Origin of the sequence: Bacillus cereus group sp. MYBK108-1 (assembly GCF_051917185.1) — a bacterium.
GTDB classification, from domain to species: Bacteria; Bacillota; Bacilli; order Bacillales; family Bacillaceae_G; genus Bacillus_A; species Bacillus_A cereus.
Window position 1 is genome coordinate 57,672 of the sequence record NZ_JBQAHZ010000008.1, and the last position, 57,671, is coordinate 115,342.

Sequence of the window (57,671 nt, forward strand, 5' to 3'; positions counted from 1 at the left end):
TATCGTAGTTTTGGTTGCGAGCTGTTAACATAATGATAGGAACGTTGGAAATTTGACGAATTTGATAGCAAGTATCCCATCCATCCATACTTGGCATCATAACATCTAATAAAATAATATCGAATTCTTTTTGTTCGATTAATTTTAGTGCTTCAAGGCCAGAGGTAGCTTTCATACAAAAATAGCCGCGAGGGCTTAAGAACAGATCTAATAATCGTAACATACGTTCTTCATCGTCTACTAATAAAATTTTTACCATAATCTTGTGCACCCCAAACTGTTCATTCTACTTGTATAGTTTACATGAAAATAATAAAAAACTCTTTTTATGTGATTGAATGGAGGGCTGATTTTTTCGCTCAGAGTAATTGACATAAAAAATGCACTAGTTTTGCACAACTATTTTTTATAATAGAAAACGTAGCGACACAAAATACCCTATGTTGCGACATAACGTCATGTCATTTTATTTATAAAATGACAATTCCATTCTATTGTGTATGTGAGATAGAGAGGGTTTTCGTATTCACCTCGCATCGGATAAGAAAAATTTCCTATCTCACACTTTTTTTAAAAGGAGATCATACACATGAATTCAAAAGAAGAAATTTCAAAAAAAGAAAAGCAAGATCGTAATACGGTTGTCATGTGCATTGCCGTATCTATGGTTATTATTATAAGTTGTGTAAATAAAATTTTGGGGATTTTATAATATAAAAAAAAGCTTATTGCTTCTTAAGAAGTAATAAGCTTTTTTCGTTGTTAGGGGGAGTATTTCTATATAATAAACCAAGGTAAAATTGCTAATCCAGAAGTTATAATTGCTGTAGTAAATATTAAAAGCATAGCTCGTTTGTTTTGTTTCATGTCACATTCTCCTTTACATATCAAGTACATGCGATCAGTGTGAGATGTGGTTCCCCACTGAGTAAAGTTTCACTTTATATTTTTAGTATAATGAATGGAAAGGTTTGGTACGATCGATAAAGGTGACATGAAGATTACATTGTTGTAATGAAAAAAGCATCTTTCTTAATAAAAAGATGCATTTGGAAAACTATATTGAAGTATTAATCATTTAAGAACAGAACCATATGTTCCTCGTCCCAATATTGACCGTTATGTTTTAATGAACGCTCTTGTACGCCGTAAGTCTGGAAACCTAATGATTCATATAATTTTTTGGCACCAGCGTTACCAACTACAACATCGAGCATAAGTTGTTCTACATGTAATTTATCGGCATTTTCAATAATTGCTTTAATAAGAGCTCGTCCTGCTCCAAGGCCACGCGCTTTTGGGGAAACGAAAACGGAACCGATTTTTGCTTTATGTTCTTGTTTAATAAAAGGCTTTGTTTCTAAAGTAGCAATGCCGATTAAATCATCATCTTTGAAGACCCCTAGAGTATACTTATCCGGATTGCTTAATCGTTTTGCCATAGCAGCTACAGGATCCTCATGTTTCAAAACATCTTCATAGGAAGAGCTAAAAGCTTCCGGGTTCTTCGTTAAACCTTCCATACAAACTTTTAAATATATTTCTGCGTCCTCTGTCGTTAATAAGCGAATTTCCATAGTTGTAACCTCCTTGGTCGATTTCAAATAAAATAAATCCATTACTTTTATAAAAGTGTGTATGTGTTTTGTTAGCAGTCTCTTTTAATTTGTAAAAGAATGAAAAGATATATGCTACAATGTTTTGTTTTTTAATATGTAATGAAATTATATATTAACTTTATTAACTATTCAAGTCTTTAATATATTACATTTTCATAACTAAAATAACTCCTCAATTGAGGAGTTATTTTAGTTATTCGATTGATAACCATCAATTCGATGTGGATGTGTGTAAATATTGCAGGATTCATTTCTGATAAATCCTACGACTGTAATGCCTAAATCGTGAGCGAGTTGCAATGCTAGTTTTGTTGGGGCAGATTTAGATAGAACAATTTCACATCCGATTTTTGAAACTTTGAGTAAAATTTCAGATGAAATACGTCCGCTAAATGCGATAATTTTTCCTTTAACAGATATATCGTTGCGCAAACAATGACCATATATTTTATCTAATGCATTATGTCTTCCGATATCCATTCTTGATAGAAGGATATTATTTCGATCACATAGCGCGGTATTGTGAACACCACCAGTTTGGCGAAAGGTAGTGGAAGATTGTTGTAAAGTATTCATTAAGTAAAAACATTCTTCAGGAGTAATTTTTACGTGTATATCATGTAAGTCTTTTGCTTTTGCTGCGTCGTTTACGAAAATAAAACCTTGTCTACCTTTTCCGCAGCAAGAAGTGACGTATCGTTTATTATATAAAGTTTGATAGAGTGGATTCACTTTTGATGATTTTACATGGACAATTCCGTTATCTTTTTGAACCCATAGTTCTTCAACATCGTTATAGGAAGAAATAATCCCCTCAGAAATTAAAAAACCAATTACCATATCTTCAATATAATTTGGTGTGCATACGACTGTTACATATTCTTCACCATTCAATTTAATAGTAATAGGAGATTCTGTAACAATCTCATCCAGTTGTTTTGAAAATGTACCAGATTGATAACGTACAATTGTATAAGTCTCTTGCGTAGGCCCCATATTTAATTCCCCTTTTATATGTATTTCTCTCCCACATTTATCATAAAACAATGGGAAAAATAAAAACACCTATTAACAAGAAGATCACAGATTATTTTGGTTATTATTGTATATGTACGATATAATAGAACTGTAGAATAGTGATATTTTCAAGCTTTCGTAGTTATACCTTATAACATCTAGAATCAACTTCATAAGAAAGTATTTGGGTAGAGCGTTTCAAAAATATGTACAGTAATGCGATTTTGAAAACGGATTCATGATTGTGTTGTACAGTTGGTTGTAAGGAGAGGGGAAACTATGGCAGAACAGACAGTCCGTGTAACCGTCGATGGTAAAGAATTTTCTGCATCAGGTGAAAAGACGATACTACAATTATTTAACGAGAGTAATTTGGAACATCCTCAAATTTGTCATGTACCAGAAGTAGATCCAATTCAAACTTGTGATACGTGTATTGTAGAAGTAAATGGAAAGTTATTGCGTGCTTGTTCAACGAAATTAGAGAACGGTATGCATATCGAAAGGCAGTCCCAGCGTGCAAAAGAGGCACAGACTGAGGCAATGGATCGAATATTAGAGAATCATCTACTGTATTGTACCGTTTGTGATAACAATAATGGTAACTGTAAAGTCCACAATACAGTACATATGATGGGAATTGAGGAACAGAAATATCCGTATGAGCCAAAAGTAAGTGCGTGTGAAGTGGATATGTCACATCCGTTTTATCGATATGATCCAAATCAATGTATTGCTTGTGGACAGTGTGTAGAAGTATGTCAAAACTTACAGGTTAATGAAACAATATCGATAGACTGGAGCTTAGACCGTCCACGTGTTATATGGGACAATGGTGTAAGTATAAATGACTCATCTTGTGTAAGTTGCGGGCAATGTGTAACAGTATGTCCATGTAATGCGTTGATGGAGAAATCAATGTTAGGTGAAGCTGGATTCATGACTGGATTGAAACCGGATGTGTTAGATCCGATGATTGATTTTGTAAAGGATGTAGAGCCTGGATATAGTAGTATTTTAGCAGTTTCAGAAGTAGAGGCTGCGATGCGTAAGACGAAAGTGAATAAAACAAAAACAGTTTGTACATTTTGTGGTGTAGGTTGTTCATTTGAAGTATGGACGAAAGACCGCCACATTTTGAAAGTACAGCCTGTTTCAGATGCGCCGGTTAACGGTATTTCCACATGCGTAAAAGGCAAATTTGGATGGGATTTTGTAAACAGTGAAGATCGAATTACAAAGCCATTAATTCGCCAAGGAGATATGTTTGTTGAAGCTTCATGGGAAGAGGCTCTTGAAGTTGTTGCATCCAATATGCAGCATATTAAATCAGAATATGGCAGTGATGCATTTGGGTTTATTTCTTCTTCAAAAGTAACGAATGAAGAAAATTATCTTATGCAAAAATTAGCCCGTCAAATATATGGAACGAATAATGTAGACAACTGTTCCCGTTATTGTCAATCTCCAGCAACAGACGGTTTATTTAAAACTGTCGGTATGGGCGGAGACGCTGGAACAGTGAAAGATATTGCGGAAGCTGGCCTTGTCATTATCGTTGGAGCAAATCCAACAGAAGGACATCCTGTACTTGCAACGCGTGTAAAACGTGCTCATAAATTACATGACCAAAAATTAATTGTGGCGGACCTTCGTAAACATGAAATGGCAGAGCGTGCGGATTTATTCATTCATCCGCGCCAAGGGACAGATTACGTATGGCTCGCTGGTATTACGAAATATATTATTGATCAAGATTGGCACGATAAAAAGTTCATAGCTGAAAATGTGAAGAATTTTGATGAATATAGCAAAATGGTAGAAAAGTATACGCTTGATTATACAGAAGAAATTACGGGGATTTCGAAAGAAAATCTGAAAGAAATGGCTCGTATGGTATATGAAGCAGATGGTACTTGTGTACTTTGGGGAATGGGTGTAACTCAAAATACTGGAGGAAGTACAACTTCAGCAGCAATTTCAAATCTATTGCTTGTTACGGGTAATTATCGTCGTCCTGGTGCAGGAGCATATCCATTACGCGGACATAATAACGTACAAGGCGCTTGTGATATGGCAACATTACCAAACTGGCTTCCAGGTTACCAAGCAGTTTCAGATGATGCGCTCCGTGCGAAATTTGAAAAAGCATACGGTACTACAATTCCGAAAGCACCAGGCTTAAATAATATTGCAATGTTACTTGCGGCAGATGAAGGAAAACTACGTGGTATGTATGTTATGGGTGAAGAAATGGCTTTAGTAGATTCGAATGCCAACCATGTACAACATATTTTAGAGAATTTAGATTTCCTTGTTGTTCAAGATATGTTCTTGTCGAAAACAGCTCGTTTTGCTGATGTTATTTTACCGGCAGCACCAAGCTTAGAAAAAGAGGGAACATTTACGAATACAGAGCGCCGTATTCAAAGATTATATGAAGTATTGAAGCCGCTTGGTGATTCAAAGCCAGACTGGTGGATTTTACAAAAAGTAGCTCGTGCACTTGGTGGGGACTGGAATTATGAAAATCCAAGTGAAATCATGGATGAAATTGCATCGCTTGCACCTTTATATTCTCAGGCAACATACGATCGTTTAGAAGGATGGAATAGTTTATGTTGGGGTAGCCATGATGGTAGCGATACACCACTATTATATGTGGACGGATTTAACTTCCCAGATAAACTAGCTCGTCTATCATTAGATGAATGGGTACCACCAGTTGTAGCGCCAGATGAGTATGATTTACTTTTAAATAATGGTCGTATGTTAGAACATTTCCATGAAGGGAATATGACGAATAAATCGGCTGGTATTTTATCTAAAGTATCTGAAGTGTTCGTTGAAATCTCGCCTGAACTTGCCCTAGAGCGCAATGTGAAAGATGGTGGTCTTGTAGAATTAGCATCACCATTTGGGAAAATTAAAGTACAGGCACTTGTTACAGATCGTGTAACGGGGAAAGAGCTATATTTACCGATGCATGCAACGGTAAATGAAGAGGCAATCAATATTTTAACTGGAACGGCGACAGATCTTTATACGTGTACACCAGCGTACAAACAAACGATGGTAAAGATGCGTGTATTACGTGAAAAAGGGAATCGTCCGTTACCATCTTCAAACCCGAGAGATAAAAAGCGTAATCCGCAAAACGGTGTTGAAATCCAGCAAAAATGGCAAAGAAAACAATACGTATCACTTGTGGACTAGGGGGCGGAGATAGTGGCGAAAGAAATTACTGTAATTAAAAAGAAAGTTGTAACAGAGGAAGAACAGAAACAGCAAGTAGCAGATGAACTTCTAAATGAGCTATCTAATAATCGTGAAGCAGTAGAAGAAACGATGCAGCTTTTAGCACAGTTGCAGAAGGCTGGTATATTAGATGCGGCAATTAGTTTACTTGCTGCGAAGGAAGATGTTTCAAAAATCGCTGTGGAGCAATTAAATCGTGAACCCGTTAAAAATGCGTTAAATAATATGATGGGGGCAGGAGAAGCGTTATCTTCAGTTGACCCAGAAATAACGAAGCAAATTACGTCAAGTTTAGTTACAGGATTGCAATTTGCAACAGATGAATTAAATAGTGGTAAAAAAACAAAAGTGATGGATTTCTTTAAAGTATTAAAAGATCCAGATATCAATAGAGCTATTACATTCGGTTTTAGCTTCTTGAAAGCATTTGGACAAGGGCTAGAGAAAAAATAGAATAAATGAAAAAGTGATGGGAAGTAGCCATCACTTTTTTCATTATATGTATAAGTGTGTTCATGTTAAGCGGAATATATTATTATTAAAAAGATGGATTAGAACTGGAAATATGGAATCCATCTCAAATACCGTTTTAGAATTTGGAGGAATATATGCAACACCGTAAAAAACTATCTATACCAGGAGTAATGAGACATTCCTTTCAAACAGTTAAATTTGCCTTTTGGAATGTATTAACTTTTCAACTTGCTTATAAATTATTAGCAGCGATTGTGTTTGTTCCGCTATTTGGAATCATTTTTAATAAGTTATTGTATTTTGGTGGTTATGCAAATGCGACAAATGATGAATTATTAGCGTTTTTAAAGACGCCTTATGGCATCTTAGCAATCGTAATTTTATCATTGTTAGCACTGTTTCTTATCTTTACAGAATTTGCGGTGCTTATTATTATTTCGTATTTCGCTCATAAAAGACAGAAGGTGAAATTACGTCCGATTTTATATAAAACGGTAACGTATTTACCTACTCTTTTCACATATTGCTTACCAGGATTTATTTTATATGCTGTCGTATTGTTGCCTCTTTTAAATATGGGATATGAAACGGCATTAATCCCGCAAATTCAAATTCCTAACTTTATTACAGGAGAACTGTTTAAGACAACGATGGGACAAGTTGGTTATTACACGTTCTTTGCTGTAGTCGCGTATTTGAATCTTCGATGGATTTTCGTTCTACCTATTGTTGTTTTAGAGCAAAAACCATTTCGCGTGGCAGCACGTAAAAGTGCAACTTTAGTAAAGGAAAGCTTTTTTAAAGTACTATTCTTTTTAGTAGGATTTTTTATCTCAATTGGAATTGTATATGTCGTGTTTTTGGGAATGTATTTATTGTGCCTATGGGGTGTTTATGAATTTACAAACCCGAAAGGAACATTTGCATTATTAGCTGAATCAACGATTTCTGTATTTTTAACGAGTACATTGTATTTATTCAGCTTTATCGTGACGCCATTTTATATTATGGCGATTACGCGATTATACTTACAAAAGGTACCGGTTGAAGATGTTTTATTAGAAGAAGGATTAGATTATTCGAAAACGAAAGCAGATAAATGCTTTTTCCAAAAACATCGTTGGAAATTCATTGGCGTATACATTGTAGGGATTATTACTGCGGGAATGGTCGTTGCCTTCATTGTAACGTTTATTTCAAATTCGTATAAAGAACCGATTATTATGGCGCACCGCGGGTATATATCAAAAGGCGTAGAAAATACGAAAGAAGCTGTGCAAGGTGCTATTGATGCAAAAGCAGACTACGCTGAAATAGATGTATTACAAACGAAAGACGGTGAGCTAGCGGTTATACATGATTTGAAGCTGAAACGTCTCGCAAATGCTAATGTGCATGTGTCAGATTTAACGATGGCGGAGTTAAGGCAGCTTACCCTTAGTCAAGATGGACTTTCAGGACAAATAAGTACACTTGATGAAATCATTAAGCTAGCAAATGGCAAAATCAAACTTAATATAGAAGTGAAGCTTCATGGGGGCGAAAAAGATTTTGTAAACAAAGTCTTAAAAACGATTAAAGATAATGAATTTGAGAAGCAATGTGTAATTCAAACGTTACACTATCCACTTATTAAAGAGTTTAAGCGTGCAAATCCAGATATAAAAGTAGGGTATATACTGTATGCAAGTAGAGCTAACTTAAAGAATGTGAAGGCTGACTTTTACGTAGCAGAAGAATATATGTTAAATAAGAAATTAGTAAAAGAAGCAAGGAAGTTAAACAAACCAATTTACGTATGGACAGTAAATGATATGGAAAATTTAAAGGCATATTATAAGTTAAACGTAGATGGTATTATAACCGATTACCCTGAAGATGCACGTGAAACAATTAAGATGTTAAAAGAGCAAGAAGCGGAAGAAAGTGATCTGTTTGATAAAATTACTGAAACGACAGATGATTTATTTTCTAAGTTATTTATAAGTTACCCAGCTGCTAGCTAAATGCTAGCAGCTGTTTTTTTGTGAAAAGAATATATTTCTAAAGTATTGAGTAAAGTAATAACTGTATATGTATACGTTATCGCTTAGGTTTCTTACATTGTTAAATTATTGTCAAATAATAAATGATTGCTATTTATTTTGAAGCAGTATAATAAAAATAGAGTGAAAGATAATGGAATGACACGAAACCCCTAATAGAATCAATGTTTTATATATTTACACTATTCTAAATATAAAAACTTTAGGAAAATGATATGTTAGCGTTTTCATAACTTTTAAGTTATGCTAGAATAAGGACATAAGTTATTAATTATTACAAAAAGAAAAAAGAATCTCTTTTTTCTGTTAATTATAAGGGGGCATTTCATTATGCGTATTGGGGTACCAGCAGAAATTAAAAACAACGAAAACCGTGTGGCAATGACACCAGCAGGTGTTGTACATTTAATTCGTAACAATCACGAAGTATTCATTCAAAAGGGTGCAGGTTTAGGGTCTGGTTTCACAGATGCTCAGTATGTTGAAGCAGGAGCAAAAATTGTTGATACAGCTGAAGAAGCTTGGAATATGGAAATGGTTATGAAAGTTAAGGAACCAATTGAAAGCGAATACAAACACTTCAGTGAAGGCTTAATCTTGTTCACATACTTACACTTAGCTCCAGAGCCAGAATTAACAAAAGCTTTAATCGAGAAAAAAGTTGTTTCTATCGCATATGAAACAGTACAATTAGAAAACCGTTCATTACCATTACTTGCACCTATGAGTGAAGTAGCTGGTCGTATGGCTGCACAAATTGGTGCACAATTCCTTGAGAAAAACAAAGGCGGTAAAGGTATCTTACTTGCAGGTGTTCCAGGGGTTAAACGTGGTAAAGTAACAATCATCGGTGGTGGACAAGCTGGTACAAATGCTGCTAAAATTGCAGTTGGACTAGGTGCGGATGTAACAATCATCGACTTAAGTGCAGAACGTCTTCGTCAATTAGATGACATTTTCGGAAACCAAGTAAAAACTTTAATGTCTAATCCTTACAATATTGCAGAAGCTGTTAAAGAGTCTGATCTTGTAATCGGTGCAGTATTAATCCCAGGTGCAAAAGCTCCAAAACTTGTAACAGAAGAAATGATTAAATCAATGGAACCAGGTTCTGTTGTTGTAGATATCGCGATTGACCAAGGTGGTATTTTCGAAACAACTGACCGTATTACAACTCATGATAACCCAACTTACGAAAAACACGGCGTTGTTCATTATGCAGTTGCAAACATGCCAGGTGCGGTTCCACGTACATCAACTCTTGCATTAACAAACGTAACAGTACCATATGCAGTACAAATTGCTAACAAAGGCTACAAAGAAGCTTGCCTAGGCAACTCTGCATTACTAAAAGGTATTAACACATTAGATGGCTATGTAACATTCGAAGCAGTTGCAGAAGCTCACGGTGTAGAGTACAAAGGTGCTAAAGAATTATTAGAAGCAGAAACAGTATCTTGCTAATAGAAGCATTATACAAAACAAAATCGAACAATATATAAAACAACATGATAAGAGCTAAGAGTGAAGATCTCTTAGCTCTTCTTGGCAAAAGGGGGCATACATCGTGGCCAACCTATTTAAAAAGAAATCCGTTACGCAATTGTTAGGGGAAAGTAAAAGTAAAACTTTGACGAAAACGCTAGGGGCATTTGACCTAACAATGCTAGGGATTGGTGCGATAATTGGTACAGGAGTTCTAGTATTAACTGGATTAGTAGCAGCAAGAGATGCTGGTCCAGCAGTTATTTTTTCATTCATGATTGCAGCCATCGTTTGTGGATTTGCAGCATTATGTTACGCAGAGGTGGCTTCTACACTTCCTGTTTCAGGTAGTGTGTACACATACTCATATGCAACAATTGGTGAGTTTGTAGCTCATTTAATGGGATGGACATTACTATCCGTATATGTTGTAACGACTGCCGCAGTAGCTGGCGGATGGACTGGTTACTTCCATAACTTAGTGAGTGGATTAGGGCTTGAAATTCCAAAAGCACTGCTAACGATTCCGTCTCAAGGTGGTATGGTGAATTTACCAGCAGTTATCGTTACATTAGTTATAACTTGGTTATTATCAAGAGGTACGAAAGAAAGTAAACGCGTGAATAACATAATGGTATTAATTAAAATTGGTATCGTTGTTTTATTCATTGCAGTTGGTGTATTCTACGTGAAACCAGAAAACTGGATACCATTTGCACCGTACGGTTTAAGTGGAGTTTTCGCGGGGGGAGCAGCAGTATTCTTTGCTTTCTTAGGATTTGATGCATTAGCAACTTCTGCTGAAGAGGTAAAAAATCCGCAACGTGATCTACCGATTGGTATTATCGCTTCGTTAGTCATTTGTACAATCATTTATGTTGTAGTTTGTCTCGTTATGACGGGTATGGTTTCTTATAAAGAATTAGATGTACCAGAAGCTATGGCATATGTGTTAGAAGTTGTAGGACAAGATAAAGTAGCAGGTGTAATCGCAATTGGAGCTGTAATTGGTATTATGGCAGTAATTTTTGCTTACATTTATGCAACGACACGTGTATTCTTTGCGATGAGCCGTGACGGTTTATTGCCAGAATCTTTCGCGAAAATTAATAAAAAGACAGAAGCGCCAACATTTACAGTTTGGTTAACAGGAATTGGTAGTGCTTTAATTGCTGGATTTATCGATTTAAAAGAATTGTCGAATTTAGCGAATATTGGAGCGTTGTTAACATTTGCGATGGTTGGTGTGTCAGTTATTATTCTTCGTAAAACACATCCAAAATTACAACGTGGATTTATGGTACCACTTGTACCGATCTTGCCGATTATTTCGATTGCATGTTGTCTATTCTTAATGGTAAATCTACCATTAAAAACATGGATGTACTTCGGTGCTTGGTTAGCAATTGGAGTAGTTGTATACTTTGTTTATTCGAAAAAACATAGTCATTTAAAAGACGATGGAAGTTCGCAGGATAATTTAGAACAAGCTAATTAAAAGCTTAATTAAAAGCTTAATTAAAAGGGATATAAGTATAGTAAGCCTTGTGCGTCTAGGGAGCGCGCAAGGCTTTTTCTTTTGTTGAAATAAAGGGAATGTATATTACTTGTTGAATTTTTATGTCGGAATATGAAAAAAGGGTGGGAGCAAAATGGAAGAAACAAAAGTTGTAGTTGGAGCAGAGGGTTATAATAATAACCCTGGTTGGTTACATACGAATGAAGAAGAATTAAATTTATTACGGAGAGAAACTTGGCTTGATAAATTTCAACCTAATTCTTTATCAGTAATTTTGGCAGAACATGTATGGGAGCATTTATCATATGAAGAAGGAATTGAAGCTGCAAAAATTTGTTATGAGTTTTTAATGGAGAATGGATATATTCGTTGTGCAGTACCAGATGCATTTTTTCCAGATGAAGAATATCAGCAAGGGGTACAAGTAGGTGGACCTGGTCCATTAGATCATCCTGCAGCAAGCCATAAAATTGTTCATAACTATAAAACAATCACGTCCATGTTTGAATCAGCAGGTTTTCAAGTGAGGCTCTTAGAATACTGTGATGAGAATGGTAAGTTTCACTATAATGATTGGAATGAGAAAGGTGGATTTATTTATCGTTCGAAACGTTTTGACCATAGAAATCGGGATAATCGGTTAGGATTTGTTTCTTTAATTGTGGATGCGGTGAAAATGAAAAGTAAGTAAAAAGGGGTGTGCGAATTGTGCATCCTTTTTTGTATGAGAATATAGAGGATGCGAAAAATATGTATATGACTTATTAAAATGTGAACGGAATGTTCATAAAAAAAATTCAGATTTCATTGACACATATGAGTAGGCGCTCATATAATAAGAGTATAAGATATATGAATGATTGTTCATATGTTCAATTAAAGAGGTGAGCTATAATGGCTGGAAATAAAGTAGAAACACCACAAGAGACATGTTCTCAAACGATAATTCATGAAGAAGTTGTAGAGCAAGTAAAACAAACAATTCCAACTGATGAAAGTTTAAGTAAAGTAGCAGAACTATTTAAAGTATTAGGTGACCGTACACGTACGAGAATATTACATGCGCTATTTGAAGCTGAAATGTGCGTTTGTGATTTAGCTTATTTATTAGGAATGACACAATCATCTATTTCGCATCAGCTTCGTGTGTTAAAGCAAGCGAAACTTGTGAAGAATCGTAAAGAAGGAAAGGTTGTTTATTATTCGTTAGCTGACCAGCACGTAATTCATATCTTCGAGCAAGCGTTTGAACACGTAAACGAAGAAGAATAAAAAGAACGCGAGGAGGGAGAACGATGGCTGAAGCGTTAGTGAAAAAGAAACTGATGTTAGAAGGTTTAGATTGTGCGAATTGTGCAATGAAAATTGAAAAAGGTGTTGGGAATATAGAAGGAGTAAATTCTTGCTCTGTAAACTTTGCAACAAAGACACTGATTTTAGAAACGGCACAAAACAAAGAAAACGAAGTTGTTACGGAAGCAAAACAACTCGTTACAAAATTAGAACCGCATATTAAAGTGCAAGAAGAACAAAAAAATAAAATTGCTAAAGAAGTATTTATATTAGAAGGTTTAGATTGCGCGAACTGTGCAATGAAAATTGAAAATAAAGTTAAGGAAATGCCAGCTGTCTCAGAAGCAACTGTTGATTTCGTATCGAAGAAACTACGAGTAGAAGTTGCGAATAAAAGAGAACTAGAAGCGACTGTAGCAAATATAACAAATGTCGTTCAAAAGTTAGAGCCAGACGTGAAAGTTGTTCGTGAAGAGAAGAACGATCATGACCACGGGCATAGTCATGATCATGGTGAAGCAAATGTGAAAAAGATGGTAGGGAGATTAGTGGTCGGCGGAATTTTGACAGCAATTGCTGCATTAGCGGGCTTACCACAAATGGTAACAATTCCGTTATTCGTCCTTGCTTATTTATTAATAGGTGGAGATATCGTTTGGAGAGCGGTAAGAAACATAACTCGTGGCCAAGTATTTGATGAAAACTTCTTAATGGCAATTGCAACTGTAGGAGCTTTTGCAATTCAACAATACTCAGAAGCTGTAGCAGTAATGCTATTTTATCAAGTAGGAGAACTATTCCAAAGCATTGCGGTAAACCGCTCTCGAAAATCAATTACTTCATTAATGGATATTCGTCCTGATTATGCGAATGTAAAGGTTGGAAATGAAACGAAACAAGTATCACCAGAAGATGTACAAATTGGCGATTATATTATCGTTAAGCCAGGTGAGAAAGTGCCGTTAGACGGAAAAGTAATTGAAGGAACATCAATGGTAGATACTTCAGCATTAACAGGTGAATCTGTACCACGTGAAGTTGAAGTTGGAAATGATGTATTAAGTGGCTTTGTGAACCAAAACGGTGTGTTGACAATTGAAGTTACAAAAGAATTCGGTGAATCAACTGTATCGAAAATTTTAGATTTAGTTCAAAATGCAAGCAGTAAAAAAGCACCAACGGAAAACTTTATTACGAAGTTTGCACGTTACTACACTCCAGTTGTAGTTATTACAGCGGCAATCATGGCATTTATTCCACCACTTATTTTAGAAGGAGCTACATTCTCTGAGTGGATTTATAGAGCTTTAGTGTTCTTAGTAATCTCTTGTCCATGTGCGTTAGTTGTATCCATTCCTCTTGGATTCTTTGGAGGTATTGGTGGTGCATCTAAAAGTGGTGTGTTAGTAAAAGGTAGTAACTATTTAGAAGCTTTAAATGATGTGAAATATATTGTTTTTGACAAAACAGGAACATTAACAAAAGGTGTTTTCAAAGTTACAAAAATGGAACCGAGCGAAGGTACTACAAGTGAAGAGTTATTAGAGTATGCGGCATTTGCTGAAGTATATTCTAACCATCCAATTGCCCAATCTATTCGAAAGGCATATGGAAAATCAATTGATGAAAAAATAATCGATGATTATAACGAAATTTCTGGTCACGGTACAGTCGTAAAAGTACAAGGAAAAGAAATTTTTGCAGGTAATGCAAAATTAATGAGAAAAGAAAATATTGAATTTAAGCAACCAGAAACAGTAGGTACATTAGTTCACGTTGCTGTAGATGGAAGATATGCAGGTTATATTGTTATCTCTGATGAGGTAAAAGAGGATTCGAAACAAGCGATTCAAAAGTTAAAAGAACTAGGTATTAAAAAGACAGTAATGTTAACTGGTGATGCAAAACCAGTTGGTGAAGCTGTTGGTAAAGAATTAGGCTTAGATGAAGTTCATGCGGAATTACTACCGCAACAAAAAGTAGAAGAGATTGAAAAAATTGATGCAGCGAAGCACGGAAAAGAAAAAATTGCCTTCGTTGGTGACGGTATTAACGATACACCAGTATTAGCCCGTGCAGACGTTGGTATTGCGATGGGTGGTTTAGGGTCAGATGCAGCAATTGAAGCGGCAGACATCGTTATTATGACTGATGAGCCTTCAAAAATTGCGACAGCTGTAAAAATTGCAAAACGCACAAGAAGTATAGTGTGGCAAAATATCATCTTTGCTCTAGGTGTAAAAGGGATCGTTTTATTACTTGGTGCCTTTGGTATTGCAACAATGTGGGAAGCTGTTTTCTCAGATGTTGGTGTGACACTACTTGCAGTGTTAAATGCAATGCGTGTATTACGAGTGAAAGATTTATAAAAAAGAGGACGCGAACCGCGTCCTCTTTTTTATTGGTGATTTTGTTGAAATTGACTCAATAAAATAATATCAAATATTATTTTACTTTAAAATAGTATAATATTAAAATTTACAAATAAAATACATTCGTCTTATTATTTTAATATATTTTTTACAAATATCCATATAGTATTGAAAAAACAGAGAAGGGGAAACTTCTCTGTTTACTTTTGTATGTTTTTTTCAACTTGTTCTCGAACTGTTTGAATGTAATTCATTTTATGATCCCAGCACTCTTGGCTTAAATCGACAGGGTATTCTTCAGGGTTTAAAGTTCGCATATATTCTTCCCAAAATAGAGAGAGGCTCTGTTCATTATATTTTTGAATATCTAATATACTTGGTAGTTCATATGTTCTTTCACCGTTAACGAAAATGTCTTTATGCAGTTCACGGGCTTCAAAGTTTGTTACGAATTTACTTATATATGTGTGAACTGGATGGAACATTTTTAAGCGCTCTTCTTTTCCTGGTTCTTCAGAATCTAACGCAATATAATCGCCTTCTGCATGATCGTTAACCCGATTGATAATACGATAAATTCGTTTCAGTCCTGGAGTGGTAATTTTTTCAGGGTTAGATGAAATTTTAATTGTATCATTTAATTTTCCGTCAGTATCTTCAATCGCAACGAGTTTGTAAACAGCCCCCAATGCAGGTTGCTCAAAGGACGTAATTAATTTCGTTCCAACGCCCCATACGTCAATTTTTGCTCCTTGAGATTTAAGGTGCATAATTGTGTATTCATCTAAATCGCTAGAAGCGATAATTTTTGTATTTGTAAACCCTGCTTCATCTAGTAGTTTTCGTGCCTTTTTCGATAAATAAGCCATATCACCACTATCAAGACGTATGCCATAGAAATCAATACGATCCCCAAATTCTTTTGCAACACGAATCGCATTTGGAACACCAGATTTCAATGTGTCATATGTATCAACGAGAAAGACGCACTTTTTATGAGTTTCAGCGTATTTTTTAAACGCGACGTATTCATCGCGATATGCTTGAACGAAAGAGTGAGCGTGTGTGCCAGCTACAGGAATCCCAAAGCGTTTCCCAGCACGAACGTTGCTTGTAGAGGAGAAACCACCAATAAAGGCAGCACGCGTCCCCCAAAGGGCAGCATCGAACTCATGGGCACGTCTTGTGCCGAACTCTAAAAGCTCATCATTACTTGCAGCATGTTTCATACGTGCTGCTTTTGTGGCAATTAATGTTTGGTAATTCACAATATTTAAGAGGGCAGTCTCAATAATTTGTGCTTCACCAAGTGGTGCATCAACACGTAATAAAGGCTCGTTATTAAATACAACTTCACCTTCTTGCATACTGCGAATCATCCCAGTGAATTTCATATTTTGTAAATAATGAAGGAATTCTTCTTCGAATTGTAATTCTGCTAAGTAAGCGATATCGCTTTCAGTAAAACTGAAATTTTCTATGTACTCTACAATTTTCTCAAGGCCAGCAAAAACAGCGTAGCCGTTCTCAAATGGAAGCTTTCGAAAATATAAATCAAAAACAGAACGGCGATTATGAATACCATCTTTCCAATATGTATAAGCCATGTTGATTTGATATAGGTCTGTATGTAAGGCATAACTATCATCTTTATAATGAGTCATCGCGAGAACACCTCCATAATTTGGTTATAGTATACCAATTTTTCACCATTCGTAGCAAAGAAGAGATATTGATGTGAAGTCAAGAGAGAAAAAAATGAAATTATGCATATTTTTTAGAAAATTTATATTTATCAATTTATATTTCTCCAAATTTTATGTATTATTAGAGTAATGGGGGTAATGAGAATGGAGGAGGACAATGCAACAAACATTAGAAAAAATAGGCAAACAAGTCTTTTATAAACGGCTCCAGCAAAAAATGACACAAGAAGAATTATGTCAGGGCATTTGTTCTGTCTCATACTTAAGTAAGATCGAAAATGGAAAGATCGAAGCATCAGAAGAAATTCTACAATTGCTCTGCACAAGACTAGAAATTGCTGTGACGGATTTGAGAGATGTAGAAGAAGATGTGAAGGGGAAGCTAGATGAATGGTTAAATGCACTAGTTCATTTAGACAAGCAACAAGTAGAACGTATATATGAAGAGTTGCAAGGTGAAATGAAGCATGTGTTGGATTTTGAAATTATAAATTATTATAAACTGCTGTATACACGTTATTTAATTATGAAAAGGGATATTTCTGCACTCGAAGAAGAATTAGATAAGTTGAAGAAGGTATATAAAAAATATTCTCCATTTCAGAAGTTGTTATATATGTATAGTAGAGGATTATTGTGCTGTTTACAGTATAGATGGAAGGATGGGCTAGATTACTTATTAAAAACAGAAGTAATGGCCAAAGAACAAGGGTATCATGAAACAGGCTTGTATTATAATATAGCGCTTGCATATACTCATTTAGATATTCATCATCTTGCAATTCATTTTGTAAATATGGCATTAGAAGGATTTCGTAGTGAATATAAGTTTAGAAACATAATTAATTGCCAAATCCTTATTGCGGTAAGTTATACAGAAAAAGGTCAGTATGAAGAAGCTTTAAAAATGTATGAGAGTATATTGAGAGAGGCCACATCTTTTGCTGATAAGGATGTACTATTAGCTATTACTTTAAGTAATATGGGAAGTATCTATTATAAAAAAGGTAAATATCAGCAAGCGAAAAAATATTATTTAGATAGTCTACAACTTCAAAAACAAATAGATTTAAACTATTTAGATACAATATACGAAATGGCATTAGTATGCATTAAATTAGAAGAATTGGAAGAGGCAAGGACATTAATTGATAAGGGAATTGATGCAGCAAAACAGGAAGAGAGATTTAATGCAAAATTATATTTGCTTTTAATGCTTAGATATAAATATTTTGAAGAAGCAAAAGATTATAAAGCATTTTTGGAAAATGAGGCTATCCCGTTGTATAAATCTGCAGGAAATAAAATAGAATTAAAGAAAGTATACGTTGAACTAGCAGAACATTTTTCCAGTTTATCGAGATTTGAAGAAAGTAATCGATATTATAGGTTAGTTATTGATTTAATGAATGATAATAAGGAGGAATAAACATGAAAAAGATGGTATTTGGAGTATTGGCGTTTATATTGACTCTTACAGTTGCTGGAGGAATACATCAATATAGCAGTAAACCTGACATTGTTGGTCAACAAGCTAAAACTGTTGAACAAGTTAATTTATAATCTCCACCCTTTCCAATCGGAAAGGGTTTTTTCAATATTTGTTCCTCAAAATTCTACAAAACTTGAGAAATAAATTAATTGAATTTTTAGTATATTAATAGTGAAAACATAATGCTAATATGAAACTACTCTTTTTCAAAAAAATTTTTATTAGGGGGAAGGTTCATGAAAAAGAAAAGTTTAGCGTTAGTGTTAGCGACAGGAATGGCAGTTACAACGTTTGGAGGGACAGGCTCTGCATTTGCGGATTCTAAAAATGTACTCTCTACGAAGAAGTACAATGAGACAGTACAGTCACCTGAGTTTATTTCTGGTGATCTAACTGGAGCGACTGGTAAGAAAGCGGAATCTGTTGTGTTTGATTACTTAAATGCAGCAAAAGGTGATTACAAGCTAGGGGAAAAGAGTGCGCAAGATTCTTTCAAAGTGAAACAAGTGAAGAAAGATGCTGTAACTGATTCAACAGTAGTACGTATGCAACAAGTTTACGAAGGAGTACCTGTATGGGGTTCTACTCAAGTAGCTCACGTAAGTAAAGACGGTTCTTTAAAAGTATTGTCTGGAACAGTTGCACCTGATTTAGACAAGAAGGAAAAGTTGAAAAATAAAAATAAGATTGAAGGCGCAAAAGCGATTGAAATCGCGCAGCAAGATTTAGGGGTAACACCGAAATATGAGGTAGAACCAAAAGCGGACTTATATGTATATCAAAATGGTGAAGAAACAACATATGCATACGTTGTAAATCTAAACTTCTTAGATCCAAGTCCAGGAAACTACTACTATTTCATTGAGGCAGACAGCGGTAAAGTATTAAATAAATATAATAAATTGGATCATGTAACAAATGAAGATAAATCACCAGTTAAGCAAGAGGCTCCTAAACAGGATGCGAAAGCAGTAGTAAAACCTGTAACAGGAACAAATAAAGTAGGGACTGGTAAAGGTGTATTAGGAGATACGAAATCACTTAATACAACGTTATCTGGTTCATCTTACTACTTACAAGATAATACGCGCGGGGCAACAATTTTCACATATGATGCGAAAAATCGTACTACATTGCCAGGAACTTTATGGGTAGATGCAGATAATGTTTTCAATGCAGCGTATGATGCAGCGGCAGTAGATGCTCATTACTATGCAGGTAGAACATATGATTATTATAAAGCTACATTTAACAGAAACTCTATTAATGATGCAGGAGCACCATTAAAATCGACAGTTCATTACGGAAGTAAGTATAATAATGCATTCTGGAATGGCTCACAAATGGTATACGGAGATGGTGATGGTGTAACATTCACTTCATTATCTGGTGGAATTGATGTAATTGGTCACGAATTAACGCATGCTGTTACTGAAAATAGCTCGGACTTAATTTATCAAAATGAATCAGGAGCGCTAAATGAAGCAATTTCTGATATTTTTGGTACTTTAGTAGAATTCTATGATAACCGTAACCCGGATTGGGAGATTGGTGAAGATATTTATACGCCTGGTAAAGCAGGAGATGCGCTTCGCTCTATGAGTGATCCAGCAAAATACGGTGATCCAGACCATTATTCTAAGCGTTACACTGGTACTAGTGATAACGGTGGGGTTCATACAAACAGTGGTATCATTAACAAACAAGCTTATTTATTAGCAAATGGTGGTACGCATTCGGGTGTAACTGTAACGGGCATTGGTAAAGATAAGTTAGGTGCAATTTATTACCGTGCAAACACACAATATTTCACGCAATCTACTACATTTAGCCAAGCTCGTGCTGGTGCAGTACAAGCTGCAGCTGATTTATATGGTGCGACTTCTGCGGAAGTAGCAGCAGTTAAGCAATCATTTAGTGCTGTTGGTATTAACTAAGGATTAAAGGATAGCTATTAATAAAATACCTCAAAAATAAAGAAGGAGCCTATGCTCCTTCTTTATTTTTTTCTCCATTTTTTCCACAAATAATATAATCCGATACAACCTGCAATTGTCACAATCCACTTTGCTTCATTTGTTCCGTTCATGACATGATAGGCAGAATATACTTCGATTAACAATGCCGGTATTTTCCCTATTGTGCTGGCAATACTGAAGGAGAGTAATGACATCTTACCTAGAGCCGCAAATAAAGTCACGATACTTGATGGGATGAAAGGTATCAAGCGAAACGATAGAACGAGTAGAAAGGCCTCTCTACCTTCTACATAAAGAAGACGCTCTACCTTTGGGTATTTATTTACTTTATCGTGAGTGAACTTTTGAAGGCCCATGCGGTAAATATAAAACGAGATAATAGCCCCTAATGCTTCGCCTGCGATCGAAATAACAGTACCATTTGTTACGCCAAAGAGCTGTATATTAATGGCGGTTAAAAAAATACTAGGGATAAAACCTAAAAGACTAATGATGATGTTAATTAAGATACTAAGTGGAATTGCGATTGAATAGTATTCTGTTAAGAAATTTTGAATCGTTTCAGCCATTGTTTAAAATCCTTTATCTTTTTTTGCATTACACCACATTTCGTTTGTATAGGCAAGGGTAAATTTACATAATGTAGAAAAACGTTGATAAGAAGGTATCTTTATACCTTATATGGGTATTAGGTATATGAAAATAGGGGTATTTTAAAATATTTTTAAAAATACTATAAAAACCTTTGTATAAAAGAGTTTTATAGTTATGTTATCTATGGTTTTATCTGGGAAATAATCGAAAAATATAGGGGGTATATATTATAAAAGGCAAAAAATAGAGGGTTGATGAAATTGCTGGGGTAAATATGGAAAAATAGATGAAAAAAATGAAAACTGATAGATTTTTTCGTTGTGAAATTGACTTTTAGTGAAGTTGCGATAATAATCATGGAAGAGGTGATATGATGAAACGAATAAGTAGTCTTTTCTTCAGTAGTTTATTGGCATTAATGCTGATCTTAAGCGGATGTGCAGGAAAAGAACAAAAAACAGAGAAACAGACAGGGAATCAAGCTACATCGGTAGAAAAAATTAGTGATAATATTTTAGATGAAATGGAAGGACCACCTAAAAATGGTCATACGATTGAAAGACATGTAGGCAAGTCAGAAGAGGATTTGAAGAATCGCTTGAAGACAGATAAAGTGTCAGCCGCAAGTACATACTATGATAAAGAAACAGCGACGAAAGCTGTAAAAGATAGCTTGAAGCAACATGACAAGGAAATTCAAGATTGGTTAAAAAATTCTAAAGAGGCTCGTCTCGTATTAAATACAACTCATTCATTTCCTGTTGGAAAAACGGTAATAAAGAAAAATATGAGTGTAAAAGACAAGTTGGTAAAAACTGTTACTGTTTTAGCAAGAGATAAGTCAGGAGAATTAGGGTTTAAGATTATTACTTCTTATCCATCTGATAAATAAGAAGGGGGAGTACATTATGTATACGACATTACAATACTTTCTTAAATCGTACTGTACGTTAAGTATTCATGAGGATGAAATAGTAAGCGTGATGGAAGAGTTTATTGAACAAGAAGACGAAGAAATTGTTTTGAAATTACGTGATGAATTAATAAATATGAAGAAAAAGAACGCGTGGGAAGAGGCGTGTGTATTAGCTGCGAAGCAAGGAAATCGTATGTGGTCTTTAGAAGAAACGAAAGACCATCTTGAAACTTTTTTACTATTACTGCAAAAGAAAAAGGCGTGATTAAATCACGCCTTTTTCTTTATGCTATTCGGTTGATATTATCTATTCTTTTGGAGCGCTTTTATATACGCTTTTTGAAATTTGTCCATTTGATATTACTTCCCCGTTTTGTGTTACTTTTTTATACGTAACCGCGGTGATTTTATCACTAGTTCTACTAATTACTTGAGAAGAAACTTCAACATTTTTACCAGTATTTGTACCGAAAATGCGTGTAGTAATACTACCTCCATTTGAAAATGCTTGAATATAAATATGATTGCCTGTATTATTTTTAAATTTTAAATCTGGACCATAATCTGCTACTGCTGCATCTTGCCCAAGTGGTAAATAATTTACTGGCATAGAATGATTGCTTCGAGAAACAATGCCTAAATCTGCCCTTAAAGCTGCACTGTATAATGTACTACTGACTTGGCAAACTCCTCCGCCTGCACTTTGTATTACTTTACCTTGTGAATATACTGCTGCAGATTTATAACCATGTGCAGCATCAGTTACGCCAACGCGACCGTTAAAACTAAATGTTTCATCAGGTGCGACAATAACCCCACTTAAAGTATTAGCTGACTTATTTACGTTAAATGATTGATTTCCGTTACGGCCAGCCATTGGAGTAGAATATTCAGCAATGACTTCTTTAATACCCATTTTCTGTATGTCTTCTGTAGAACGTTCTGGTTTTATGAATGTAACTGGTAATGTAACATCTGATTTACCAGTAGTAATAGCTTCATTTGTTAAACCGCTTAGTTTCCCTTTATCAATTTTTTCTCCGTTTTGGCTTTGACTAATATTTACTGTTGAGCCTTCAATACTTAATTCTGCGTTAACAGGATTTTTTAATGTTTCATTATATTTATCTTTTATAAAGGTTTCATAAGCTGTTGCATTTAATTGTGGTGTTAATTTATAGTCACGTTTTAATTCACCGTTTTCAGCTTGCTTACGCATTTTGTAACGATTCATTACGTTTCCTTCTTGTTCTTTGAAGATTTTGTCAATAATATCTTTCTCTTTATAATTTATCCCTAAATCTTTCCATGTGTAAGTTTGTTTATCGTTTTGGAATATGTAGGTAAGGGATTTTTGATCTAACTCAGTTACCTTTTGATTAATAATTGCTTGAATATCCTTCTTATTTTTTCCGTCGAGAGAAATACCTTCAAATGTAGTATTTGGTAATACAGTAGTATCTAATTGATTATTTAATTTGGATACATATTGATATCCCCCAACACCGCCTACACAAAGTAATATGCCCCCAGCAATTGCAGAACCAATCAGTATTTTACTTAGCTTCATTTATTTCCCCCCAGAAATTTATGTATAAATATATGTATTACATTTTTTGTATAAAAATGATGAAAATAACATTATGTACGTACTAGTATACTATTATTTTCATTGTGTGTGTAATGTTTTCATAAAAAATGTTACACCGCTGTAATAATTGTCACTTCTTGTCACAATGTGTATGAAAAATATGTTGAAAAATATAATAAAAAGGCTGTCTAGAAAGATCTAGCAGCCTTTTTATTATAATTTTTTATGTTCATTTTTATTCGTAACACCGAGATGTTTTTGAAGGGTAGTTGAAATAGTATCGACGCTTTTTTCATTTGGAACGTAATAATAAATACCACCTATATATTTATCTGTACCCTCTACTTGCATTTTTTCCATTTTTAAATTTGAATCCATTGAATTTTTTGTAATTGTCATCATATCATCAAAAGTTAAATTAGTTTTTAAATCTTTATCGACAGCGTCTAGTAGGCCACCGATTTTATTAATGGAATTAAGAGATAGTGCCTTTTCAGCAATGGCCTCTAATACAAGCTGTTGACGTTGACCACGCATATAATCACTATCGATATGACGAGTTCTAGCTAGTGCCAGTGCCTCTTCTCCATTTAAATGTTGACGTCCTTTTTTTAGATGAATGGCATCTGCTTCATCTTTACTATTTTGCTCTGTGAACTCAACTGGAACGTCTACAGTAATACCACCAAGAGAATCAACAATTTTAATAAAGGATTTAAAATTGAATTTTACATAGTAGTCAACTGGAACATCTAAAAAGTTCTCTACCGTATCAATTGTGCTGTCTACACCACCGAATACGTGCGCATGTGTGATTTTATCGTATTTATCACGTGATTTAATGTAGACGCGTGAGTCACGTGGAATGCTTACAAGTTTAACGGATTTATCGTTTTTATTAATTGTTGCAAGTAATAACGCATCTGTTCGAGTTGCTTTTCCATAACCTTTTTCCCTAATATCACTTTCATCAACACCCATAATTAGTACGGAAATATTGTCGGTCATAGGTTTAACAGCTTTTTCACGTTTACTGGACTTATCTCCTCGACCTAGTTCAGCATAAGCATTATTTAAGACGGACTTTGCTTTACTGTATATATGGAAGGAGTAGCCCCCTGCTCCAAGTGCTACAATTAGTAATGGAATAAGAAGGAACCAAAGTAGGCGTTTTTTCTTTGAGCGTCCTTTTTTGGCTCGCGTATTGTTGTTTGTGTCGGATTTCATCATTTTTTCTCCTTTAAAACTATCAAAGTGTATACATTTAGAAGTGTATTCAAACACATAAAAAATATTTTACGCTAAATAAAAGCGATTGTACATGTATAAAAAATAGATGTCTTGATTATTTATAAGACACCTATTCGTTATTGTATACAAAAGATAGGGATAAGAAAATGATAAAATTTTACCTAATTACAACATAATGCTTACGATAATTGCAGATAAAATACTAACGAGAGTAGCTCCATATAGTAATTTAAGGCCAAACCTCGCAACAACGTTTCCTTGTTCTTCGTTTAGTCCTTTTACCGCACCTGAAATAATACCAATGGAAGAAAAATTGGCAAAAGATACAAGGAAAACAGAAATAATACCAACTGTACGGGGAGAAAGGCTATTAGAAATTTTACTAAGGTCCATCATTGCGACAAATTCATTCGTTACAAGCTTCGTTGCCATAATGCTGCCAGCCGCGACAATTTCAGAACTTGGTACACCGATAAGGAATGCGATAGGTGCAAATACATAGCCGATTAATTGTTGGAACGTAATACCGAATATAATGAGGAACAGGTCATTAATACAACTAATTAATGCGACGAATCCGATGAGCATAGCGCCGACAACAATGGCTACACGAAAACCATCAAGAATGTATTCTCCAAGCATTTCAAAAAAGCTTTGTTTTTCACCTTTGATTTCTAAAATATCTTCGTCATCTTTAACGTCGTAAGGGTTAATGATGAGTATGATAATAAAACCGCTAAATAAATTGAGAACGAGTGCAGTTACTACATATTTAGGTTCAATCATTGTCATATAGGCACCTACGATAGACATAGATACGGTTGACATAGCAGAGGCACAAAGTGTATAAAGACGGTGTTTTGGAATTTGAGCTAATTGTTTTTTCACTGTAATAAAAACTTCTGATTGGCCGACAATGGCAGAGGCGATAGCGTTGTAAGATTCTAATTTACCAAGACCATTTATTTTACTAAGAAAGTACCCGATCCAACGAATAAAAAATGGTAGTATTTTGAAATGTTGTAATATACCAATTAAAACAGAAATAAAGACGATTGGTAATAATACAGTAAGGAAAAATGGCATTTCACCTTTATTTGCAAGACCACCAAATACGAAATTTATTCCATCAGCAGCATACTCGAGTAGCTTGGTAAACAAACTGGAAATGATTCTAATAAGTATGAGGCCGATTTCTGTATTTAATAGTAAATAGGTTAAAATTAACTGTATAATAAGCATGATAAAAATTGGTTTAAATTTAATATGCTTCTTATTATTGCTAGCAATATAAGCGAGCAAGAAAACAACAATTAGTCCGACGAAAAAAGTAATGAATTTCATGGTAAGCCCCCTAAAAGAGATATTCTGCTATATATGTTTTTCATTTCAAGGGAGAATATGCATCTTTGGTAAAGAAAGGAATAGAGAGAGCATGAATATATGTAGAGTGCATCACGTTGCAATTATTTGTTCGAATTATGAGATGTCAAAGGATTTTTATACTAGGATATTAGGGTTTAAAGAGATAAATGAAGTATATAGAAAGGAACGAGATTCTTATAAATTAGATTTATGTGTAGGAGAAGAGTATCAAATCGAATTATTTTCATTTCCAAATCCGCCTGAGCGCAAAAGTTTTCCAGAAGCAGCCGGTCTTAGACATTTAGCATTTGCTGTTACAAATATAGAAGAAGCTGTGAAGCATTTAAACCAATGTGGTGTTGAGACGGAACCGATCCGTATTGATGAAATAACGGGGAAGAAATTCGTCTTTTTCCAAGACCCTGATGCTTTACCTTTAGAATTGTATGAGGTTTGAAAATTGGTGGATTTTATATAGAGTTGCTGTCCAATAATTGAAGAAACTAAAGTGAAACTTCTTTTTAAAAGGAGGTGTAACTTTAGCTAAGAAAGCTAAAGAGCATATGTGGATATTTTAAAATTATTGATGGTAGTCATTCTTATTGGGTTAACAGCATTTTTTGTGGCTGTTGAATTTGCAATTATTAAGGTACGTAGCAGTCGTATTGATCAACTCGTTAGTGAAAAAAGAAGAGGTGCACTGGCAGCAAAAAAGGTAACTTCAAATTTAGATGAATATTTATCGGCCTGTCAGCTAGGCATTACAATTACTGCTTTAGGGCTCGGGTGGTTAGGGGAACCAACCATTAAACATTTACTCGAGCCGTTGTTTTTAAAATTAAAATTCTCACCTGCAATTTCCAGTACAGTTTCATTTATTATTGCCTTTGCAGTAATTACATTTTTACATGTTGTCATTGGGGAGCTTGCTCCAAAGACATTTGCTATACAAAAAGCAGAACAAGTTAGCTTATTGTTATCGAAACCACTTATTTATTTTTACCGAGTTATGTATCCGTTTATTTGGGCTTTGAATGGTTCAGCGAGGGTTGTAACTGGTTTATTCGGATTACATCCAGCTTCTGAACATGAAGTAGCTCATTCAGAAGAAGAATTAAGGTTAATCTTATCTGAGAGCTATGAGAGCGGAGAGATTAACCAAAGGGAATTTAAATATGTAAATAATATTTTTGAATTTGATAATAGAGTAGCAAAAGAAATTATGGTACCTCGTACGGAAGTTGTAGGCTTATATGAGGACGAACCATTTGAAACACATATTAAAGTAATCGCGCAAGAAAAGTACACGAGATATCCTGTATTTGGTGAAGATAAAGATGAAATTATTGGGATGGTTAATGTAAAAGATTTATTTATTCGTTATATGGATGGTAATCGGGATGAGGAGTGCTCAATTATGCCATATACAAGGCCAGTTATTGAAGTGCTAGAAAATATTCCAATTCATGATTTACTATTACAAATGCAAAGAAAACACATTCCATTAGCTGTATTGTATGATGAATATGGTGGTACAGCTGGGATTGTTACACTAGAAGATATTTTAGAAGAAATTGTTGGAGAAATTCGAGATGAATACGATGAAGATGAGAATCCCCCTATAGAGCATATAAGTGAAGGTTATAAAATCGTAGAGGGAAAAGTGCTTATTAGTGAAGTAAATGATTTGCTTGGCATACATTTAATTGCTGATGATGTAGATACAATTGGTGGCTGGATTATGGTACAAAAACAAATCGTTGCTGAAGGAGATATTATTGAGAAACACGGTTTTTATTTTAAAGTCCTTGAAAAGGATATGCATCAAATTAAACGAGTGGAAATAAGGAAAGTAGAAGAATGATTTTCTATAAACTTTAATAAAAAGGATATACAGAAAAATAAATGTTTGCGCTTTCAAAAAAGGTGCTATATAGTGAAGGTGGATACTGAAAAATTCTTCTGAATGATACTCGTGTTTTTAGAGGGCGGATTTTTTGGATAAGGATTTAGAATGAAAAAGTATAGGTGATAAAAATGATAGCAACGAAGGATATACGTATAGAAAAAGATTTTTTAGGTGAAAAAGAAGTACCAAGTGTAGCTTATTATGGTGTACAAACATTACGTGCCGTAGAAAACTTCCCAATTACAGGATATCGCATTCATCCATCACTCATTACAGCAATGGCAATTGTGAAAAAAGCGGCGGCGCTTGCGAATATAGATACTGGTTACTTAGCTAAAGACATTGGACATGAAATTGCAGAAGCAGCGCAAGAAATTGTTGATGGAAAGTTTCATGATCAATTTATCGTGGACCCTATTCAAGGTGGAGCCGGAACTTCTATTAATATGAATACAAATGAAGTAATTGCGAATAGAGCGTTAGAACGTATGGGATATGAAAAAGGGGCGTATGCGAAAATTAGCCCAAACACTCATGTGAACATGGCCCAATCAACGAACGATGCGTTTCCAACAGGGATTCATATTGCAACTCTTATGATGTTAGAAAAGCTTCTTATTACAATGGAAGAACTTCATTCTGCTTTTCGTAAAAAAGCAAAAGAGTTTGATCATGTTATTAAAATGGGACGCACACATTTACAAGATGCAGTTCCAATTCGCCTTGGACAAGAATTTGAAGCGTATAGCCGAGTGCTTGCGCGTGATATAAAAAGAATTAAACAGTCTCGTCAACATTTATATGAAGTGAATATGGGCGCGACAGCTGTTGGTACAGGATTAAATGCAAATCCTATGTATATTGAACAAGTGGTAAAACATTTAAGAACGTTTAGTGGATTCCCACTTGTTGGTGCAGAGCATTTAGTTGATGCAACGCAAAATACAGATGCATACACAGAGGTATCTGCAGCACTTAAAGTATGTATGATGAACATGTCTAAAATTGCAAACGATCTTCGTATTATGGCGTCTGGTCCACGTGTTGGGTTAGCTGAAATTCAATTGCCAGCACGTCAGCCAGGTTCATCGATTATGCCAGGAAAAGTAAATCCAGTTATGGCAGAAGTGATTAACCAAGTCGCATTCCAAGTAATCGGAAACGATCATACAATTTGCTTAGCATCAGAAGCTGGACAATTAGAGTTAAACGTAATGGAGCCTGTGCTTGTATTTAATTTAATTCAATCTATTAGTATTATGAATAATGGATTCCGTGTATTCCGTGAATATTGTATTGAAGGAATTACGGCAAATGAAGAATTGCTGAAGCAATATGTTGAGAAAAGTGTTGGAATTATTACAGCAGTTAATCCTCATATTGGTTATGAAGTAGCATCTCGTATTGCACGTGAAGCAATTGAAACAGGGAAATCTGTTAGGGAGTTATGTTTAGAACATGGTGTACTGACAGAAGAGGAATTAGATATTATTTTAGATCCATTCGAAATGACTCACCCTGAAATTGCTGGAGCTTCTTTATTAAAAAATAAAAAAATGTAATGTGAAAAACACCGATCCACTTGGATCGGTGTTTTATTTTTAAAAGATATTAAATACAGCGTTTAATTGAAGTAAGCTAATAACAGCTAAGAAGATTAAACTGTATTTCATTGCTGTTTTAAATAGAGCAGATTCTTTACCAACTAGCCCAACTGCGGCACAAGCAACTGCTACAGATTGTGGTGAAACCATTTTTGCCATTGTACCACCTACTACGTTTAAGGCAACGAGTGTAGAAGGAACGATGTTTAACTGGTCTGCTGTTACTGCTTGAAGTGGTGCGAATAAAGAACCACTTGAAACTACTGAACCTGTAATGAATACGCCAATCCATCCTAAGATTGGAGAAAGAACTGGGAATGCATTACCAGTAGAAGAGAATGCAAGTCCAAGTGTAGATGACATACCAGAGTAGTTTTCTACGTAAGCTAAAGCGATAACGCTACAAATTGTATATACTGGAGCTTTTAATTCTTTCATTGTTTCAATCATTAATTCTTTAACCATTTTACCTTTTACGCGGTAAACGATAAGTGAAACGATAATTGCTAGTACAATCGCAGTAGTTGTAGAGGAGAATACATCAAATTTGAAAACAGCTGCGAAAGGTGTATCAGCTTTTGTAATTGGTGTAGTTTTCATAACAGCATTATGAAGACCAGGGAACTGAATGTTAAATACTAAGTTTGCTAACGCACCATCTGGAGCAAATAAAGCTTTAATCGGTTTTAAGTTAAAGATTGTTACAAATGCAGTTAAGAATACGAATGGAGACCAAGCGTATAAAATTTGATTGAATGTATGTGATACTTTAGTTTCTTGTTTTTCTTCTTTAGTAGAAGATTTTGGTTGCCAAACACGTAAGAATAATGCAAGAGCAATCATACTTACAACTGCTGCGAAAATATTAGTAAGTTCTGCACCTAAGAAGTAAGTCACAGCGAATTGAGTAATAGCGAAAGAAACACCACTTACAAGAATACCTTGCCAAGTTTCTTTAATACCTTTAATTCCATCGACCATTGAAACAAGTAAGAAAGGTAAAATAATACTAATGAAAGGTAAAATAAGAACAGTTTGACGACCAATAGTTAATGCGTCAAGTTGAGTTAATTGTGCTGGCACTGTAACTGGAATACCCATAGCACCCATAGCACCACCAGCAATATTAGCTACTAAACAAATACCTGCTGCTTTTAATGGATTAAAGCCCATACCTACAAGTAGTGCGGCTGTAATAGCAACTGGAACCCCTAGACCAGCTGCACCTTCTAAGAAAGCACCGAAAGAATAAGCGATTAATAATACTTGTAAACGTTGATCATTTGTAATGCTTGAAATACTATCGCGAATAATATTGAATTGCTCTGTTTTAACAGTTAATTTGTAAAGGAAAATTGCGGCGATAACGATAGTACAAATTGGATAAAATCCAGATAAAACACCGAATCCAGCAGATGCTACAGCTACTGTTGCTGGCATTTTATAAACAAATATTGCAAGGATAATAGCGACAATCACACTATAAAGACCAGCCATGTAACTTTTCATTTTGAATCCCATTAAACAAATGATGAAACAAAAGATTGGAAGTGCTGCGATTAGTGCAGATAACCAAATATTGTTTAATGGGTCATAAATTTGTGTCCAAGTACTCATAATAATGACAACTCCTATCTATTATATGTGAAGAAATTCACATTATTTGTGAAACTATTCACAATCAACTTACATGCTTAGTATATTCTCCTTCAACACTATTGTCAACGTAAAAAAGTATAATTATTCCATAATAGTGTTAAAAGAAAAGCTTTGTTCATAAAGTAGACAAAAAACACACTCAAATGAATTTAAGTGTGCTGTATAAACTATTTGCATATTATTTTGCTTATTCAGCTGGCATGTTTCCTATAAGTGTATATTAGATGCCATCTTTTATATCGAGTATAAAGTTTGATATATGAACTGATCTGTCCTATTTGATCTAGTGTGAGGGAGGATTGGTGAGTGGATTTAAATAGGAAGTTTTGCACAACAGTCCAACCGCTTGCAATACGAATAAAAAATTAGAAACAAATTTTTAATATCACATCATCTCTTTTTACTGAAAATTCCTTTTAGCGTAACAAAGAGGTTAATTATAGTTCAACTACATTACGATAGGTTATCAATTATAGACGGTATTTTACAATACCGTTACTGTGCGTTTCAATGAGGTGAAAATATAACAAAAAGCTTGATAAAACAACGTTTGCAAGCAAAGTATTCGTAGGCCATTATTTTGCTTTTTCGTTATATCATATAGTATAATATTCAAAATCAGCAAGGATTTTTTCCTGAATTTTTGCTGATAAAGATGGAAAAATTTTTCGGCTTTATAGGTTGATAAAGTTATGTCGTAACAGGAAATATAAGAACAGATATATAAATAAATAAAAAGAACATAAAAACGCAAATAAAAACGAAAATGAGGGGAACTTTATGAGCCAAAATCAATTCGAATGTCGTATTTCAGAAGAAGATGTACAAATGTTAAGAGCGTTAGCTCACCCACTTCGTCTACGTCTAGTAATGGAACTTATGCAAAGAGGAACATGTAATGTAACACAACTACAGGAAGTATTAGAAATTCCGCAATCAACGGTTTCACAACATTTAACGAAGTTAAAGCAAAATAAAGTAGTACGCTTTGAAAGACGAGGATTAGAAGTGTATTATCAAATCCATAATGATAAAGTAAGTGCGGTAGTAAAAACATTATTTTCTTAAAATTTGAATATTATGGAAAAAGACGTATGGAATATACGTCTTTTTTTATTTGTCAGAAAGGTAGCGAGAGAGTAAATATTAGCATGTGAGGAAGAAATGACTATCAATCAACATGCTGCCTTACGGAATATATTCTAAAAGGGAAAGAAAAAATAGAAAGGAGTGTAGTAAGCAAAAGGAGGGATAGTAGTATGGATGTGAAACGTGTGAAACAAATCTTATCTTCTTCAAGTAGAATTGACGTTACATATGAGGGCGTACCAGTATGGATTGAGAGCTGTGATGAGCAGAAGGGGAGTGCTCAAGTGTATGATGTATCTAATCCTGGTGAGAGCGTTCATGTGGACGTGACAGCTTTAGAGGAGAAGTAATAAAAAAGACGCTTCTAATTTTAGAAGCGTCTTTTTGTTATTCCATCATATGTGCAATTTTCTTAGAGAACATAAGAAGTACTAATCCCAGTACAATTACGATAATACCGATGCTTGCGAATACTTCTAAATATCCTAAAGATTGAGTGAAAGCGGCTAATTGTCCTGCTAATAAGTTTGCGAAGCCAGTACCAGCTAACCATACACCCATTAATAATGATGCTAATTTAACAGGAGCAATTGCACTTACCATAGATAATCCGATTGGTGATAAGAATAACTCACCGATTGTGTGGAACATGTAAGTGAATACAATGAATAGTAAGTTTGCTTTCATTGTAATGTTACCTTCATCGCTACCAGTTTTTAAAACAGCTAAAGTTAGAACTAAATATCCAATCCCTAGTAAAATCATGCCTAATGCCATTTTTGTTGGGATTTTCAAATCGCCATTTTTTGTTTTTGAAAGCTTAATCCATAACGCAGAAACAGGTAATGCTAGTAAGATAATGAATAGTGGGTTTACAGATTGGAACCAAGGTGTTGGAATTGTAAATCCACCAATTGTACGATCGACGAACTTATCTGTGTAAAGTGTTAAAGAACTACCAGCTTGCTCAAATCCTGCCCAGAAGAATACTACGAAACAAGTTAAAATTAAAATTGCAGCAGTACGTTTTTTCTCTTGTGTTGTTAAAGGTTTTTTCTCAATTGCTTTTGCATTTTTTTCTTTAGATTGTTTACCTACAACAGTTGTTCCGATAGACCCTAAGTAACGAGGTGCTAAGAAATTAAAGGCAAGCTGCCCAATAATCATACCGATACAAGCTGTTAAGAAACCGTATCTATAATCTGCAAAGTAACCGCAAATGAATGGAGCGATAAGAGCTCCTAAGTTAATCCCCATGTAGAAGATAGTGAAAGCACTATCACGACGAGAATCATTTTCGCTATATAATTGACCTAATAAAGTCGAAATATTTGGTTTGAAGAATCCGTTACCAATAACTAATAATCCTAATCCTAAGAAAAGTCCAGTTTTTGTGTTCATTGAGAATAATACAAAGTTACCAATTGCCATGATGATACCACCAATAGTAATGGCATGTCGCTTCGTAATGAAATGGTCAGTTAACCAACCACCAATAATAGGTGTGAAGTATACTAACATTGTGAAAATACCGTAAATTTGAACTGCAACTGCTTTATCAAATCCTAAACCGCCGCTTACTAAGCTCGTTGTTAAATAAAGAACTAATAAGCCACGCATTCCGTAATAACTAAATCTTTCCCATGCCTCTGTAAAGAACAACAAGTATAACCCTGGTGGATGTTTTTTTGGTGATTGTTGCTCTCCAGCTTTGTCTAATTTTAAAGCTGCATCCATTTTTGTTTCCCCCTAATCCTGTATAACGGATATTTATGTAATCATTTTAATTTACAAAATATTTAGAAGTCAATAGAATTATATGGAAATAGAAAGAAAATTTCTAAAAAAGTTCTATTTTTCTTCGACCGTTACTGTATTTTGCCCTGAAAACGAGATGATAAGCGTTTTCAAATGTAATAATTGAATTCTAAAAGAAAATAAAATAGTGATTAATCAGAAAATTTAGATTAAAACATTTATTCTGATATAAAGAAAATATATTCTATTTACTTTCTCAATATAACATATTGGGAATAAAAATACAAAACGAAATAATGTGACATTTAAGTGAATTGAAAAATAACCAGCTCCACAGAAGGGAGCTGGTTAAGGAAATATTATTTAACAAAGCGTTTTTCGATGTCATCTAGTAATAGGTTAGCAGCAATTACACCGCCAGCTGTATTCCAAATAACATCGTCGACTTTGTATGCTTTACCATTCTTTACGGCATTTAAATTTTTAAATAGAGGATCGTTTATATATTCTTTTTCTAGTTCAGATCCTTTTTTCTCATTTCCTTTATCGAATGTGAAGTAGAATAATACGTCACCATCCATAGCAGAAATACGCTCTTTAGATACGTTACGCTCTGCAAAATCATCTTTGTTTTGATCTCCAGGACGTTTAAATCCAAGTTCTTTTAAAATAACACCAGAGAATGTATCGCCATGATAAATACGAACATCACCAGGCATGAAACGAACCATAGAGATTTCTTGATTTACTTTATCGCCAAGTTTGCCTTTTAAATCTTTCATACGTGATTCGTAATCAGCTACAACTTTTTGACCTTCTTTTTCTTTATTTAATGCTTTTGCATAAAATTTGAAGTTATCTTTCCATTCACCACGTAATGTTTCTGAGAACACAGTAGGTGCAATTGCTTTTAATTGTTCGTACACTTTTTCGTGACGCATTTTGTTACCGATAATTAAGTCTGGTTTTAAAGAAGCGATTGTTTCAACGTTAACTTGTCCTTCATCACCAACAACTTTTACATCTTTCATTTTATCCTTAATATGTGGATACCATGGGTCACCAGTCCAAGACTTTACAGCACCAACTGGTTTCACACCTAATTCAAGTAAAGCTTCAGTTCCTTCATTTGTTAAGATAACTACACGTTTTGGATTAGCAGGAACTTCTGTTTTACCCATTGCATGTTCTACAGTAACCACTTCTTTTTTATTATCTTCTTTTGTAGATTCTTCTTTGTTATTTGATTTTCCACAAGCGCTTAAAAGCATTGAAAATGCTAGTAAAAATACAAATACTGTAAACGATTTCTTCCGCATGAAATTCATTATGTACCCCCTATATGTTGAGAATATTTTTCAATAGCAAGCATGATATTAAGCCTTTATCTTTTGATTGTCAATACATATGGGTGAAAATAATTCTCATTTCCGTTGACAATGAGAATTAAGTTGAAATACACTAACAACGTATCATTATACATTGAAGGGGAAACGCTGCATGTTATTAAAAACAAATCGAGCAAAATGGATTGGATTATTTGTTGGAATCATTGCAGTCGTTATTTGTATTTGGGGAAGTATTATTTTCGGATATACAAATACGAGTTGGAAACTAGCATTGGATGCTTTTTTCCATTTTAACGATTCCAATGAACATATTATTATTCAAAATGTACGTCTGCCTAGGGCGTTAATTGCAGCTAGTGTTGGTGCTAGTTTAGCCATTGCTGGTTGTCTTATGCAAACTTTAACTAAGAATCCACTTGCTTCTCCAGATTTTATTGGATTAAATTCAGGTGCTGCGTTCTTTATAGTTGTAGCAATTGTAATCTTTTCAGTAACATCATTATCAGCTTTCACATGGATTGCCTTTTTAGGAGCGGCGGTTGCAGCTGTACTTGTATTTGCTTCTAGTTCTTTAGGAAAAGAAGGGACTACTCCTCTTAAGTTAACGTTAGCAGGGGTCGCAATTAGTGCATTATTTTCATCATTAACACAAGGATTACTTGTGTTAAATGAAAAAGCACTTGAAGAGGTATTATTTTGGCTTGCTGGATCTGTGCAAGGGAGAAAGTTAGAAATTTTACAATCTGTATTCCCATATTTATTAATAGGATGGATTGCATCTCTTATGATGGCAGGGAAAGTAAATACATTGATGATGGGAGAAGACGTCGCGAAAGGACTTGGACAACGAACAATTTTAATGAAATCATTCGTGTTACTTATTATTGTACTGTTGTCTGGTGGTTCAGTTGCGGTTGCTGGCCCAATTGGATTTATTGGAATTATTACTCCGCATTTTGCGAGATTTCTTGTTGGAGTTGACCACAGATGGAGAGTGCCTTATAGCGGATTGTTAGGTGCAATACTACTAATATTGGCTGATATAGCAGCAAGATATGTCATTATGCCACAAGAAGTACCAGTAGGAGTTATGACAGCATTTATTGGAGCTCCATTCTTTATTTATATTGCACGTAAGAGAGGGCTTAGCAAATGAAGAAATATATTCCGTTTCGTATAGGAAAAGGTGAGCTCTCGTTTTTAATGTATAAACGAGCTTGTCTCGTCTTGTTAAGTTTACTAGTTGTTTTAATAGGATTATTCTTTGCGAGCGCAGGTATGGGGGACATGAAAATTGCTCCTTATGACGTATGGCAAGCAATTACTGGAAATGGCGATGCGATGTCAAATATGGTTGTAAATAAGTTTCGTATGCCACGTATTTTAATTGCTATCCTCGTAGGAATTGCGCTTGCAGTAGCGGGCTGTATTTTACAAGGGCTCGTTCGAAATCCACTTGCTTCTCCTGATATCATCGGGATTACGGGCGGGGCAAGTGTCGCAGTTGTATTATTTTTAGCGCTATTTAGTGATAAAAATAATGCGCTAACTGTAAGCATTCATTATATGCCGTTAGCAGCTTTTGCAGGAGCAACGATTGTAGCGGTTTTTGTATACTTATTTGCATGGAAAAATGATGGATTATCACCAATTATTCTCGTTTTAATTGGTGTTGGATTTTGGGCATTAACGAAGGCGGCAACAACATTATTTATGTTGTTAGCACCAATTTATCAAGCGAGCCAAGCGAATGTATGGATTACGGGTACCGTTTATGGCTCTTCTTGGCAAAATGTTATGGTACTTGCACCGTGGGTTCTCATTTTAACGGTAATATCATTTATAGCTGCTAGACATTTAAATGCGCAAGAGCTAGGGGATGATATTGCGGTAGGACTTGGTGTTCCTTTAACGAAGTCACGCGTATTCATGTTATTACTTAGTACGGCTTTAATTGGGGGAGCAGTTGCCTTCGCCGGAGGGATTGGATTTGTCGGTTTAATGGCACCTCATATTTCACGAAGGCTAGTTGGTTCTTTATACGGTGCGTTGCTCCCAGTTGCAGCTATTGTCGGTGCAATTCTAGTACTTGCTGCAGATTTAATAGGGCGTACAATTTTTACACCACTTGAAATTCCAGCAGGGGTATTTACATCAGCAATTGGTGCACCTTATTTTATTTATTTACTTTATAAAAGTCGGAATTCATAAAGGGAGATGAATATGCAAAAAGCATTGGAGACGAAACGCTTGACGTTGTCTTATGGTGAAACAATTATTATTGATGAGTTGAATTTAGAAATTCCAAAAGGTGAAATTACAATCTTTATCGGTTCCAACGGTTGCGGGAAATCAACTTTATTACGTTCACTAGCTAGATTATTAAAGCCAACAACTGGTGACATTTTGTTAGATAATCAAGCTATTCAAAGTATGCAAACGAAGCAAATTGCTCGTCAAATGGCAATTTTACCGCAAGGACCGCAAGCACCAGAAGGGCTTACAGTATTGCAACTTGTAAAACAAGGACGCTATCCATATCAAACATGGCTGAAACAGTGGTCAGAAAAAGATGAGGAAATGGTACAGAAGGCACTTGCAGCAACAGGTATGACAGAATTTGCTGAGCGTGATGTGCATGCTCTTTCAGGTGGGCAGCGTCAACGTGCTTGGATCGCAATGACACTTGCACAAGATACAGATATCATTTTACTGGATGAGCCAACTACATACTTAGATATGACTCACCAAATTGAAGTGCTAGATTTATTATTCGAATTAAATGAAACAGAACAAAGAACAATTGTTATGGTATTACATGATCTGAATTTAGCATGCCGCTATGCAGATAACATTGTAGCAATTCAAGATAAACAAATATATGCACAAGGTAAACCTGAAGAAGTGGTAGATGAGAAACTAGTACGTGATGTATTCCGAATGGAGTGTCAAATTAGTACGGATCCGTTGTTTGGAACACCGCTTTGTATCCCTCACGGAAGAGGAAGACGTGTAGTTAAAGAAGTTGCTCAGGCAATGAGATAAAAAAACGATGAGTGATTCATCGTTTTTTTTATTTGGTACAAGAAAATAAGAGGAAGAGAGGAATACGTAAGCGACGTTTATACTCTTCTTCATCTTGAAAATAGGTTGGATTTGGTGTAGCTTCTTTTAATGATGTAATGGTAAATCCGGCTTGCTGTAATAATGTGAAATACTCTTCCGTTGTACGATGATATTTAATAACTTCTTGCTCAATCCATGGTTCAACCCGTTTGCCTAGTTTAAAGTAATCATCGACGAGCCAACTCGTTCTTTTACCACTTGTTTGTAAGCTTTCAAATGAAGAAGTAATAACGGGATGTTGAACGCTAAAGGTAAAGGTGCCATTTGTTTTTAAAGTTTGAAATACATTTTTAAAAATAGTATCAAGATGTTCAATATAATGTAAGGCGAGTCTAGATGTTACTAAATCAAAAGTGGAAGAGGGGTAGGTATAATCTTTGAGGTTTAAAAAATGAACAGATCCATTTTTATTTTCTAGTTGTTTTTTAGCTTTTTCATACATAAGTTCGGAGCCTTCAATGCCGGTGTAAGAGTAGCATCCCTTCTCTAATAATTCCGCGCCAAACTTAGCATCACCACAGCCTAAATCGAGAATTTGTTTTCCTTGTACATGACCAATGAGCTGAAAGAATACTGGTTTTTCAATGGATTCATTTGGGCTATTTTCTCGGTATCTTCGTTTCATATATTGTTCGAAAAATGCTGTGTTATTGTATACATCAGATTCTGTAAATGCCATGTTTGAAACCTCCCGAAATATTTTTTTAATTCTATCAAATATGAAAAGTAAATGATAGATTTATTGTAATAAATCATATATAATCTAGAATTGTAAGCGGTTACTTTAAACTATTTTTCTATAATAAATTCTGAAAACGTGTTAAGCTAGTAGAGGGATTATTAGAACTATTAAGACAATAATCCGCTTACATGAACGATGGGAGGCTTCACGATGTCTAGTAAAACACTTGCGAAATTTTTAGAAGAAAATTTAGAGGATTTAAAATCAAAGGGGCTTTATAACGTAATTGATCCGCTTGAGAGTTCAAATGGACCGATCATTACAATTGGCGGAAAAGAATATATTAACTTATCTTCAAACAACTATCTGGGATTAGCAACAGATAGCCGTTTGCAAGAAGCAGCAATTGGTGCTATTCATAAGTACGGTGTTGGAGCAGGGGCTGTTCGTACAATTAACGGTACTTTAGATTTGCATATTAAGTTAGAAGAAACAATTGCAAAGTTTAAACATACAGAAGCAGCAATTGCTTATCAATCAGGATTTAACTGTAATATGGCAGCGATTTCAGCTGTTATGGATAAAAATGATGCGATTCTTTCAGACGAATTAAATCATGCATCTATTATTGACGGTAGTCGTCTATCAAAAGCAAAAATTATTGTTTATAAACATTCTGATATGGAAGATTTACGCCAAAAAGCAATCGCGGCGAAAGAATCAGGTCTTTACAATAAATTAATGGTAATTACCGACGGTGTCTTTTCGATGGATGGAGATGTTGCAAAACTACCAGAAATTGTTGAGATTGCAGAAGAGTTAGATTTAATGACATACGTAGATGATGCACACGGTTCAGGTGTACTTGGAAAAGGTGCAGGAACTGTAAAGCACTTCGGTCTTTCTGATAAAGTTGATTTCCAAATTGGTACATTATCAAAAGCAATTGGGGTAATTGGTGGATATGTAGCAGGGAAACAAAACTTAATTGACTGGTTAAAAGTTCGTTCACGTCCATTCTTATTCTCTACAGCATTAACACCAGCTGATGCAGCAGCTTGCATGAGATCAATTGAAATCTTAATGGAAAGCACAGAGTTACACGATCGCTTATGGGAAAATGGCCGCTACTTGAAACAAGGATTAAAAGAACTTGGCTTTAACATTGGGGAAAGTGAAACGCCAATTACACCTTGTATTATTGGGGACGAAGTATTAACACAAGAATTTAGTAAACGTCTAAATGAAGAAGGTGTATACGCAAAATCTATCGTGTTCCCAACTGTAGCAAAAGGAACAGGGCGCGTTCGTAATATGCCTACAGCAGCTCATACGAAAGAAATGTTAGATGAAGCAATTCTTAAGTATGAAAAAGTAGGAAAAGAAATGGGCATCATTTAAGTAACGACATCTTTTGAATAGCTTGCAAATGAGGAGTGGGGAAAATGAAAAAAATTCTAGTAACCGGTTCTTTAGGGCAAATTGGTTCTGAACTAGTAATGAAACTTCGTGATGTATACGGCGCATCAAATGTTATTGCAACAGATATTCGTGAAACAGATAGTGAAGTAGTAACGTCTGGTCCATTTGAAACGTTAGATGTAACAGATGGACAAAAACTACATGATATCGCAAAGCGTAATGAAGTAGATACAATTATTCATTTAGCAGCTTTACTTTCAGCAACAGCAGAAAAAAATCCGTTATTTGCATGGAATTTAAATATGGGTGGACTTGTAAATGCTCTAGAAGCAGCTCGTGAATTAAACTGTAAGTTCTTCACGCCAAGTTCTATCGGTGCATTCGGTCCATCGACGCCAAAAGATAATACACCGCAAGATACAATTCAGCGTCCTACTACGATGTATGGGGTAAACAAAGTAGCAGGAGAATTACTGTGTGATTATTATCATCAAAAATTTGGCGTAGATACGCGCGGTGTCCGTTTCCCAGGTTTAATTTCTTACGTAGCTCCTCCAGGAGGCGGAACAACTGATTATGCAGTTGAAATTTATTATGAGGCGATTAAAGAAGGTGCATACACCTCATACATTGCTGAAGGAACGTACATGGACATGATGTATATGCCTGATGCTTTACAAGCGATCATTTCATTAATGGAAGCTGATCCAAGTAAGCTAGTGCATAGAAATGCATTTAACATTACAGCAATGAGCTTCGAGCCAGAGCAAATTGCAGCGTCAATTCGTAAACACATTCCGACGTTTACAATGGATTATGCAGTAGATCCAGCTCGTCAAACAATCGCTGATAGCTGGCCAAACTCTATTGATGCAACAGCAGCAATGAAAGAGTGGTGCTTTAAAGCAGAATACGATTTAGACAAAATGACAACTGACATGCTGGCTAAGTTAAAAAAAAAGCTCACAGCTGAGTTAGTGATGAATTAATAGGAAGAGTCGATTCTTAGGAATCGGCTCTTTTTATTTGTATTTTGGTAATATACAAATAATTACAAATGTGATAGAATGAGTTAATTTGTGTGTAAAGGGGAGACAGGGAATGGAGAAATGGGAATTAGCAAAGGAAATTTACAGTACGTCACGTTTAACGGGAACATTTAAGCTTCGATCAGGACAAGTATCAAATCAATATTTTGATAAGTACTTATTTGAATCTAATCCAGTACTGTTATTAGAAATTACTAAACAGTTGAAAGAGCTCATTCCTCCTGATACAGAAGCACTCGCTGGTTTAGAGATGGGAGGAATTCCAGTAGCAACGGCATTATCTTTACAAACAGGTATACCGGTCGTATTTGTAAGAAAAGAAGCGAAGAAGTACGGCACATGTAAGTTAGCAGAAGGCGTTAATATTGCTGGGAAAAATATTTGTGTTGTTGAGGATGTTATTACGACAGGTGGTCAAATATTATTAAGCACGAAAGATTTAAGAGAACTAGGTGCGAAAGTACATCATGTTCTAGGTGTGATTGAACGAACGAAAGAGGGAAGAGAAAACTTATTAGCAGATGGTTTACAACTACATTCTTTATTTACAATGGATGAGTTAATTGAAGGAGAAAAGCAACATGCAAAGAGTTGATGTCGTATATGCACTAATACATGACGAAGAAACAGATAAAATATTAATGGTACATAATGTAGAACAAAACGTTTGGTCATTGCCAGGCGGGGCTGTGGAAAAAGGTGAAATATTAGAGGAAGCACTAATAAGAGAAGTGAAAGAAGAGACAGGTTTAACTGCTACGTTAGGTGGACTTGTTGCGATCAATGAAAAATTCTTTGAAGAATCAGGGAATCATGCACTATTTTTTACATTCCGAGCGAATGTAGAAAAAGGTGAACTTATTGCGGAAGATGAAGGTGAAATTTCTGCAGTAGAGTGGGTGGATCGAACAATTGCGAATGAGCGCTTCCCATACTATGACGGAGGATTTGAATATTTGTTAGAAATAGCCATTCCATACAAGTTTCAACCAGAAACAAAGTAATTGAACGAAAAAACAGGAGCCACAAGGCTCCTATTTTCTATTCAATCGTCTTCAGTAATAATTTTTTCAGTAATGGTTTAATCTTCAATCGTAAATCTTCAGCGTGATTTGCAACTAAGAAGTGATGGTTATAAATGTTTTTCATCAATTGATAAGTTGCTTCTTTCGCTTCGCCTTCTTCGATGAAGATACCGATTACTTCCATACCACTTTTACGCGCGAGTTTAACAGCTTCATGCGTATCTAAAATTCCGTCTTGTTGATAGTCTAGCGCAGAAGGCTCACCGTCTGTGAAGACTAGTAAGAATTTATGTTTCTCAGGTCTTTTGGCAAGCTTTTCAGAAACGATACGAATAATATATCCGTCGCGGTTATCTTCTTCTTCACGAAGTTGCATAATTTCTGGACCAACGTTTGGTAACGTTGAGTTTTTATAATTTACAACTTCATGGATAACGTTCGGCTTATCTTCAGGTTTAGCGCTAGAGGCATCTTCCCAAAATCCGCTAATAGCGTGCGGGATTTTTAAAGATTTTAAAGCTTCATGGAATAGTACAACACTCTTCTTCGTTTCTTCCATTTTGTTATACATAGAACCAGAACAGTCAACTAACAGTTGGAATGCAACGTCGAGCTCTTGTGATTCTTGCCCTTTTTTATAAAACATGCGAGGCTGCTTTTCAGTATAAATACGAAGGAATTTCTTACGAAGTCTTCCGTAATATTTATCACTATTTGCATTCGTTTTATTTTCAATCGTTTTTTCGATAATTTTCTTTAATTCTTTTACATCTTTATTAACGACTGATTTGATAGCTTGGTAATCCTTTTTCTCATCAGGATTTGGTTTACGTGCTTCTTTAAATGTATGAGAAGCGCCAGTGTTATATTTACCATATGCACCATCATTTTGACTAGAAGCGTGTGAAGCCCTTGCTTCTTCTGTATCAGCGCCATCAAAGTTGGATTGTGTACTTTTTTGAGAAGTACCTTGTACAGAACCAAGTGCTTGGTCGCCATCTTCTGATTCACGAGCAGTATCGCCCATCATGTTTGTTTTTGTTCCGCTTTCTAATTCAAAGCGTAAAAAGTTCTCGTTTTCGTTATTTTTATTTTCACGATGCCATGTGGAGAAACTTTCATCCATTTTGTTTTTATTTTCATCGTCATCTATAAGCTGCGTATCATCATTTGCTAAATCTTCGACGCGACAGTTCTTTTCGTCTGCAAGAACAGATAAATAAAGCGGTGCATGTCCGAAATAGTTGTTAAGCATATCACTTTCAAGAAGCTCCTCTAAGCGGTAGCGAATTTTCTCAACGATATACATAATATCTTCCGTATTACGAGCTTGGAATGTTTCATGCAAAATAGCTTCAATTTGTTCGAAATATTCATTATTAAACATTTCATATTTATCGCTCGTTAATGAAAGATAGCATAGGCAAAATAGACGATCACCGTGATAGTTACGAACGCGATTGATTTCATTTTGTGAGCTAAAGTAATTGCGATACATTTCTTTTCTTCTTTTAAAAACATGCTTCGTGCCAGGACGTAAGTTCTTTACAATTTCCTCAACGCGTAAATCTTCTAATAGAACAAATAATTGTGTTAAAAACTTTTTTAGGGGCGATTCTTGCAATTCAATCGCATAAGAACGAATTAAAGTCATGTCCGAGTAATGTTTATTACCAAGTGCTTTTAAGAACACTTCGCTTTTTAATCCGATTACTGTATCTTCTTCTTTTCGATCATCCCAAAAGTGACTAATGACAACTTTCTTTTCAATTTCGTCGTAGTATGCTTTATAGCCATATTCAAGATAGGCATCGTCTTCTTTTAGAAGGGCATACATTAAGTTTTCCATTTGTAGAAACAGCGACGCATCAATTTTTTTGTCACTAAAAATTTGTCTCATAAATTATCCCTCAAAGAAATAACTTTCTGCTAATTCACGGACAGTCATTTGTTCTGTTTCATCATTAAGTTTTGCAATTATGCTTCGTTCAATCGCTCGCATAACAGGAATATATACACCTAAATCACATGCGTCGATAATGCCACGAATACTTGCCGCTTCTTCACTTACACGTCCATCGCGAGCTAAAGGCATAAGGTCGCTTGCAAAGGCAACGAACTTTTCAATTGTTGCAACATCTTTTAATTTTGATTCTGCTAATAATAATTCTTTTAATGTATCACCTTGAATGTAAGGAACTTCAATAATAACGAAACGGTTTTTTAACGCTTCGTTTAGTTCACTTGTTCCAACGTAACCTTCGTTAATCGCAGCAATTACACGGTATTCGTCATCACCGTATACAACCTCTTGTGTAAATGGGTTTGTGATCATTTTACGGTAATCTAATGCGCCGTGAAGAAGTGGTAACGTTTCAGGTTTTGCCATATTGATTTCGTCAATATATAGGAAGTGACCGTTCTTCATTGCTTTCATAAGAGGACCGTTAACGAATGAAACTTCAGATGCACCATTTTTCTTTTGTAGTGTGTTGTATCCTAAAATACCCTCTACATCTAAGTCGACAGAGCAGTTAATGCTATGCATTGGTTTTTGGAATAAAGAAGAAAGAGTTTCCGCTAGTACTGTTTTACCACTACCAGTCGGTCCTTTTAATAGAATGTTCTTGCCAAGAAGAAGTGCTGTAATCGCATCTTCAATAATGCTATTATCAGACGCTTTATATATTTTCGTTCCGATTAAATGTGCGTTTTCACCAGCTTCTTGCTTATTCTTTTCATGAATCGTAGAAAGCTGTTGTTTTAAATCAGCATGTATATGAAATTGTTCTAACATGTATTTCCCACCTAACATTATTTTCATAAAGTAATACATCTTATGATAACTTGTTTTAATATGGTATGCAAAGAAAAGGAAGGAGGATAAAGGGAAAAGAAAAAGCAATCAAGATGAAGTTGATTGCCTACAGTAAAGGAGAAATGAGCCTCATGAAAGACTCCAATATGCGTTTTTTTATACTTCTTTTTTGGAAAGAGTTCCATTTAATTTCAGTTGAATGTTTAAAATCTTCTTCAAAATCACGTTTAATATCGTGAACTGTTTTTGATTCATAAAGTACACTAATAATTTCGTAATTCAATTCAAAGCTACGTACATCCATGTTCGCTGTTCCAATAGTTGCAATTGTATCATCAACGAGTACAATTTTTGCATGCATAAAACCATCTTTATAACTGTAAATAGAAGCACCAGCTTTTAAAAGCGGAGTGAAATAGGATTGAGATGCTTGATCACTAATGATGCTATCACTTTTACCTGGATATAAAATCCGTACATCTATTCCGGCAATTGCACTTAAGCGTAATAATGTTAAAGTTTCTTGATCTGGAATAAAGTAGGGTGTAGCGATCCAAATGGATTTTTTTGCAGAGCCCATAACAGCTAATAATGTATTACGAATACTTTTATCATCGGAGCTTGGTCCGCTTGCTACGATTTGAACAGCACCTTCTGCATTTGAAATCTCTTTACCTGGGAAGTATTGTCTATTCATGAATTGATCCCAGGAATAAGTATTTAAACCACTAGAGGCATAGAGCCAGTCTTCTAGAAAGATTGCTTGTAATTTATATAATGCTTTTCCTTCTATTTTTAAATGACTATCACGCCAAACAGGAAATTTCTTGGAACGGCCAAGATATTCATCACCGACATTGAGTCCTCCGGTAAAACCAATTTCGCCATCTACAATAACAATTTTTCGATGGTTACGATAATTGACAGTTTCAAGTAACCAAGCTGAAAAAATAGGGTCAAATTCTACAATTTCAATCCCAGCTTCTTTCATAGGTTGCAAAAATCGTCGTCTTAACGTATTACTTCCAAGGCCATCATAAAGGAAGCGTACAATAACACCATCTTTTGCTTTTTGTATTAAAGCATCTCGAACTTTTGTACCAATTTCATCAGATTTATAAATGTAGTATTGAATATGTATATGATGTTTTGCTTGCTCTATAGCTCGCAAAATTTCTGAAAATGTTTGATCTCCGTTTGTTAAAAGTTTTGTAGTTGTTTTATCTGCAGCAGGACCGCCTCCAAATTTTTGTATGACTTCTGTTAAATGTATGGAACGTTCATTTAGTGGGACTGTGAGTAATAACTCTAGTCTTCTTCCTTCTAATATTTCACGGAATAATTTTCTTTGTTCTTCTGAACGATGGAGATGTTTTTTTCTTCTCCAGCGGCTGCGCCCGAAAATAGCGTATAATAGCACACCTATAATAGGAAGAAGTGCTAATACTAAAAACCATGCTAATGTACTTTGTGGAGATCTATTTTCTATAAAAATAACGAATGAAATTCCTACGATTGTGATGGACCATAGAGCACCGACAAATGTATATAACGAGATATACGATGTATTTAATAGGAACAGAACGATAGATACAATTGTAAATATTAATAGTAATTGAACGATAGGCTTCTTCATTTCTATATAATTCCCCTAATCTTTTTTCAATATAGACTTCTTAAATAGAAGATGTAATATGACATCTTTATTATAAGGTGTTTTGCTTTTTTTACAAAATATAGACATTTCACCTATACTTTCCGCATTTGTCCTACATACAGTGTACTATCCCATTTTTTATCCCACTCTTAACGCATATGAAAATGAAAAAATCGAAAAGGAGCGGAGAAACATGAATTATATAGAAAATAATGGATTGTATTATCGAAATCATCATGGAGGACACAATCATGGTGGGCACAATCATAACGGTGGACATCATCACCATGGAGGACACAATCACTATGATCACCATCATCATCACGGAGGCGGATGGGGCTGGGGTGGTGGTAGTTCATGGGGAGGCGGATTTTTCCCTGGAAGCTTTGCAGGAGGAGTGTTAGGCGGACTAACAGCTGGTGCATTAACAGGTGCAACAAGTGGAGGGTATTATCCGGCTCCATATCCAGTAGCTTATCCGTCGCCATACCCTGTAACGTATCCAATGCCATACCCAGGTTATCAGCAAATACCATATTCGTATTAAACTAAAAAAGAGGCTATCCTCTTTTTTAGTTTAATACGGTATTTATTTATAAAATACTTCCAAAATTAAGGTGAAAATATGTTAATATTTTGTTATTGTAATTCAAAAACATATACATTGATGTAGAGTTTTATATTATTATTCGTGAATAGTTATGTAGTATGTTCTAATTTCTATTTCGTTATTAAAAACAAAGAGATCAGATGTGAGTGGTATTAGTTGGAAACAAGGCTTGCATAGAGCCACTTAAAGGGATTGCAGTATAATAAGGTACGAAATAATTAGGGAGATGAGAAGCTACTATTTATAATTAGAACGGTATAATATTGCTTTTTATTACAAATAATATTATGTTATTTTAATCGGTCTATTCAAAAAGATAATTTATGTAATGGGCTAGTATTAGAAAATGAAATATCTCTATTTCTATGAAGAGAAACAGGTTGTGTTTTAGTCAGATAGAAGCAAGGAGAGATGCGCATGCTAGAACAGAGAGGTCATGCATTATATGACTCTTCATTGCGAGATTTAAAGTTAGCATTAGATGAGTCTTCAATTGTTGCAATTACAGATCGAAAAGGTCTTATTACATATGTAAATGATAAATTTTGTGAAATCTCTAAATACAAAAGAGAAGAATTAATTGGAAAAGATCACCGTATTTTAAATTCAGGACATCATCCAAAAACCTTTTTTCAAGACTTATGGAAGCGTATTTTGAATGGGAAAGTATGGACAGGTGAGATTCGGAATCGAGCAAAAGATGGTACATATTATTGGGTCAAAACAACAATTGTTCCATTTTTAAATGAAAAAGGAGAGCCATACCAGTTTATCGCAATTCGAAATGATATTAGTAGTAGAAAAGAAGCGGAACATAGATTGCGGCTAAGTGAAAGTCGTTATAGGGAACTTGCCTATCATGATGCTTTAACGAGTTTGCCTAACCGTTTACAATTAATAACGACCGTTAACGAATTGATTGCAGATAAAAAAGAATTTGGTATGATTTACTTTGATTTGGACCGTTTTAAATTAGTAAATGATACATTAGGTCATATGATAGGGGATTTACTTTTAAGTGAAGTTGCTTCAAGGTTGCATTATGTACTAGGAGAGAAAGATGTTCTGGCTAGGCTAGGTGGCGACGAATTTGTGCTGTTAACAAAAAATCATAGACAAGATGATATGAGTCAGTTAGCGACATCTGTGTTGTCATGTTTTCAGGCACCATTTATGCTGGAAGGCCATGAAGTATACATTTCAGCTAGTCTAGGACTTTGTTCTTATCCACAAGACGGACAAGATGTGGAAACGTTATTGAAAAACTCTGACTTAGCTATGTATAGTGCAAAAGAACAGGGGAGAAACGCTGCGTGTTTCTTTACAGATGAGCTACGCGCGAAAATAAATCGTAGAATGAAAGTTGAGTTTGCTTTGCAAAAGGCAATTCGTGATGAAGAGTTAGATGTAGCATTGCAGCCTATTATTGATTTGAAAACGAAGAGATATTCTGGTATAGAAGCTCTAGTACGTTGTATGACAGAAGACGGACCTATTTCACCAAGCGAATTTATCCCTGTAGCTGAAGAGTCTGGACTTATTATAAAACTAGGAGACTGGGTATTAGAAAAATCATGTCGCTTGTTTAAAACATTGCCGAATTATCAAGAAGGACTAAAGTTATCTGTGAATTTATCCATACAACAATTAATGCAGAAACGTTTTATTTTATCAGTACGTAGCATTTTAAAGAGAACTGGTTTTCCTCCGAACCGTTTAATATTAGAAATAACGGAAAGTATTGCAGTCCGCCATTTTGATTATATTATTGCTACATTACAAGAATTAAGAAATATGGGTGTTTTAATTGCTTTGGATGATTTCGGAACTGGCTATTCTTCCTTATATTATTTAAAACAACTACCACTGGATATTGTAAAAATTGATCGTAATTTTATTCGTGAATTTCATTATGATCACGCACAACCAGAACGAACGATTGTAAAATCCGTTATTGAAATTGCTCATAGTTTAAATTTAGCAGTAGTTGCTGAAGGAGTAGAAACAGTAGAGCAAGAGAGTTTGTTACAATCAATGAGCTGTGATTATGTACAGGGATTTTATTATGCGAAACCTTTATCTGTAGGAGAGCTAAAAGAAAAGTTAATTACAGATTTTTAATAAAAAAGAGAAGCCAGCAGCTTCTCTTTATTTAATCCGTTTTTTGTGAGTCTTTCATTAGTACTGGATAAAGAATAAGACCTAATACGAACAATCCAATTCCTAAGAAGAATGTTTTTAAATCAGCAGTTCCCGTTTTGATAACCCAAATGGAGTATATCAACGCTAATGTAGTAATGATTCCATCTTTTACTCGAGATCCTGGCAGTATATCATACGTTTCTCCTGTAATAACTAATTTTAATTGGTACAAGGTAGAAACAAGGTATGGAATTAAATAGGCTAATGTTGCTACGACGATAGCGAAACTATACGCTTCTGAAACAGTACCAGAAATCGTTGAAAATAAGAAAATTTGCGTCATTACATTTGTAATCAATAATGATTTTGAAGGACTACCTTTTTTATTTGTTTTCCCGAAAAACTTAGGGAAAAGTCCATTTTTTGCTGCCTGGTAAGGTACCTCTGAACTAACAACAATCCAGCCAACTGTAGATCCAAATAAAGATATAAGAGCGAGTAAAGCCATTATATATGCACCTTTATTTCCAATTGCTAAATTTAATGCGTCTACTAATGGTTTTTGAGACTCTTTTAAAGCATCTTGCGGAAGAGCTCCCATTGTAAGTAAAGTAATTGACATGTAAATAAGAAGAGCGATAATTAATCCGAAAATCGTAGCTTTTTTTACATCGCGCTGTGATTTTGCACGATTAGAAAGCATAACTGCTGATTCAATACCGATAAATGCCCAGAGTGTTGCAATAGCAGCTGAATTGATTTGTCCACCTAATGAGATTGATTGTCCTGCTTCATTCATAAAGGTTTGACCGTCTCCGAAATTAGAGGCGTTAAAAATGAATAATGTAATTACAATAAACATTGTAAATCCAATAATTTTTGCAATGGTAGCAAGTAGATTCATGTTTCCAGCTCGATCAATATTTTGAGAAAGAATATATTGAATTCCCCACAGCATAAGGCTACATACGAGGAAAGTTAATCCTTTTCCGAGTTCCAGTGAAAATCCATTTATTGAAAAAAGAATTTGCTTACTTTGTAAAACTGGAAAGAATGTTGATAAATATCCAGCAAAGGAAATAATAACAGATGCTGTTGCAGCCCAGTTAGCAGCCCAATATCCCCATGCCATACTATATCCTGCAACTTTACCAGCTTTTTTTGAAGGAAACATCGCTTGAGCATAGCTTTGTGGTCCAGCTTTTAATTCTGGTTTCCGAACCGCTAAATTTCCAAATACAAGTGCAATCATAAATACGCCAAGGCCTGTAATACTCCATGCGAGTGTAGAACCCATTGGCCCTGATACTTGTGCTAAATTTGCTGGAAGCATAAATACGCCACCGCCAACCATATTCCCGATAACAAATGCTGTTAAAACCCATAATCCCCATTTTTTCGTTTCCATTTTTGTTAACTCCTTTGTAGTAAGTTTTGCTTAAACATCATTTTTTACTAGCTTTTTGACAATAAAAAAGAGCCATGTAGATAAAAAAATACCTACATGGCTCTTTCGCCAAAGCGTAGGTACAACGGGAATAACCCTTGTACCTACGCGTAATTTTTCCGCTAGGTTTCAAGGGTTACGTATGATGATGATGTTTTTGTGCAAATGTAACTACAGTTGTTGTATAAGTAAGCATAGTTCTTTGCTCCCTTTCTCCTCTGATTTTGAAGTTAGTATACTACATGTTTTTTTGAATGAAAAGAAAAATATAAAAATTTTTATAAAAATACGTTTTAAAGATTAAATATTTACCTATATTTTTCTTGTACTGGAAAATAAGTGAGAGATTGGCAGAAGAGTGAAGCATGTTATAATACATATAGAATTAGAAGGTGACAAGGGGCTATTGTAGATGATGAGTAAGTATGAACAAATTTATACAGAAATCAGTAAATCTATTGATAATAAACAATTAAAAGAGGGATGCAAAATCCCATCAGAAACAGAATTAATGAAGCAGTATGAGGCAAGCCGAGGCACGGTAAGAAAAGCTGTAGATTTACTGCAAGAGCGTGGATATGTGCAAAAAATTCATGGAAAAGGTGTTTTTGTTTTAAAGCGAAAAAATATTGAATTTAATTTTGGCGGTATTGTAAGTTTCCAAGAAGAAAATGAACGTTTAGGACGTCATTGTATTACGGAAGTTGTGGAAATGGACAAAGAAAAAGCCACAAAAGACATTGCGAAATTATTAAATGTAAAAGAAAAAACAGAGATTGACCATATTAAACGTGTACGAAATATTGATGGAGAAAAAGTAATTTTAGATATAAATCATTTTGTATCTGAGTTTATTCCAGGATTAACGAAAGAAATTGCAACTGCATCGATTTATAAATACATCGAGAAAGAGCTTGGGCTACATATTAGTTATTCGCAGAGGGTAATAGAAGTACAGCCATGTACAGAGGATGACAGAAAGTATTTAGATTTAAATGGAACAGACTATGTTGTCGTTGTGAAAAACTTTACACATTTGTATGATGGAAGTCAGTTTGAATATACAGAATCACGCCACCGTTTAGATATTTTTCACTTTTCGGATGTGGCACGCAGGAAGTAAAGAGGTGGAACAAAATATTGTTTCATCTCTTTTTTTTATAAAAAAAACACAAACTCGTATATACGAGTGTTGACTAACTTATATATACGAGTTAATATGTAATTGTAAACGGTATCAAAAAAAGAAAAGAGGGACGGGAATATGGGGAAAGACTATCGTAAAACAGCAGAGGAAGTGTTGCAGTATATTGGTGGGAAAGACAATATTGAACAAGCTGCACATTGTGTGACGAGGCTCCGTATCGCTTTAAAAGATGAAAGTAAAATAGATAATGATAAATTACAGTCTGTTTCATTAGTGAAAGGAGCGTTTCATAACGCTGGTATATTTCAAGTTGTAATTGGTCCAGGGGATGTAGATCGTGTTTACGCTGAATTGATAACGCTTGCAGGTATGAAAGAATCGACTGTAGCGGACGTAAAAGACTCTGGAAATCAGAAGTTAAATCCAGCTCAAAAGTTTGTGAAAATATTTTCGGATGTATTTATGCCGATATTACCAGCGATCGTAACAGCTGGTTTACTAATGGGTATTAACAATCTATTAGGCGCAAAGGACTTATTTTTTGATGGGAAAAATTTATTAGATGTTTATCCGAACTTAGGCGGGCTTTGGGATTTAATTAATATGATGGCCAATACAGCATTCGTATTCTTACCAGCACTTGTCGGTTGGTCAGCAACGAAGCGTTTTGGTGGTAGTCCAATACTAGGGATTGTTATGGGATTAATGCTTGTGCACCCGGCCTTATTAAACGCTTGGGACTACGGAAAAGCAGCGACTGGTTTAGAGGGTCAAAAGATTGAGTACTTCAATATTTTAGGACTATTCCAAATTGAGAAGGTAGGATATCAAGGACAAATTTTACCTGTTTTAGTAGCAGCATTTGTATTAAGTAAAGTGGAAATTTTCTTAAAGAAACATGTACCAAATGCAATTCAATTATTAGTTGTACCAATTACAACAATCGTTGTGACAGGTGTGTTAGCACTAGGAATTATCGGTCCGGTTACACGTCATATTGGAGATTTATTAACAGTAGGATTAGTAGGTGTATATGAAACAGTACCAGTAGTTGGAGCAGTATTATTTGGAGCGTTATATGCACCGCTTGTAATTACAGGTATGCATCATATGTTTATTGCAATTGATTTACAATTGATTGCACAACATGGCGGGACATTTATTTGGCCGATGATCGCTCTTTCTAACATTGCGCAAGGTAGTGCGGCACTTGCGATGTTCTGGATTTCTAAAAATCAAAATGATAAAAGTATGGCATCAACATCAGCCATTTCAGCATACTTCGGTATTACAGAACCAGCGATGTTTGGGGTGAATTTACGAAATAAGTTCCCGTTCTATGCAGCGATTATAGGATCTGCTGTGGCAGCGATATTCATTACATTAAATGGTGTATTAGCGCCTGCTATCGGAATTGGCGGATTGCCAGCATTTATTTCTATCATTCCGAAATCGATTCCAATATTTATTGTAGGAATGATTATTGCAGTTGTAATCCCGTTTACTTTAACATGGTTATTTGCAAAAAGAGTCAAACAGAAGTAGGAGGAAGTTAAACATGAAGGATTGGCATAAAAGTGTAGTCTATCAAATTTATCCGAAGAGCTTTAATAGTTATTACAATAGAGAAACCGGGGATATAAAAGGTGTTACAGAGAAACTAGATTATTTAAAAGAACTCGGAGTGGATTATATATGGTTAACACCGATATACCAATCACCACAAAATGATAATGGATATGATGTAAGTGATTACTACAGCATTGATCCATCTTACGGAACGATGGAAGAGTTTGAAGAACTTTTAGCAGAAGCGAAAGTACGTAACATTAAGATTATGCTTGATATTGTTGTAAATCATAGTTCGACTGAACATAAGTGGTTTAAAGAAGCGAAGGAAGATAAAAATAGTCCATATCGTAATTACTATATTTGGCGTGATGAAAAAAATAATTGGCAGTCTAAGTTTGGTGGATCTGCTTGGAAATATGATGAGAAGACGGAGCAATATTATTTACATTTATTTGATGAAACACAAGCTGATTTAAATTGGGAAAATGAAAAACTTCGTGAAGAAGTATATGATATGATGCGTTTTTGGCTGGATAAAGGAGTAACAGGATTCCGATTAGATGTCATTAACTTAATTTCAAAAGACCAATGTTTCTTAAACGATGAAGGTAGTACTGCGACAAGTGATGGACGCAAGTATTATACAGATGGTCCGCGTGTTCATGAATATTTACAAGAGATGAACCGAAATGTTTTTGCAGGAAAAGATGTAATTACAGTTGGAGAAATGTCATCTACGACAATTGATAATTGTATTAAATATTCTAATCCTGAGCGTAATGAATTAAGCATGACGTTTAGTTTCCATCATTTAAAAGTAGATTATCCGAATGGTGATAAGTGGACGAAAGCAGAGTTTGATTTTATTAAATTAAAAGAGATTATGTCTAGCTGGCAAATTGAAATGCAAAAGGGCGGAGGATGGAATGCGTTATTTTGGTGTAATCATGACCAGCCTCGCATCGTGTCACGCTTTGGTGATGATGGAAAGTACCGAAACGAATCTGCAAAAATGTTAGCGACAGCCATGCACATGCTGCAAGGAACGCCTTATATTTATCAAGGGGAAGAAATCGGTATGACGAATCCTAAATTTGAGTCCATCGAGCAATATCGTGATGTGGAATCGTTAAATATATACGATATAAAGCTAAAAGAAGGGCTATCAAAAGAAGAGATTATCGGGATTTTAAAGCAAAAATCTCGTGACAACTCTCGCACTCCGATGCAGTGGAATGAAGAGATGAACAGTGGTTTTACAACAAGTACACCTTGGATTTCAGCGGCTGAAAACTTTAAAGAAATAAACGTAGAGAAGGCATTAGAAGATAAAGAGTCCGTATTTTATCATTATAAAAAGTTAATAGAACTTAGGAAAACGTATGATGTAATTACAGAAGGAGAATATGCTATTTTGGATAAAAATGATCCTAAGATTTGGGCATATACTCGTACTACAGAAAGTGAAGTGCTGCTTGTTATAAATAACTTCTATGGAGAAGAAATAACGTACTCTGTACCAGCGCACGTTCAATTAGATGGAATGAAACAAGAAATACTACTGTCGAATTATAAAGATGCTAGCAAGGATGTTACAAAACTTAGCTTAAGACCATATGAATCAATTGTGTATCGATATACGAAATAAAAGGTTGTATGCCGCATGGGCATACAACCTTTTATTTTAGGACACCACTGTACAAAATGTTTACCTCTACCTCAGGTTTGAATTTTACTTTTGCATAATCTTTATTCCAATTTTTCTTCTTCCATAAGTCAGGGTGATAGGCGATAAGGTGTCTGCCGATACCGAAAGCATCACAGTTTGCTTTTTGTAACTTTTTCGTTATCTTTTTAGCTTCTTTCGTAAGTTGTGTAGACAATTCTTTATTTAGTTTTTTTCTTTCATCCATTTTGTAAAGATTATCTCTCGGAGCTTCAAGCGCTATAACTTTTAGTTGGAGCTTAATGTGAGCATAAACATTTCCTTTTTTATCTGTTGTTATTTTTAAGTCGCGTTTTAACTTTCGATTGCTAATTTCCATTGTTAAATAATCAGATGTTTTCTCTGATTCATCGCTAGTAAGCTTTTGGGTTATACGGGCACTTGTTCCCATTTTTCCAGTTAATAATACGAATAAAACAGATTGTTTCAAAGGTAAATGCCCAGTTAATTTATCATTATTAAATAAAGCTAGACCGTTTGTAATCACTTCTTTTCCTTTTATTTTTATAGAAGGGAGGGTAAAGTCTTTACCGGGATCTAACATTTTTGTAGCAGCTGTTTCTAAAGTTTCTTTTGGAAACACACTCATATCTTCTAAACTTTTCACTTTTTTCTTTAGAAAATCTCCAATTAGTAAATTTCCTACTTTCTTTTTTTCTAGTATCTCGGATGTTTCACCATCTACTGCAATAAGTTTTACTAAAGCAGTTGGGTTTGTTGGGTCCCGAAAGCTGACATCTAAATAAGGTAATATACCTTTTTTTAGAATTTTGGTTCCTAGTAATTGAACACCATATTTAAAATAACGAATATTCCCAGTCACATTTTTTTTTAGGGCATCGCTTGTATCCCTTATGTTATGCCCCGTTGCTGAATGTATTTCATTTTCGAATGAAGATTGCTCTCCGCTTGAACTTTTTACGAGCTCGATTGTTTGCTGGAGTTTATTCTCTTCCGTAATATCAGATCCAATACTATAAGCTAACCTTGCTTCCCTTAATGGTTCTTGATCCCAACAGCCAGAAAGGACGGAACTAGCACATAATATAGAAAGTAATTTAACTTTTCTTGTGAACATACTGTTCTCCTTTCTTATTTCGTATCACAGAATAAAGTAGAAATAAAAGAGGGAGGACAACAATAAAAATATACGTGAACTTATCAGTGAAAGTTGAGATTACTTTTAATTCTTCAGGTGTATCTATAAATAAGGCTACACTAAAAGCAATAATACCAATGATTGGAACAGCTTTTTTATGATTAGCAAGATTGAATATATGTCCCACTCCGATTGAAGCAGCGCAATAATAACTAGCAATAGAAGCTGCAACTGTTATCATCCATATTGGTATGAATAGTAAATCCGTCCGGTCTATAATCCCAATATGTAAGGAACGTAATAAGTAAGCAACTGGTTCTGGAATAAGCTCAATTTGTTTTGGACTAAATACGATAAAGCAAATCCAAACAGTAAAAGTATAAAAAAGTGTTACAAATCCATTAGCGATAGAAATTGCCTTCAGTTTTGCCACAGAACTCCCGTTTACTTTTGGGAAAGCGATAAGAATGATTTCAAAACCATACATGGCTGTAATTGTTTCCTTGGATGCTTGAATTATATTCCACCAGCCGGCTTCTGTAATTGGAAAAATATAAGAGAAATCAGCTCGGGAAAGCCCTAGGGCAATTAAAAGGGCCATTGGAATAATGAGGATAGAGGCCATGACATAAAATCGTACGATGACTTTAAATGTATTATAGGCTATATAGCAGCAAGCTATCGTAAATAGTAAGAGAATTGCGTACCAAGGGGTCGCTTGCAAAACCCACACTTTAATGACATTACAAGCATTTAACATAACTGTCATACCGATAAGAGTAAAATAAAAAACATAAGCAAAGCC

Annotated in this window: 49 protein-coding genes (2 of these 49 cut by a window edge); 31 read left to right on the forward strand and 18 right to left on the reverse strand. The window is 34.9% G+C overall.

Features of this window, described 5'->3' with window-relative positions; translation table 11 throughout:
* Window positions 1-259: the 5' portion of a response regulator transcription factor gene (locus ACTFSL_RS13760; protein WP_000238957.1), read on the reverse strand. The gene continues 413 nt to the left of window position 1, outside the view; only the first 259 of its 672 coding nucleotides appear in the window; the start codon lies at window positions 257-259; the stop codon falls past the left edge of the window.
* 330 nt (window positions 260-589) lie between these two features.
* Here ACTFSL_RS13760 and ACTFSL_RS13765 point away from each other — a divergent pair, with 330 nt between their 5' ends.
* Window positions 590-712, forward strand: a complete 123-nt coding sequence (locus tag ACTFSL_RS13765) for a hypothetical protein (protein WP_061456759.1) — start codon at window positions 590-592, stop codon at window positions 710-712.
* A gap of 358 nt (window positions 713-1,070) precedes the next feature.
* On the opposite strand, the gene ACTFSL_RS13770 is transcribed toward ACTFSL_RS13765, so the two are convergent.
* Both ACTFSL_RS13770 and fdhD read right to left on the reverse strand, forming a co-directional pair.
* Window positions 1,071-1,577: a GNAT family N-acetyltransferase gene (locus ACTFSL_RS13770; protein ID WP_000405868.1), complete on the reverse strand. Its 507-nt coding sequence runs from the start codon at window positions 1,575-1,577 to the stop codon at window positions 1,071-1,073.
* A gap of 231 nt (window positions 1,578-1,808) precedes the next feature.
* Entirely contained in the window at window positions 1,809-2,615 is an 807-nt protein-coding gene (gene fdhD, locus ACTFSL_RS13775; RefSeq protein ID WP_061456760.1) for a formate dehydrogenase accessory sulfurtransferase FdhD, read from the reverse strand.
* Between the two features lie 300 nt (window positions 2,616-2,915).
* On the opposite strand from fdhD, the gene fdhF reads away from it, so the two are divergent.
* The 8 genes from fdhF to ACTFSL_RS13815 all read left to right on the forward strand — a co-directional run bounded on the left by fdhF (window position 2,916) and on the right by ACTFSL_RS13815 (window position 15,079).
* The gene (gene fdhF / locus ACTFSL_RS13780; protein ID WP_440041859.1) at window positions 2,916-5,852 is read left to right on the forward strand and encodes a formate dehydrogenase subunit alpha; all 2,937 of its coding nucleotides are present in this window, start codon (window positions 2,916-2,918) and stop codon (window positions 5,850-5,852) included.
* A 12-nt stretch (window positions 5,853-5,864) separates the two neighbouring features.
* On the forward strand, window positions 5,865-6,347 hold the full coding sequence (locus ACTFSL_RS13785) for a DUF1641 domain-containing protein (RefSeq protein ID WP_001040540.1): 483 nt from the start codon (window positions 5,865-5,867) through the stop codon (window positions 6,345-6,347).
* A 155-nt stretch (window positions 6,348-6,502) separates the two neighbouring features.
* Window positions 6,503-8,374, forward strand: coding sequence for a glycerophosphodiester phosphodiesterase (locus tag ACTFSL_RS13790; protein ID WP_001164717.1), 1,872 nt, complete (start codon window positions 6,503-6,505; stop codon window positions 8,372-8,374).
* 369 nt (window positions 8,375-8,743) lie between these two features.
* Window positions 8,744-9,877: an alanine dehydrogenase gene (gene ald / locus ACTFSL_RS13795; RefSeq protein ID WP_001219742.1), complete on the forward strand. Its 1,134-nt coding sequence runs from the start codon at window positions 8,744-8,746 to the stop codon at window positions 9,875-9,877.
* 103 nt (window positions 9,878-9,980) lie between these two features.
* Complete coding sequence (locus tag ACTFSL_RS13800; RefSeq protein WP_001284893.1) at window positions 9,981-11,396, forward strand: amino acid permease; 1,416 nt, start codon at window positions 9,981-9,983, stop codon at window positions 11,394-11,396.
* 154 nt (window positions 11,397-11,550) lie between these two features.
* Window positions 11,551-12,108 carry a class I SAM-dependent methyltransferase gene (locus tag ACTFSL_RS13805; RefSeq protein ID WP_440041861.1) on the forward strand — a complete coding sequence of 186 codons (558 nt, stop codon included), beginning with the start codon at window positions 11,551-11,553 and terminating at the stop codon, window positions 12,106-12,108.
* A gap of 203 nt (window positions 12,109-12,311) precedes the next feature.
* A complete protein-coding gene (locus tag ACTFSL_RS13810; RefSeq protein ID WP_000918378.1) occupies window positions 12,312-12,689 on the forward strand; it encodes an ArsR/SmtB family transcription factor in 378 nt (125 codons plus the stop codon).
* A 23-nt stretch (window positions 12,690-12,712) separates the two neighbouring features.
* Window positions 12,713-15,079 carry a heavy metal translocating P-type ATPase gene (locus ACTFSL_RS13815; RefSeq protein WP_440041863.1) on the forward strand — a complete coding sequence of 789 codons (2,367 nt, stop codon included), beginning with the start codon at window positions 12,713-12,715 and terminating at the stop codon, window positions 15,077-15,079.
* A gap of 203 nt (window positions 15,080-15,282) precedes the next feature.
* Here the strand turns inward: ACTFSL_RS13815 and ACTFSL_RS13820 are convergent, their stop codons facing one another.
* Window positions 15,283-16,746, reverse strand: coding sequence for a nicotinate phosphoribosyltransferase (locus ACTFSL_RS13820; protein ID WP_061456765.1), 1,464 nt, complete (start codon window positions 16,744-16,746; stop codon window positions 15,283-15,285).
* A 199-nt stretch (window positions 16,747-16,945) separates the two neighbouring features.
* Between ACTFSL_RS13820 and ACTFSL_RS13825 the strand changes: the two genes are divergently transcribed.
* The 3 genes from ACTFSL_RS13825 to ACTFSL_RS13835 all read left to right on the forward strand — a co-directional run bounded on the left by ACTFSL_RS13825 (window position 16,946) and on the right by ACTFSL_RS13835 (window position 20,217).
* Window positions 16,946-18,217: a tetratricopeptide repeat protein gene (locus tag ACTFSL_RS13825; protein WP_001187961.1), complete on the forward strand. Its 1,272-nt coding sequence runs from the start codon at window positions 16,946-16,948 to the stop codon at window positions 18,215-18,217.
* 2 nt (window positions 18,218-18,219) lie between these two features.
* A complete protein-coding gene (gene nprX, locus ACTFSL_RS13830) occupies window positions 18,220-18,351 on the forward strand; it encodes a quorum-signaling peptide NprX (RefSeq protein WP_000738910.1) in 132 nt (43 codons plus the stop codon).
* 165 nt (window positions 18,352-18,516) lie between these two features.
* On the forward strand, window positions 18,517-20,217 hold the full coding sequence (locus tag ACTFSL_RS13835) for a M4 family metallopeptidase (protein WP_000730383.1): 1,701 nt from the start codon (window positions 18,517-18,519) through the stop codon (window positions 20,215-20,217).
* A gap of 62 nt (window positions 20,218-20,279) precedes the next feature.
* On the opposite strand, the gene ACTFSL_RS13840 is transcribed toward ACTFSL_RS13835, so the two are convergent.
* Window positions 20,280-20,828: a TVP38/TMEM64 family protein gene (locus ACTFSL_RS13840; protein WP_000852222.1), complete on the reverse strand. Its 549-nt coding sequence runs from the start codon at window positions 20,826-20,828 to the stop codon at window positions 20,280-20,282.
* A 398-nt stretch (window positions 20,829-21,226) separates the two neighbouring features.
* Between ACTFSL_RS13840 and ACTFSL_RS13845 the strand changes: the two genes are divergently transcribed.
* Both ACTFSL_RS13845 and ACTFSL_RS13850 read left to right on the forward strand, forming a co-directional pair.
* On the forward strand, window positions 21,227-21,745 hold the full coding sequence (locus tag ACTFSL_RS13845) for an RNase A-like domain-containing lipoprotein (RefSeq protein ID WP_000822694.1): 519 nt from the start codon (window positions 21,227-21,229) through the stop codon (window positions 21,743-21,745).
* Between the two features lie 16 nt (window positions 21,746-21,761).
* Window positions 21,762-22,034 (forward strand): hypothetical protein, encoded by a 273-nt coding sequence (locus ACTFSL_RS13850; RefSeq protein WP_000288803.1) that lies wholly within the window; start codon window positions 21,762-21,764, stop codon window positions 22,032-22,034.
* Window positions 22,035-22,076: 42 nt separating this feature from the next.
* Here ACTFSL_RS13850 and ACTFSL_RS13855 read toward each other — a convergent pair whose 3' ends face one another.
* The 3 genes from ACTFSL_RS13855 to ACTFSL_RS13865 all read right to left on the reverse strand — a co-directional run bounded on the left by ACTFSL_RS13855 (window position 22,077) and on the right by ACTFSL_RS13865 (window position 25,955).
* Window positions 22,077-23,339, reverse strand: a complete 1,263-nt coding sequence (locus tag ACTFSL_RS13855) for a VanW family protein (protein ID WP_000777369.1) — start codon at window positions 23,337-23,339, stop codon at window positions 22,077-22,079.
* A gap of 234 nt (window positions 23,340-23,573) precedes the next feature.
* Window positions 23,574-24,590, reverse strand: a complete 1,017-nt coding sequence (locus tag ACTFSL_RS13860) for an LCP family protein (protein ID WP_002163841.1) — start codon at window positions 24,588-24,590, stop codon at window positions 23,574-23,576.
* Between the two features lie 186 nt (window positions 24,591-24,776).
* Window positions 24,777-25,955, reverse strand: coding sequence for a NupC/NupG family nucleoside CNT transporter (locus ACTFSL_RS13865; protein ID WP_000668866.1), 1,179 nt, complete (start codon window positions 25,953-25,955; stop codon window positions 24,777-24,779).
* Between the two features lie 91 nt (window positions 25,956-26,046).
* On the opposite strand from ACTFSL_RS13865, the gene gloA2 reads away from it, so the two are divergent.
* From gloA2 to aspA, 3 genes are all read left to right on the forward strand, one after another.
* The gene (gene gloA2, locus ACTFSL_RS13870) at window positions 26,047-26,433 is read left to right on the forward strand and encodes an SMU1112c/YaeR family gloxylase I-like metalloprotein (RefSeq protein ID WP_001017671.1); all 387 of its coding nucleotides are present in this window, start codon (window positions 26,047-26,049) and stop codon (window positions 26,431-26,433) included.
* Window positions 26,434-26,541: 108 nt separating this feature from the next.
* On the forward strand, window positions 26,542-27,840 hold the full coding sequence (locus tag ACTFSL_RS13875) for a hemolysin family protein (RefSeq protein ID WP_000353313.1): 1,299 nt from the start codon (window positions 26,542-26,544) through the stop codon (window positions 27,838-27,840).
* A gap of 173 nt (window positions 27,841-28,013) precedes the next feature.
* On the forward strand, window positions 28,014-29,447 hold the full coding sequence (gene aspA / locus ACTFSL_RS13880) for an aspartate ammonia-lyase (protein ID WP_000562156.1): 1,434 nt from the start codon (window positions 28,014-28,016) through the stop codon (window positions 29,445-29,447).
* 39 nt (window positions 29,448-29,486) lie between these two features.
* Here the strand turns inward: aspA and ACTFSL_RS13885 are convergent, their stop codons facing one another.
* Window positions 29,487-31,106, reverse strand: a complete 1,620-nt coding sequence (locus ACTFSL_RS13885; RefSeq protein WP_000109096.1) for an L-lactate permease — start codon at window positions 31,104-31,106, stop codon at window positions 29,487-29,489.
* 822 nt (window positions 31,107-31,928) lie between these two features.
* On the opposite strand from ACTFSL_RS13885, the gene ACTFSL_RS13890 reads away from it, so the two are divergent.
* Entirely contained in the window at window positions 31,929-32,216 is a 288-nt protein-coding gene (locus ACTFSL_RS13890; protein ID WP_000081428.1) for an ArsR/SmtB family transcription factor, read from the forward strand.
* 191 nt (window positions 32,217-32,407) lie between these two features.
* Window positions 32,408-32,587 carry an acid-soluble spore protein H gene (locus tag ACTFSL_RS13895; protein ID WP_000382679.1) on the forward strand — a complete coding sequence of 60 codons (180 nt, stop codon included), beginning with the start codon at window positions 32,408-32,410 and terminating at the stop codon, window positions 32,585-32,587.
* A 37-nt stretch (window positions 32,588-32,624) separates the two neighbouring features.
* Here ACTFSL_RS13895 and ACTFSL_RS13900 read toward each other — a convergent pair whose 3' ends face one another.
* Together ACTFSL_RS13900 and ACTFSL_RS13905 are read right to left on the reverse strand one after the other, a co-directional pair.
* On the reverse strand, window positions 32,625-33,974 hold the full coding sequence (locus tag ACTFSL_RS13900) for a peptide MFS transporter (RefSeq protein WP_000338314.1): 1,350 nt from the start codon (window positions 33,972-33,974) through the stop codon (window positions 32,625-32,627).
* 380 nt (window positions 33,975-34,354) lie between these two features.
* A complete protein-coding gene (locus ACTFSL_RS13905; RefSeq protein ID WP_001010276.1) occupies window positions 34,355-35,323 on the reverse strand; it encodes an ABC transporter substrate-binding protein in 969 nt (322 codons plus the stop codon).
* A gap of 172 nt (window positions 35,324-35,495) precedes the next feature.
* Here ACTFSL_RS13905 and ACTFSL_RS13910 point away from each other — a divergent pair, with 172 nt between their 5' ends.
* Genes ACTFSL_RS13910 through ACTFSL_RS13920 form a run of 3 tightly spaced genes read left to right on the forward strand, consistent with a single transcriptional unit; the run spans window position 35,496 to window position 38,389 of the window.
* Window positions 35,496-36,500: a FecCD family ABC transporter permease gene (locus ACTFSL_RS13910; protein WP_059304157.1), complete on the forward strand. Its 1,005-nt coding sequence runs from the start codon at window positions 35,496-35,498 to the stop codon at window positions 36,498-36,500.
* Window positions 36,497-37,555: a FecCD family ABC transporter permease gene (locus tag ACTFSL_RS13915; RefSeq protein ID WP_000760056.1), complete on the forward strand. Its 1,059-nt coding sequence runs from the start codon at window positions 36,497-36,499 to the stop codon at window positions 37,553-37,555. The genes ACTFSL_RS13910 and ACTFSL_RS13915 overlap by 4 nt, the downstream gene beginning before the upstream one ends.
* Before the next feature lie 12 nt (window positions 37,556-37,567).
* The gene (locus ACTFSL_RS13920; protein ID WP_001167962.1) at window positions 37,568-38,389 is read left to right on the forward strand and encodes an ABC transporter ATP-binding protein; all 822 of its coding nucleotides are present in this window, start codon (window positions 37,568-37,570) and stop codon (window positions 38,387-38,389) included.
* 28 nt (window positions 38,390-38,417) lie between these two features.
* Here the strand turns inward: ACTFSL_RS13920 and ACTFSL_RS13925 are convergent, their stop codons facing one another.
* Window positions 38,418-39,149: a class I SAM-dependent DNA methyltransferase gene (locus tag ACTFSL_RS13925; RefSeq protein ID WP_000885969.1), complete on the reverse strand. Its 732-nt coding sequence runs from the start codon at window positions 39,147-39,149 to the stop codon at window positions 38,418-38,420.
* Between the two features lie 213 nt (window positions 39,150-39,362).
* On the opposite strand from ACTFSL_RS13925, the gene ACTFSL_RS13930 reads away from it, so the two are divergent.
* The 4 genes from ACTFSL_RS13930 (at window position 39,363) to ACTFSL_RS13945 (ending at window position 42,627) form a co-directional block, all read left to right on the forward strand.
* Window positions 39,363-40,553 (forward strand): glycine C-acetyltransferase, encoded by a 1,191-nt coding sequence (locus tag ACTFSL_RS13930; protein WP_000095905.1) that lies wholly within the window; start codon window positions 39,363-39,365, stop codon window positions 40,551-40,553.
* Window positions 40,554-40,597: 44 nt separating this feature from the next.
* Window positions 40,598-41,563, forward strand: a complete 966-nt coding sequence (locus tag ACTFSL_RS13935) for an L-threonine 3-dehydrogenase (RefSeq protein ID WP_059304156.1) — start codon at window positions 40,598-40,600, stop codon at window positions 41,561-41,563.
* Between the two features lie 112 nt (window positions 41,564-41,675).
* Window positions 41,676-42,218 (forward strand): orotate phosphoribosyltransferase, encoded by a 543-nt coding sequence (gene pyrE, locus ACTFSL_RS13940; RefSeq protein WP_000417037.1) that lies wholly within the window; start codon window positions 41,676-41,678, stop codon window positions 42,216-42,218.
* On the forward strand, window positions 42,205-42,627 hold the full coding sequence (locus ACTFSL_RS13945) for an NUDIX hydrolase (protein WP_006919539.1): 423 nt from the start codon (window positions 42,205-42,207) through the stop codon (window positions 42,625-42,627). The genes pyrE and ACTFSL_RS13945 overlap by 14 nt, the downstream gene beginning before the upstream one ends.
* 37 nt (window positions 42,628-42,664) lie before the next feature.
* On the opposite strand, the gene ACTFSL_RS13950 is transcribed toward ACTFSL_RS13945, so the two are convergent.
* From ACTFSL_RS13950 to ACTFSL_RS13960, 3 genes are all read right to left on the reverse strand, one after another.
* Window positions 42,665-44,548 carry a vWA domain-containing protein gene (locus tag ACTFSL_RS13950; RefSeq protein WP_001248875.1) on the reverse strand — a complete coding sequence of 628 codons (1,884 nt, stop codon included), beginning with the start codon at window positions 44,546-44,548 and terminating at the stop codon, window positions 42,665-42,667.
* Window positions 44,549-44,551: 3 nt separating this feature from the next.
* Window positions 44,552-45,445, reverse strand: coding sequence for an ATP-binding protein (locus ACTFSL_RS13955; protein WP_059304155.1), 894 nt, complete (start codon window positions 45,443-45,445; stop codon window positions 44,552-44,554).
* Between the two features lie 127 nt (window positions 45,446-45,572).
* Entirely contained in the window at window positions 45,573-47,102 is a 1,530-nt protein-coding gene (locus ACTFSL_RS13960; protein WP_000743030.1) for a cardiolipin synthase, read from the reverse strand.
* 214 nt (window positions 47,103-47,316) lie between these two features.
* Here ACTFSL_RS13960 and ACTFSL_RS13965 point away from each other — a divergent pair, with 214 nt between their 5' ends.
* Window positions 47,317-47,670 carry a hypothetical protein gene (locus tag ACTFSL_RS13965; RefSeq protein ID WP_001106379.1) on the forward strand — a complete coding sequence of 118 codons (354 nt, stop codon included), beginning with the start codon at window positions 47,317-47,319 and terminating at the stop codon, window positions 47,668-47,670.
* Between the two features lie 480 nt (window positions 47,671-48,150).
* Entirely contained in the window at window positions 48,151-49,854 is a 1,704-nt protein-coding gene (locus ACTFSL_RS13970; RefSeq protein ID WP_000893345.1) for a putative bifunctional diguanylate cyclase/phosphodiesterase, read from the forward strand.
* A 31-nt stretch (window positions 49,855-49,885) separates the two neighbouring features.
* Here the strand turns inward: ACTFSL_RS13970 and ACTFSL_RS13975 are convergent, their stop codons facing one another.
* The gene (locus ACTFSL_RS13975) at window positions 49,886-51,283 is read right to left on the reverse strand and encodes an amino acid permease (protein WP_000448469.1); all 1,398 of its coding nucleotides are present in this window, start codon (window positions 51,281-51,283) and stop codon (window positions 49,886-49,888) included.
* A gap of 451 nt (window positions 51,284-51,734) precedes the next feature.
* Here ACTFSL_RS13975 and treR point away from each other — a divergent pair, with 451 nt between their 5' ends.
* The 3 genes from treR to treC all read left to right on the forward strand — a co-directional run bounded on the left by treR (window position 51,735) and on the right by treC (window position 55,689).
* Entirely contained in the window at window positions 51,735-52,445 is a 711-nt protein-coding gene (gene treR / locus ACTFSL_RS13980) for a trehalose operon repressor (protein ID WP_000987240.1), read from the forward strand.
* 141 nt (window positions 52,446-52,586) lie between these two features.
* On the forward strand, window positions 52,587-54,014 hold the full coding sequence (treP, locus tag ACTFSL_RS13985) for a PTS system trehalose-specific EIIBC component (RefSeq protein ID WP_043936507.1): 1,428 nt from the start codon (window positions 52,587-52,589) through the stop codon (window positions 54,012-54,014).
* A 13-nt stretch (window positions 54,015-54,027) separates the two neighbouring features.
* Window positions 54,028-55,689, forward strand: coding sequence for an alpha,alpha-phosphotrehalase (treC, locus tag ACTFSL_RS13990; RefSeq protein WP_000656152.1), 1,662 nt, complete (start codon window positions 54,028-54,030; stop codon window positions 55,687-55,689).
* 31 nt (window positions 55,690-55,720) lie between these two features.
* On the opposite strand, the gene gerKC is transcribed toward treC, so the two are convergent.
* Together gerKC and ACTFSL_RS14000 are read right to left on the reverse strand one after the other, a co-directional pair.
* Complete coding sequence (gerKC, locus tag ACTFSL_RS13995; RefSeq protein ID WP_059304154.1) at window positions 55,721-56,845, reverse strand: spore germination protein GerKC; 1,125 nt, start codon at window positions 56,843-56,845, stop codon at window positions 55,721-55,723.
* Window positions 56,826-57,671 carry the 3' portion of a GerAB/ArcD/ProY family transporter gene (locus ACTFSL_RS14000; protein ID WP_059304153.1) on the reverse strand. Its footprint extends 261 nt past the window's final position, so the window shows 846 of its 1,107 coding nt (coding positions 262-1,107); the start codon falls outside the window, past its right edge — the gene reads right to left on this strand; it ends in the stop codon at window positions 56,826-56,828. The genes gerKC and ACTFSL_RS14000 overlap by 20 nt, the downstream gene beginning before the upstream one ends.

Coding starts and splice junctions, on each gene's coding strand:
- ACTFSL_RS13765 (WP_061456759.1), top strand. CDS start 590: ATGAATTCAAAAGAAGAAATTTCAAAAAAAGAAAAGCAAGATCGTAAT.
- ACTFSL_RS13770 (WP_000405868.1), bottom strand. CDS start 1,577: ATGGAAATTCGCTTATTAACGACAGAGGACGCAGAAATATATTTAAAA.
- fdhD (WP_061456760.1), bottom strand. CDS start 2,615: ATGGGGCCTACGCAAGAGACTTATACAATTGTACGTTATCAATCTGGT.
- fdhF (WP_440041859.1), top strand. CDS start 2,916: ATGGCAGAACAGACAGTCCGTGTAACCGTCGATGGTAAAGAATTTTCT.
- ACTFSL_RS13790 (WP_001164717.1), top strand. CDS start 6,503: ATGCAACACCGTAAAAAACTATCTATACCAGGAGTAATGAGACATTCC.
- ald (WP_001219742.1), top strand. CDS start 8,744: ATGCGTATTGGGGTACCAGCAGAAATTAAAAACAACGAAAACCGTGTG.
- ACTFSL_RS13805 (WP_440041861.1), top strand. CDS start 11,551: ATGGAAGAAACAAAAGTTGTAGTTGGAGCAGAGGGTTATAATAATAAC.
- ACTFSL_RS13810 (WP_000918378.1), top strand. CDS start 12,312: ATGGCTGGAAATAAAGTAGAAACACCACAAGAGACATGTTCTCAAACG.
- ACTFSL_RS13815 (WP_440041863.1), top strand. CDS start 12,713: ATGGCTGAAGCGTTAGTGAAAAAGAAACTGATGTTAGAAGGTTTAGAT.
- ACTFSL_RS13820 (WP_061456765.1), bottom strand. CDS start 16,746: ATGACTCATTATAAAGATGATAGTTATGCCTTACATACAGACCTATAT.
- ACTFSL_RS13825 (WP_001187961.1), top strand. CDS start 16,946: ATGCAACAAACATTAGAAAAAATAGGCAAACAAGTCTTTTATAAACGG.
- nprX (WP_000738910.1), top strand. CDS start 18,220: ATGAAAAAGATGGTATTTGGAGTATTGGCGTTTATATTGACTCTTACA.
- ACTFSL_RS13835 (WP_000730383.1), top strand. CDS start 18,517: ATGAAAAAGAAAAGTTTAGCGTTAGTGTTAGCGACAGGAATGGCAGTT.
- ACTFSL_RS13840 (WP_000852222.1), bottom strand. CDS start 20,828: ATGGCTGAAACGATTCAAAATTTCTTAACAGAATACTATTCAATCGCA.
- ACTFSL_RS13845 (WP_000822694.1), top strand. CDS start 21,227: ATGAAACGAATAAGTAGTCTTTTCTTCAGTAGTTTATTGGCATTAATG.
- ACTFSL_RS13850 (WP_000288803.1), top strand. CDS start 21,762: ATGTATACGACATTACAATACTTTCTTAAATCGTACTGTACGTTAAGT.
- ACTFSL_RS13855 (WP_000777369.1), bottom strand. CDS start 23,339: ATGAAGCTAAGTAAAATACTGATTGGTTCTGCAATTGCTGGGGGCATA.
- ACTFSL_RS13860 (WP_002163841.1), bottom strand. CDS start 24,590: ATGATGAAATCCGACACAAACAACAATACGCGAGCCAAAAAAGGACGC.
- ACTFSL_RS13865 (WP_000668866.1), bottom strand. CDS start 25,955: ATGAAATTCATTACTTTTTTCGTCGGACTAATTGTTGTTTTCTTGCTC.
- gloA2 (WP_001017671.1), top strand. CDS start 26,047: ATGAATATATGTAGAGTGCATCACGTTGCAATTATTTGTTCGAATTAT.
- aspA (WP_000562156.1), top strand. CDS start 28,014: ATGATAGCAACGAAGGATATACGTATAGAAAAAGATTTTTTAGGTGAA.
- ACTFSL_RS13885 (WP_000109096.1), bottom strand. CDS start 31,106: ATGAGTACTTGGACACAAATTTATGACCCATTAAACAATATTTGGTTA.
- ACTFSL_RS13890 (WP_000081428.1), top strand. CDS start 31,929: ATGAGCCAAAATCAATTCGAATGTCGTATTTCAGAAGAAGATGTACAA.
- ACTFSL_RS13895 (WP_000382679.1), top strand. CDS start 32,408: ATGGATGTGAAACGTGTGAAACAAATCTTATCTTCTTCAAGTAGAATT.
- ACTFSL_RS13900 (WP_000338314.1), bottom strand. CDS start 33,974: ATGGATGCAGCTTTAAAATTAGACAAAGCTGGAGAGCAACAATCACCA.
- ACTFSL_RS13905 (WP_001010276.1), bottom strand. CDS start 35,323: ATGAATTTCATGCGGAAGAAATCGTTTACAGTATTTGTATTTTTACTA.
- ACTFSL_RS13910 (WP_059304157.1), top strand. CDS start 35,496: ATGTTATTAAAAACAAATCGAGCAAAATGGATTGGATTATTTGTTGGA.
- ACTFSL_RS13915 (WP_000760056.1), top strand. CDS start 36,497: ATGAAGAAATATATTCCGTTTCGTATAGGAAAAGGTGAGCTCTCGTTT.
- ACTFSL_RS13920 (WP_001167962.1), top strand. CDS start 37,568: ATGCAAAAAGCATTGGAGACGAAACGCTTGACGTTGTCTTATGGTGAA.
- ACTFSL_RS13925 (WP_000885969.1), bottom strand. CDS start 39,149: ATGGCATTTACAGAATCTGATGTATACAATAACACAGCATTTTTCGAA.
- ACTFSL_RS13930 (WP_000095905.1), top strand. CDS start 39,363: ATGTCTAGTAAAACACTTGCGAAATTTTTAGAAGAAAATTTAGAGGAT.
- ACTFSL_RS13935 (WP_059304156.1), top strand. CDS start 40,598: ATGAAAAAAATTCTAGTAACCGGTTCTTTAGGGCAAATTGGTTCTGAA.
- pyrE (WP_000417037.1), top strand. CDS start 41,676: ATGGAGAAATGGGAATTAGCAAAGGAAATTTACAGTACGTCACGTTTA.
- ACTFSL_RS13945 (WP_006919539.1), top strand. CDS start 42,205: ATGCAAAGAGTTGATGTCGTATATGCACTAATACATGACGAAGAAACA.
- ACTFSL_RS13950 (WP_001248875.1), bottom strand. CDS start 44,548: ATGAGACAAATTTTTAGTGACAAAAAAATTGATGCGTCGCTGTTTCTA.
- ACTFSL_RS13955 (WP_059304155.1), bottom strand. CDS start 45,445: ATGTTAGAACAATTTCATATACATGCTGATTTAAAACAACAGCTTTCT.
- ACTFSL_RS13960 (WP_000743030.1), bottom strand. CDS start 47,102: ATGAAGAAGCCTATCGTTCAATTACTATTAATATTTACAATTGTATCT.
- ACTFSL_RS13965 (WP_001106379.1), top strand. CDS start 47,317: ATGAATTATATAGAAAATAATGGATTGTATTATCGAAATCATCATGGA.
- ACTFSL_RS13970 (WP_000893345.1), top strand. CDS start 48,151: ATGCTAGAACAGAGAGGTCATGCATTATATGACTCTTCATTGCGAGAT.
- ACTFSL_RS13975 (WP_000448469.1), bottom strand. CDS start 51,283: ATGGAAACGAAAAAATGGGGATTATGGGTTTTAACAGCATTTGTTATC.
- treR (WP_000987240.1), top strand. CDS start 51,735: ATGATGAGTAAGTATGAACAAATTTATACAGAAATCAGTAAATCTATT.
- treP (WP_043936507.1), top strand. CDS start 52,587: ATGGGGAAAGACTATCGTAAAACAGCAGAGGAAGTGTTGCAGTATATT.
- treC (WP_000656152.1), top strand. CDS start 54,028: ATGAAGGATTGGCATAAAAGTGTAGTCTATCAAATTTATCCGAAGAGC.
- gerKC (WP_059304154.1), bottom strand. CDS start 56,845: ATGTTCACAAGAAAAGTTAAATTACTTTCTATATTATGTGCTAGTTCC.